This window comes from Segatella copri, from assembly GCF_002224675.1.
Lineage (GTDB): Bacteria > Bacteroidota > Bacteroidia > Bacteroidales > Bacteroidaceae > Prevotella > Prevotella copri_U.
The window spans coordinates 115,343-173,013 of record NZ_NMPZ01000005.1 but is presented as its reverse complement, the minus strand read 5'-3'; the positions used below and the strand labels follow the sequence as shown (position 1 = coordinate 173,013).

Sequence of the window (57,671 nt, the reverse complement as noted above, 5' to 3'; positions counted from 1 at the left end):
GCAGGAACCACGCCGCCCCAGTATTTCTTGGTGAGTTGGAGAGCACGGTTTACGAAGTTACCATAAACGGCAACCAACTCAGAGTTATTGCGCTCCTGGAAATCCTTCCAGGTAAAGTTGTTATCCTTGGTCTCTGGAGCGTTGGCTGTCAATACATAGCGCAAGACATCCTGCTTGCCAGGGAGATCTACGAGATACTCGTGCAACCATACTGCCCAGTTGCGAGAGGTAGAAATCTTATCATCCTCAAGATTCAGGAACTCATTGGCTGGTACGTTATCCGGCAGGATATAGTCGCCGTGAGCCTTCAGCATGGTAGGGAAGATGATGCAGTGGAACACGATGTTGTCCTTTCCGATGAAGTGAACGAGACGTGTCTCTGGATCCTGCCACCACTTCTGCCATGTACCCCATTTCTCTGGCTGTGCATCGCAAAGCTCCTTGGTATTGGAGATGTAGCCGATTGGAGCATCAAACCAGACATAGAGAACCTTGCCTTCTGCTCCCTCTACAGGAACAGGAATACCCCAATCCAGGTCGCGGGTCATCGCACGAGGCTGCAGATCCATATCCAACCAGCTCTTGCACTGTCCGTAAACATTGGAACGCCACTCCTTGTGACCTTCCAGGATCCACTGCTTCAACCAGTCCTGATACTTGCCCAGTGGGAGATACCAGTTCTTGGTAGGCTTCTTGACGAGGCCATGACCAGGGTTGTTCTTATTGGTAGGGTTGATCAACTCTTCTGGAGAGAGGGTCGCACCACACTTCTCACACTGGTCACCGTATGCACCTTCTGCACCGCAGCGAGGGCAGGTACCCACGATGTTACGGTCGGTAAGGAACTCGCCGGTAACCTCATCGCAGAACTGCTCTTCTACTTTCTCCTCCAAAACGCCCTTATCGTAAAGAGTACGGAAGAAATCAGAAGCAAACTTATTGTGAACCTTAGAAGTTGTGCGGCTATAGATATCAAAAGAGATACCGAAATCCTCGAAGCTCTTCTTGATGAGGTTGTGATAGCGATCCACTACTTCCTGTACGGTAATGCCTTCCTTCTTGGCACGGATGGTGACAGGTACACCATGCTCGTCGCTACCGCCGATGAAAACAACGTCTTGCTTTTTAAGGCGAAGATAGCGTACGTAGATATCGGCTGGCACATAAACACCTGCCAGGTGGCCGATATGCACACCACCGTTAGCGTAAGGCAATGCTGCCGTAACAGTGGTACGTTTGAAATTCTTTTGTTCCATATTAGCTAATATATTTTTGTTATTTGGGTGCAAAATTACAAAAAAATGTTGGAAATGCGGAATAATTAGGTGCCCTTTTTCTCCTTTATATATATAATAAGGTGTAATTTGATAGTTTTAGATAGGAGAATTCTAAAACTCAGATACTAAAAAAGGCTCTAGCTTTCCAGCCCGAGCCTTTTTTGTACTTGCCCTTCAGGTCTTTCTGATAAGGGTAGCACAATCATTGTCATTTACTATTGTATTGAGTATTGCTGTTTTAATAATCAATCTTCTTACTGTGCAATAAAAAATACCCCTTCTTTGGACGAATTTCTTATATGTTTTGGCTGATAATTGTCTTAGAAATGTCCTCTTTCTGCCCAATCTCCCCTATCTAGTGTCCGATATCCGATAGCTTCTGCCAGGTGTTGAGGTTCTATCTGCTGGCTTCCGGCAAGGTCGGCAATGGTACGGGCAACTTTTAAGATACGGTTGTAGGCACGTGCAGAAAGGGATAGTTTCTCCATTGCCATTCTGAGGAGGTTGATTCCTTCCTCTGTTGGTTCCGCAAATTGATGAATCATACGTTCCGTCATCTGGGCATTACAGTGTATTCCCTTGAAATCCTTGAATCTTTCTGCCTGAATCTCTCGGGCTCTGATTACTCTTTCCCTGATTCTGGCACTTGGTTCGCCTGGGGCTGCCTTGGAGATGTCCTTGAAAGGTACAGGACTGATTTCGCACTGGATATCGATGCGGTCGAGTAACGGACCGGAAATCTTGTTCATGTAGCGTTGTATCTGTCCCGGGGTACAGACACAATGATGCGTAGGGTCACCATAGTAGCCGCAAGGACATGGGTTCATGCTTGCTACAAACATGAACGAGCAAGGGTAATCAATGGCGTATTTGGCTCTGCTGATGTTGATGTGGCGGTCTTCCAGAGGTTGGCGCAGAACTTCCAGGGTGGTTTTGTTGAACTCTGGCAATTCGTCACAGAAGAGCACGCCATTATGGGCAAGAGATATTTCGCCGGGTTGTGGAGAGGTTCCTCCACCTACCAGTGCTACTTGCGAGATGGTATGGTGAGGCGCCCTGAAAGGGCGCTGGGCAATGAGGGATACGTTCTTGGCTAATTTGCCAGCTATAGAATGTATTTGGGTAGTTTCCAGACTTTCTGAGAGAGTAAGGGGTGGAAGAATGGAGGGGAGACGCTTTGCCATCATAGATTTTCCCGAGCCGGGAGGACCTACCATGATGAGATTGTGACCGCCGGCAGCGGCTACTTCCAAGGCACGCTTCACGTTTTCCTGGCCCTTTACATCTGCGTAATCGTAGTCGCAATGAACCTGGTTCTCGTAAAACTCCTTGCGAGTATCTACAATGGTTGGGGTGGGGGATGATTTGTCGCCAAGAAACTGGATAACATCAAAGAGGTTTTTCATTCCATAAACCTCCAGATTGTTCACAACGGCAGCTTCCCGGGCGTTTTGTTCTGGTACAATCAGACCTTTGTAGTGTTCAGACCTTGCCTTGATGGCGATAGGTAGAGCTCCCTTGATAGGTTGCAATGTGCCGTCAAGGCTCAATTCGCCCACCATCATATATTCTTTGAGATGATCTTCGGGGATGTTGCCATTGGCGCCTAAAATGCCGATGGCTAGAGGTAGGTCGAAACTGCTGCCCTCCTTGCGCAGGTTGGCGGGTGCCAGGTTAATGGTAATGTCGGCTATTGGAAATTTATAGCCGCTATACTGCATGGCTGCTGCGATACGGTTACGGCTTTCCCTGACCGCTTCGTCGCCTAAGCCCGTAAGGTGATACATTACGCCTGTGTTGAGGCTGACTTCTACAGTTACAGTCGTGACTTCCAGTCCGTTGACTGCTGCACAATAGGTTTTTACTAACATAAGCTCTTTTTTAGAAGGTTAGAGCTCGCGGTATTATTTCAGCAGTTGGTCTAGTTTGTTGTATAGATCTTGCTTGTTAAGGCCTCGGGCTGTTATTTTTCCATTTTGAAGTATGATGTTGTCGGGCATCGAAGTGAGTCCCAACTTCTTCAAAGTCTTGTCTTCCAGCATTTCACCATTGCATACTACAGCCCAGTTGATAGAGTCGCGCTTCATATTCTCCTGGCAGCTGCTCTTGCTTGCATCCAGGCAGAAGCCCATCAGCTTGAGTTTGCCTTGTGATGAGCGTTGGCGCTTCTTCAACTCTCTCTGTATGTCCTGACTGTCATAATTGAATGTAGCCCAGGTATAGATGACTGCAACAGGTGAACTGATCAGGTCTGTACTGGAGATGAGTTTTCCTTTGGTGTCGTATGAAGTGAAAGTTGGTAATTTGGCACCAACTTCTGCATCTTTCATGGCAGAAATCTGCTGCTTCAGTTTACCTACCTGAATATTCTTAGGCTGTTCTTTCTCCAGCAGAGTAAGGAGAGAGAGGGCTTTCTTGTAATCTGGTTGAGGTGTGGCAATGAAGTATTTCTTGATGAGAAAGAGGCTTACTACCGATTTTGCGTTGTCTTCGATGAAGAGTTCTGCCTGTTTCTTTTCCTGTGGAGGAGTATTGCCAAGAATTGATTTGCGGAATTTGGTCATCAGCTCATTGTTCTTGGTGCCCTTTACCTCCATTTCCTTCAAGTGGGAAGCATCGCCTTTCAGCTCCACAGATTCTCCTGATTCTGCGAAGATAGGTTGCTCAGAGAAATTTGGGAAAACGATCATCAGCGTACAATCGTCATGGCAGGGCATCTCGTATGTGAATCTACCGCCTACAACTTTGATGGTATCCACGCCTTCCATGCCGCCATCTGTGCTATAAACATAAAATTCACCTTGATTCATATTTAAAAATTTGCCCTCAAGTTTAAAGTGACCACTACTGACACCACATGATGTTAGTAAAATCGATGAAATAAGAAATATGATGTATGCAAATTTTTTCATAAGAAAAATTTTAAGGGAGGAGTGCCGCGAGCGGGACTCGAACCCGCACAGCCATTACTGGCCAAGGGATTTTAAGTCCCTCGTGTCTACCAATTCCACCATTGCGGCATGGTAAACGTTAGAGTTGGAGCGGAAAACGGGACTCGGACCCGCGACCCCAACCTTGGCAAGGTTGTGCTCTACCAACTGAGCTATTTCCGCGTTACTTAATTGCGAGTGCAAAGGTAATATAATTTCCCGGTTCCACCAAATGGATTTACAACTTTTAAGAAAAAACACGCCATTTTTCTTCAAAAACGTGCATTTTTTCTCGTAGAAACCTAATTTCCTACTGTCAGCACGCTGCCAATACCTGTGTAGGTTACCCGATATTGCATCAGCATCTTGTCTTCTTTTCCATGTCCACCGCTTGTGATGGTACCATTTTCAAGGCTATATACTCTTTTGCATTTGTTGCAGATCACCGATTGTCTGTTGCCTGTCCACTCCAGCGGATAGTTGGTACCGCCATATTGCAGGATGCAGTTCAGGCATTGTCTGTCCCATGCTACATAGCCATTGAAGTTGGATGTGCCGAGGATGAAACCATTCTTGGTGGCATCCTTCTGGTCGTTTCCTGCTCCTAGATAGCTATAGTTGGCATAGTTTTCTTTGGCTGTAGAGAGGACGATGGTTTCAGTATGGCTCTTGCCATCGTTGAGGGTGGAATAGATATTCCAGGCACCATTTACCTTTTTGGCACTAATCATGGTGTAGGTGCCGGCTCCTTGGAGAGCAGTCTCAATGCTGCTTCCTGGATGGTAGATGGTTCGGAAGATAAACTGGCATGGGTATCGGGTGCTGATGCTGTTGTCTGCATCGCAGGATGCCAGAAGCGAGGAGGAAAGAATGAGACAGATACACAAAAAGGTGAAGAGCACAGCTTTTGCTGCCATACTCTTCACCTTATTATATATATACACCTTATTATATATATGATTATATATAGATGTTTTTTTCTTCATTGAGTTCAAAAGATTCTAATGTATTAAGAGATTTCTTTGATTTCAAGATTCTCTTTGATTTCATGGGATATCCTTTATTTCAAGAGATTCTTTTCTGCATTCTCCATACGCTCGAAATGGAACTCAGAGAGAGTCTGTTCCATGAGTGCCTGGATCTTGTCGTTGCAGAGATTGCCGATGCTTCCCTCATGGGTATGATGGATATCCTTGTTAGGCTTGAATTCACCAGCTTCAATCTCCAGTCCCACAGTCTTGTAGGCATCACGGAATGGCATTCCGTTAGCGGCAAGCTGATTTACTTCCTCAACAGAGAACATCGGATCATAACGAGGATCATCGAGGATGTGCTCGTTAACCTCCATCTTGTTGATGATGTAGGCAGCCATCTGCAGACAGTCTTTCAACTCGTCGAAAGCTGGGAGGAATACTTCCTTGATAATCTGAAGATCACGGAAATAACCTACAGGCAGGTTGTTCATGATGAGCATAATCTGCTGTGGCAAGCTCTGGAGCTTGTTGCTCTTGGCACGAATCAGCTCGAATACGTCTGGGTTCTTCTTGTGAGGCATGATGCTTGAACCGGTGGTACACTCCTTAGGCAACTTCACGAAGCCGAAGTTCTGACAGTTGAACATGCAGGCATCGAAAGCCATCTTTGCCAGGGTTCCTGCCACGCTAGCTATGGCAAAAGCTACGTTGCGCTCCATCTTTCCTCTACCCATCTGGGCATAGACTACATTATAGTCCATGCTGTCGAAACCGAGCAGTTCGGTTGTCATGGTACGGTTCAGAGGGAAAGAGCTGCCGTAGCCTGCTGCGCTACCCAGAGGATTGCGGTTGGTCATACGGTAGGCTGCCTGAAGGAAGAGCATATCGTCAGCAAGTCCTTCTGCATAAGCGCCAAACCAGAGTCCGAAAGATGAAGGCATTGCCACCTGCAGGTGGGTGTAGCCAGGCATCAATACGTTCTTATATTGGTTGCTCTTCTGGATCAGCTCGTCGAAGAGAATCTTGACCGCATCAACAATCTCCTTCAACTCGTGACGGGTGAAGAGCTTGAGATCTACCAAAACCTGGTCATTGCGTGAGCGTCCTGAATGAATCTTTTTGCCCATATCGCCCAGTTTCTGGGTAAGCATCAGTTCTACTTGGGAATGAACATCCTCCACGCCGTCTTCGATGACAAACTCGCCTTTCTCGGCGATGGCGTAGATATTCTTCAATTCTGCGAGGAGCTGGGTAAGCTCATCCTTTTCCAAAAGTCCGATGCTTTCGAGCATGGTGATGTGTGCCATACTGCCAAGCACATCGTATTTGGCGAGATAGAGGTCGAGCTCACGGTCGCGACCTACGGTGAATCGTTCGATTTCCTTGTTTACTTCAAAGTTCTTTTCCCAAAGTTTATGTGCCATAATTTCTTTATTTTTAATCCTGGTAAGGAATCATCGCCAGTGCATCTGCAATCTTCTCGATGCCTTCCTGCAATGGCTTCTTCACCATACCCTTGATAAACATATTGAGCTCAGCCTTGATGGTGAGTTTCATCTTGCAAGAAAATTCTCCTGTAGGGAGCAGCTGAATCCAGAAATTGAATGGGATAGGGCTGTTCTCTGTTTCAAACTTGATGGTTTTTGGAAAATCTCTGTCGATGATGCGCATCTTGAGGTCGCCCACCATAGGAGCGTTGATAGTGATGCTGTCGCTGTCGAATCTCAGATCCTTGAGTTTCTCCATTTCCTTTCTCTTGTCCTCAGGAATCTGGTCTTTCACCTGCTCGAAGCGATCTTTGAGCACCTGCAGGTTGTTGAGGTCGCTCAAAGTATTAAAAACAGATTCCTGCTTGTGAGGAATCTGTTTGATATTACTTTCGAATGTACTTGTACTCATTATTGATGGGTAAAAAATTACTTCTTCCAGTTAGCTGGATCCTTGCGCCACTCGTGGAGCAACTCTACGTCTTCCTGCTTGATGTAACCAGTCTCGAGAGCCTCTTCTACCACGTGCTCGTAGTCTGTAAGAGTAACCAACTTCACGTTAGCATCAGCGAAAGCCTTCTCTGCTACTGGGAAACCGTAAGTGTAGCTAGCTACCATACCTACAATCTCGTTGCCGTTCTTGCGAAGAGCCTCTACAGCCTTGAGTGAGCTGCCGCCTGTAGAAATCAAATCCTCTACAACAACAACCTTAGCCTTAGGATCGAGCTCACCTTCGATGAGGTTCTGCATACCGTGATCCTTTGGTTTAGAACGAACGTAAACGAAAGGCAAGTTCAATTCGTCAGCCACCAATGCACCCTGTGCAATAGCGCCAGTAGCTACACCTGCAACAGCGTCAGCCTCTGGGAACTGCTCCAGGATGGCGTGTACGAGTTCGAGCTTCACATAGTTGCGGAGTTCTGGGAAAGAGAGGGTCTTGCGGTTGTCACAATAGAAAGGAGACTTCCAACCAGAAGCCCAAGTGAAAGGATCGTTAGGCTGCAATTTGATAGCCTTAACCTTCAATAACTTAGATGCGAATTCTTTCTTTAGCTTGTCCATAATTCTATAAGGATTAAATAATTATAATTTATATCTGCAAAGGTACGACAAAAAAATGATTAATCATCATAAATGGCTTATTAATTATAGATTTTTAATCGTGTGTCCATCCGATGGTGGTGATGCTGAATTTCATCTTGCCTGCCTTCTGCAGTTCTTCGCAGCAGGAGATGAGGGTGGCGCCTGTGGTGCAGACGTCATCTACGATAAGCAGATGCTTGCCGGCAAGATCGGTGATGGGATGTTTGCCGTCTTTGTCGTGATAGGTATCTGATAGCTGGAATACATGCTTTACGTTTTCCAGTCGCTGCCATCTGTCCTTATGGGTTTGACTTTCGGTGAAGGTTACTCGTCGGATGGCATCTGTGATAATGGGGAGATGGGTTCTTTCCTGTATTCCTCTGGCTATTTCCTCGCTCTGATTATAGCCGCGGGTCTTCCTTCTTGACTTCGTGATGGGGATAGGGATGATGGCATCTATATCCTTGAAGAAGTCTGATTCGATACCTTTGCTGGCGATGAGTCTGCCCAGATAGTTTCCGGTATCTGGACGATGATGGTATTTCAGTTTGTAGATGATGTAACTTGGATTGGAGTGGCTGTGATAATAGAAGAGGGCGGCGCATTTTTCGATAGGAATGCGCCCCCAGAACATCTTAGCCATATTGTTCTCATAGGGGGCTTCCCAGGTTGGGGTAATCGGGAGGTCCTGGAGACAGGTGGCGCATAGCATCTCCTCTGTGCCCAACAGTCGCTCATCGCAGATGGCACAGTAACGGGGAAAGAGAAAATCTATGATGTTTCCTAACAGGCTGAGCTTCATGTCGTTACTTTGAACTTTGAAATTTGAACATTGAACTTTATGATTAGCTTCTAATGTTTACTTTGAATTTAAACCTTTAGAAGTCGTCTTCGAAATCGATGTCTCCCAGATCTTCTTCTTTCATTTTGTCGATGCATTTGTGAATTACATCCATACTATAGCCTCTGCCGAGGGCGAAGCGGATGAGTTTCATCGAGCGTTCGTAGTCGTTTTTGGCTTTGATGTTTTTGTATTTGTTTTTTAGGAGAGGAAGGAGGGTTTCCAAATACATGTCGTCCTCGATTTCTTCGAAGATTGGGTCGGAGATTTCCTTCGGGATGTGCTTCATCCAGAGCGCCTGTTCCACTTTCCTGCGGCCCCATTTGTTGTATTTTATCTTGTCGTTGATAAAGAAGCGGGTGAATCGCTCGTCATCGATGAATTTCTTCTGGGTCAGGAATTCCATATTTCGGGCGATGGCATCCTCTGGGAGTTCCCACTTCTTCATCTTGTCGAGCATTTCCTGCGAGCAATGTTCGGCTTGTGTGCAGAGAGTGGTGAGCTTCAGGAGTGCCTGCTGCTCTGTCATCGGCTTCTTGGGGCGCTTGGAGTTGTTATAATATTCCATAATGCATTTATGTTTTATTGGGAGGATTACAAATCCTCCGGTTTTGATAGGTCGAACCTTTTTTTACTGCGGATTGCAAATCCGCAGGGACGCCTGGCGGTGGATTTTCTGGAATCACCAGGCGTTGTCTTCCGTTAGGCGTTGTCTTCCGTTAGGCGTTCCGCCGGATTTGCAATCCGGCGTCAAAAAATGTTCGACCCTATTATTTTGCGGATTTGCAATCCGCTTATCTAATAGACTATTTCATAGCTCGCATCATTCTCTTCTTTCCGAAAGCATCTTCTTTGGTTTCAATATTCTTGAAGCCAAATCCTTCGAGCATTTCTCTTGTCTCCTTTTCGTAAAGAGGGTTGATTTCGAAATAGAGCATGCCCCAGCTTCGCAATTCTGTTGAAGCGAACTCGGCGATAGCTCGATAGAACTTCAGTGGATCTTCATCGGGAACAAAGAGGGCGAGATCGGGCTCGTAATCAAGGACGTTTTTCTCCATATCTGCTTTCTCCTTTTCGCAGATATAAGGAGGATTGCTCACGATGATGTCTGCTTTAAAATGTTCTTCTCTGTTTGTTTTACACATTTCAAGCAAGTCAAAGATATCGACATTTTTGAAGATAGCTTTGGACGCTAACTGCTTGGCATTCTTTGTGGCAACATTGCAGGCAGAGTCGGAAATGTCTATTCCTAATACTTCTGAATCTGGAATGTCAAGGCTTATGGTAATGGCAATACAGCCAGAGCCGGTACAGAGATCCATGATTCTTGGTCGAGGAGAGGCTAGTTTAGTATGTCTAGCTTTTTTATAACAATGTACCATTTTGATGAGGAATCTCAAACGTGAATATTTGCGTTTGAACCATCCTTTTCCCTCAAACAAGTTTACGTCTTCAAGGGCAACGTCAGGGCTGATGTTAAATTCTTCTCTGATAATTGCCTCTTCTTTTTTCAAGTTCTCGTTCTGTGTTTCCGCAATCCATTGGCAAAGCTCGGCGGTCTCTGGTCTTGGGATGAGCACGCCCGGCTCTACATGGAAGGTTCTTCCTGCAAAGTCGGTCTGCCCCAGCACGTACTGCACTGGCTCGCCTTTTTGCAGTCTATAGACAATTTCTTCGAGTTTTTTGCCCTCGTCTGCGGATAATTCATTAACTTTGCCGCCGATAATGTCGGTCAGAGTCATTCCGTACTTCACATCAAGCACGGTGCGGACGATAGCCTGTGCTTCGCCAGCATCATAAAGTGGGGTGAGGGATTGCCAAAGTTGCTGATACGTTTTCATCTTGATATTGCTTGTTGCGATTTGATATTGCTTGTTGCAATTTGATTTGAGAGCAAAGGTACGACATTTTATCGAAAATGAGTAAGAAAAACGAAGAAAAATAGGATATGGAACAAAATAAAGTATCTTTTCAGAATCCGCTGACGGGCGAACCGCTTTGCCAGCAGGAGATAGATGAAATGTTCATGCGCCGCTGCCTGCAGTTGGCGAAGAACGGTAGGCAGAATGCGAAGCCTAATCCGATGGTGGGCGCCGTCATCGTGAGCGAAGAGGGCAGAATCATCGGAGAGGGCTATCATGTAAGATGTGGTGAGGGGCACGCTGAAGTCAATGCCTTTGCTTCTGTGAAGCCCGAAGATGAGCATCTGCTGAAGGAAGCCACCATCTACGTGAGTCTCGAACCCTGTTCTCATTATGGCAAGACGCCTCCTTGTGCCGACCTTATCGTAAGAAAAGGTGTAAGGAGATGTGTCTGTGGCTGCGTGGATCCTTTTGCCAAGGTTCAGGGGCGTGGAATCCAGAAGATTCGCGAGGCAGGAATCGAGGTAACAGTAGGCGTTCTGGAGTCGGAATGCCTCGAACTGAACAAGCGCTTCATCACCTTCAATACCCATCAGCGACCATACATCATCCTGAAATGGGCGCAGACTGCGAATGGTTTTCTGGATAATAATTATCAGGGAATGGCGATTTCGTCGCCTTTTACCAAGATGCTTTCGCATAAGCTTCGTGCCGAGAACGATGCCATCCTGGTGGGTAGAATCACCGATGAGCGTGACCATAGCCAGCTCAACGTAAGAGACTGGAGCGGCAAGGATCCGATGCGACTGGTCATCGACCGCCATCATCCTTGTTTCGAGGGTTTGGATTTCTCCAAGGGTAAGGAAGAGGTATTGAAGCAGATGATGCAGTACCTATATAATAATAAGGTGCAATCGCTGATAGTAGAAGGTGGTGCCATCACCCATCAGGCTTTCCTCGATGCCGGATTATGGGATGAAATCAGGGTAGAAACATCTTTATCCACATCTGTGGAAAACGTGGTAACTGCCGGAACAGCAGCACCAAAGCTTCCTCATAACATCCGGTTAATCAACCATGAGGTGTATGATAATAATATAATAAATAATTACGAACGAGTATGAGCAATAGATTTACATCGCGCCTGAGCGATAACGATGATTTCAAGCGAGACGAGTTGATTCGCAAGATAGAGCATTCTGTGGAGCACATGACGCTCGCTGAACTGGAAGCCCTGTCGTATGATATGTTTACCAAGGGTTACATCCAGGATTACTAAACATTCAAACATCATACAATATAAAAAAGGTGGGTGCTACAACAATTCGTGTAGCACCCACTTTTTTTATATCTTATTCTTTTTCCTTATTTCGCCATCGGAGTGAAGCGCAAGGTGAACTCATGAGCTCCTGTTGGAGTCATGTACTGTGGCAGACAAGAGTCACCACCACAGCTGCGGTTACCGATGCCACGCTGCCAGAAATCGAAGTGAGCGAAAATCTGGTTAGAGCGTACCAGGTCGTAAGGATGCTTGCCACCATAGAATACATCGTAGTTGAACTGGGCATCATCGAAGTGAGACAACGAGAAGGCTACCATGCCCTCGGTGGTAATCTGCAACTTCGTGCTGTTGTTGTCGAGTGTCAACTGGCGCAAGCCCTGGCGGTCGCCCATGGTCTGAGGAGCACTCTGCTCTTCGAACATGCCATCCACGGTGGTCTTGTACAAACCTAACAACGAACCTCTCTGGCGGTCGATGTAGTTGCTCCAAGGACCCTTGGCATAATACTCCACATTCTCGAAACCTGGAGCAAACTGCATGGCAATACCAATTTTTCGGGTTTCCTCAGAAGAATTGTTGGTAGTTACCTTCATATCCACGGTTCCGTTAGGATAGATGATGTAAGCAATCTGGTGAGTATCCTTACCGTTGGTAACGGCAGTTTCCACAACCACGTTCTTGCCCTGCTTCTTAGGAGCCTTCACCATCATTTTCTTGCCGGTGAGTGCACCCTCTTCCTTATTCTCGTTCTCGGCAACACCACCTGTAGCACCCAGGTTCACGTTGTCGTTGGCGATGCGGCGGAAACCGTTGAAGTCAGGACCAGCGTTAGGCTGAACGAGCTGAGTATTGCGATAAGTCCAGTTGGCGATGGTTCCATCCTCTGCGAATGTGATGCTGAAATCCTTGCCGGTGATGGTGTTATCCTTCACCTTCAGCTTGCCCTTCTCCTGGATAGCTGGCAACTTGCCATGGTCTTTCTGTACGAAGGTAGGGTCGGCTACAGATGTGCCTGCTACATTCTCTGCAGAAAGCTTGAACTGCTGCTGAGCCATCTCATAACCTTGCTTGCTCCAGGAAGTTGACTTCTTCAGAACGAGGCTGAAGGTGATGACATACTCTGCCTTATCATCTACAGCGGTGGTGTATGGGATGTTGATATCGCAGGTCTTGCCTGGCAATACAGATGGGATAGCCACCTGGTTTTTCTCTACAGAAACGCCATTGCGGAGCACCTCGTAGCTGAGATTATAGATATCAGCCAGGTTGGTGAATGCGCACTTGTTCTTCAAGGTGAGTACGCGGCTGTAGAAAGATTCGAAGTTCACGTCTCTATAAACATACTTCACCTCGGTGAGCTTAGCCGTCCACTCTCTGCCTGGAGTAATGATACCGTTGCTCATGAAGTCGCCCTGGAATCCTCTGTAACCGTTGTTCATCTTGGTATAGTCGTAACCGGATGTGTAGTAGTGGAGTCCGGTCTTAGGATCCTTCAGAGGAAGACCCTTGCGGATGCGGCGTGTATCGTAGATTCCCTGGTCAACCCAGTCCCAGATGCAGCCACCGATAATACCTGTACTTGCCTCGATGAGATCCCAGTATTCCTGCAGGTTACCTACAGCCTGACCCATTGCATGAGCATACTCACAGATGAAGTAAGGCTTGTTGTTGAGGCCATCCATCTGCTTCTTCACCACCTCGATTCTTGGATACATGTCTGAACCGAAGTCGGAGTACTTGGCACCGTGCTTGTAGCCCTCGTAGTGAACCCAAGCGTCGCGACCAGGCAAAAGCTCCTTCACCTTATCGTAGGTAGCCTGGAAGTTGTCGCCACCGCCCGACTCGTTACCGAGTGACCAGAATACCACGCTAGGATGGTTGCGGTCTCTCAATATCATACGTTCTGTGCGGTCAACGTAGGCTGCGCGCCATGTAGGGTTGTTTGAGAGAGATTGGTTGTTGTGGCACTCTACGTCAGCCTCATCCATACAGTATAATCCGTAGTAGTCGAACATCGCATACATCTTAGCCTGACGAGGATAGTGGCTGGTACGAACGGTGTTCACGTTAGCCTGCTTCATCAGGATTACGTCGCGAAGCATGGTTTCCACGTCGATGGCGTGACCATAGAGTGGGTGAATATCCTGGGTGTTAACACCCTTGAAGAATACTCGCTTGCCGTTTACATAAACCAGTTTATCCTTGATGGTCACCTCTCTGAAGCCGTATTTGGTAGAGAATACCATCTCTTCCTGGTCGCCAGTCTTCTGGCGAACGATAACGGTATAGAGATTAGGCTGCTCTGAGGTCCAAGCCTTCAGACCGGTGAGGTTGTCGATGCTAAGGCGACAGTTCTTCTGAGCATCCTTGGCAGTCATCGCTACCTGAGCAGACTGCTTGGCAACAGACTTGCCCTCTGGGTCGAGGAGTTCAATCTCCAGCGTCTTCTCAGATTTCTCCTTGGCTGCGTTATCGATGGTCAGGTCAACATTCAGGTTGCCTGATGTATAGTCGCTGTTTAGGGCAGATGTGATGTAATGGTCTGCCACGAAAGTCTTTGGAGTGGCTACGAGATAAACGTCGCGGTGAATACCACCGAGGTGCCACATATCCTGTCCCTCCAGGTAAGAACCGTCGCTCCAGCGGTAAACGCGGACTGATACGTTGTTGTCGCCCTTGCGGACGAGGTTGGTAACATCGAAGTCAGCATCGGTATTGGCACCCTGTGAATAGCCGGCATATTTTCCGTTTACCCAAACCACGATGGCGCTGCAGGCACCGTCGAAGTGCAGGAACACACGCTTGCCTGTTTCCCAACCCTCAGGCAGGTTGAAGTTACGGCGATAAGAACCTACCGGATTCTTGTCGAAATTATCCTTGAAGGCTGTGATGAACGGCGGTTTGTTCTCGAAAGGATAGCCCACATTATTATATACAGGCACATCGTATCCAGCCATCTCCCAGTTGAGAGGCACCTGGAGTTCTTTCCATGAAGAAACATCGGCGTTGTCTGCCCAGAAATCATCCTTCTCAGGCTTGCCCTGCTTCCAGTCGGCTGTGTAGTGGAATTTCCACTTTCCGTTGAGCAGGAGATAGTTGGCGTGCTTAGGAGTTAGCCATGGGAATTTGAAGTAATCGTCCTGCTGCATGGAAGCAGTAGAAGAATAAGGCACGAAAGTAGCATGGGCTTTTTCTTTGCGATCCGCAAACTTAGTCTCGTCTTCTACCCATTTGTCGGTAAATGGACAGACGTCAACTTTGGTCTCCACCACCTTCTTCACCTTTTTCTTGGTGTGTCTAGGTTGTGCAATAGCTGATGCGCTGAAGAGGAAGGTTAATGCAACCGCAGCTCCCCAAAATAAATGTTTTTGTTTCATTGTCTGGTTGAATTATTAATAATTACAAGTTAGCTAGTTATGAATCTGTTTAGATTTGGTGCAAATTTACGATTAATTCCTGAAACCTCCAAATAATTTTTGTATTTTCGTATCTTGGAGGATAAAATAAACCGACCTGTATGGTTGAAATTACCCAATACGCCCTGAAAGGGCAGAAGCTCCTAGCCCAGGGCATCGCCCTGGGTAATTATGAACGCAAACCCGTCGCCCTGTAAGGGCAAAAGCTTTCAAAGAACCATGCAGTAAACAAAGCTTTTGCCCTTACTGGGCGTCTTATTGATTGCTATTATACCCAGGGCGATGCCCTGGGCTAGGAGCTTTTGGGCTTTCAGCCCGTTTCAACCATACTGTTAGAAATAAACAGCCCCAGTCCTTTTGGGGGCTTCATTGATGACCGGTGCCTGCTTGCGCCTTGTAAGTATTATCGCTGTTGCTTGTAAGTACTGTCGCAGTTACATCGGTTTTACGTAAAAAGTCTTATCCTTTTCTTCCGAAATCGGCAGGAATCTCGCCCCATTTCTTCGTTTCCCATTTAAAGATAGGTACGGTGATGGGGTGGGTGCGGAGCCAGTTTTCGGCACGTGCGATGACCTGATAGAGCTGCTCGGTTTGAGGAGTGCGCTCCAGCTTGGTCTTGCATTGTTTCTTGTTTACCCAGAGCTGGGCATTTACGCTGTCGCTGTAGATTACCTTGTCGGTAATGCCTTTCTGGGCCATCAGAGCGAGGGCGTGGACGATGGCGAGGAACTCGCCGATATTGTTGGTGCCGTGGATAGGACCATAGTGGAAAACCTGTGCACCAGTCTGAAGGTCAATGCATTGATATTCCATCGGACCGGGATTTCCGGAGCAGGCTGCATCCACAGCCCAGGCGTTCGCCTTCACCTCATTGGGCAAAGGCAAGACTGTATCGTTTCTCCATGAAGGAGGATTTACTGGCATTTTACTCATTTGCGTTTCTTTTATTTATTTGATAGATGATTTGTGTTTTACTGAACCGCATACGAGAGTTCTGTATTGGTATTACTGACCTATATAAAAAAGAAATGAGCAAGCCCCAAAGTCTGGCTCTGGGGATGCTCATTATTTGTCAATAGTCAATATTCATTTTTTAAATTGTAGGTTAATTATATCTTGAGAAGTTTTTCAGGAGTGCTATACTCCTGATAACTTCTAATTACCTAAAATTTTACATTCTTTCTGGAACCTCGATGCCGAGCAGAGCCATACCATTCTTCAGAATCTTGGCAACATTGGCTGCGAGAACCAGGCGGGTAATCTTCTCTGCCTCGCTCTCAGCATTCAGGATGCTGTAGTCGTGATAGAACTGGTTGAACTCCTTGGTCAGCTCGTAGCAGTAGTTGGCAATGCCACCAGGGTTGTAGTTGTTGCCAGCATCGGCTACGGCAGCAGCGAAGTCGTTCATTTTCTGGATGAGGTCGATCTCCTTCTCGTTGATAGGAGCATCAGCGCCCAACTCTGCAGGAATTTCGATACCCTCGGCAGCAGCCTTACGCATGATGCTGCGGATACGAGCGTAGGTGTACTGGATGAAAGGACCTGTGTTACCGTTGAAGTCGATACTCTCCTCTGGGTTGAAGAGCATGTTCTTGCGGGCATCTACCTTGAGGATGAAGTACTTCAACGCTCCGAGACCCACGATGCGTGAAATCTCCTGGCGCTCTTCCTCGCTCATGTCCTTGAACTTGCCAAGCTCATCGCTTGTCTGTCGGGCATCCTTGATCATCTCTGCCATCAGGTCATCTGCATCTACTACGGTTCCCTCGCGGCTCTTCATCTTACCGTTAGGCAGCTCTACCATTCCGTAAGAGAAGTGAACCAAGTCCTTACCCCACTTGAAGCCGAGACGGTCGAGCAGGATAGAGAGCACCTGGAAGTGGTAGTTCTGCTCGTTACCTACTACGTAGATCATCTTGTCGATAGGGAAGTCCTTGAAGCGGAGGTCGGCAGTACCGATGTCCTGAGTCATATAAACAGAAGTTCCGTCAGAACGGAGCAGGAGCTTCTGGTCGAGACCCTCGTTGGTGAGGTCTGCCCATACAGAGTTATCGTCCTTGCGGAAGAAGAGACCCTTCTCCAATCCTTCCTCTACCTTCTTCTTACCCTCGAGGTAAGTATTTGACTCATAATATATCTTGTCGAAACCTACACCCATCATCTTGTAGGTCTCATCGAAGCCAGCGTAAACCCAGCTGTTCATCTTCTGCCAGAGAGCGCGAACTTCAGGGTCGTTGTTTTCCCACTTCACGAGCATTTCGTGAGCCTCCTTGATCAATGGAGCCTCTGCCTTTGCTTTCTCTGTGGCAGCTTCTTCTTCCATGCCCTCCTTCATGTACTGAGCCTTGAGCTCTGCGATTTCCTCACGATAGTGCTTGTCGAAGGCTACATAGTAGTCGCCGATGAGGTGGTCGCCCTTCTTGCCGGAAGTTTCAGGAGTTTCGCCATTGCCCCACTTGAGCCAGGCGAGCATAGATTTACAGATGTGGATACCACGGTCGTTAACGATGTTTGTCTTGATAACCTTGTTGCCGTTGGCCTCCATAATCTGAGCCAATGACCAGCCGAGCAGGTTGTTGCGCACGTGACCGAGGTGGAGAGGCTTGTTGGTGTTAGGAGAAGAGTACTCGATCATGACGAGCGGGCTATTCTCAGTAACAGGCTTCTCGCCGAACTTAGGGTCAGCGTTGATGGTGTTCAAGAGTCCTACCCAAGCGGCAGGAGCGATAGAAAGGTTGAGGAAACCCTTAACCACGTTGAAGTCTGCGATAACGTTAGCGCAGTTCTCCTTCAGGTAGTCACCAATCTCGAGTGCAGTTCTCTCAGGAGTCTTCTTCGACATTTTGAGGAATGGGAATACGACGAGGGTAAGGTTACCTTCGAAATTACTCTTGGTCTTCTGCAGGGCTACCATCTTTTCAGGTACGTCCTGACCATAAAGCTCCTTCACCGCCGCGATGACAGAGCTGATGATTTCGTTTTCTATCTTCATTATCTTTATATCTTTTTTTACCGGTAAAAAATCTATTTATTTATAGCTTGTCGATGAGGGGAAAATAGTTACCCTTATCGCTTAATCGGCTGCAAATTTACAAATAATAATTGGATTGTGCAAAGAAAACGACTTGTTTCTTTGCACAATACATAAAAATATCTCATCTGCGTAGGCTCTTGCTTGGTATCTCTTAACCTTCGAGGATGATGTCTGCCACGTCCTGAGGTGTATTCCAAAGGATACCATCTTGCAGCTCATCGTCGGTAAATCCATTGAGAGCCTCGGTAGCTTCCTTCTCGCTGAGCGCAGGAGTACCGTCTTCGTTCTTAGCATCGAGCAGTGCCTGTAAGATGGCAGCTCTGTATTCTTCTATTGTCATCATTCGTTTTGTTGTAAAGTTTAATGTGTTATTTTATATTTTCTGTTATAACTTACTTAATGATTTATCTAATAATGCTTTTGTCGTAATGACAATGCAAAAATAAACAATTATCCACAAATAGCCATAATTATTTTGCTAAAAAAATAAAAAGCCCTCAACATATAGTGGATTGTACTATATGTTAAGGACTTTTATGCTATTGCTAGTAAATGGATGTTTTACTTCAAAACTTTAGCCAAGAAATTGCTGGCGATATGAGCGGCTTGCTCTTCCTGACCGCCGAATCCGTGGTCGGCATCGGTCATCAAGTGCCATTCGCTCTTCTTGTTCAGATAGTGGAAACGCTGACCATAGGTGTAAGGCACTACTCGGTCGGCATCGCCATGCAGGATGCACTCGGCTCCGTGGTAGTTCTTGGCCGTCTCGTAGATAGGCAGAGTGGTGGCTGTGCGGATATAGTTGCCACCCAGGGCCTTGCCGTCCCACATCTCTATCTTGGCTGGAGGATTCTTGGGGTCGTACATCTTGCCGAATGTATTGCCACGCAGGGCATCGTCACGGAGTACGGCGGCAGGGGCAAGGAGCACCACGGCTTGTATCTTCTTGATATCCTTGTCAGCTTGTGCGGCTAGCTGTCCGCTGGTCATGGCTGTAACCACGCCACCTTGTGAGTGGCCGCCCATCGCAATCTTGCTCACCCAAGGCAGCGAGGAGGCATAGCGCAAGATGCATTTGGCATCTTCTATCTCATTCAGTACGGTCATATCCTCAAATTTTCCCTCGCTCTTGCCATGGCCATTGAAGTCGAATCTGATCACGGCAATGCCTTTCTTGTTGAGGCTGTCTACGAGGCAGTCGAAGAGTTTTCCCTCCTTATTGCCGCCAAATCCATGGCAGAGCACGAGGAGCGGAGTCTTCTTGCCTGCCTTCGCTTTGGCATTTGCTTGGCTTCCGTTGCCATTGGCTGCATCATTGTCTGGACGCTGGATGACTACATCGAGTTTGCCATGGTCGCCCTGCACGGTGGTATGCTCGGTTGAGGCTACTGCGCCGAGTGAGAACAGGGCGCAAGCGGTAAAGATAATTGTTTTTAGATTCTTCATATTGTATGTTATTATTTTATTTGTAAGTTTCGCTTGCAAAAGTACATAAAAGCCTTGAAACCACCAAAAGTTTTTGTTTCATCTTCTTTATTATATATTTCATTCCATCCGGAATGTTACATGATAGCCTGCCACATTGTGCTCGGCAAGGGAGAGATTGATGGATTGCATCATCAGCATCTGGCGGGAGATGGAGAGGCCGATGCCTGAACCTGATGGCTTGGTGGAGAAGAAGGGGATGAACATCTCCTTTGCCACATCGGCAGGGATGGGGTCGCCATTGTTGCTGAAATAGATGCCTGAGAATTGTGAACTCTCGATGTTCTCTGGATGTTTGTGGAAGCATCGAATGTCGATGGCTGAGGCGTGAGCCTCGATGGCATTCTTGGTCAGATTGATAAATACCTGGCGCAGCATGTTCTTGTCGGCAGACCAGGTGGCATCTTCGGGGATATGGATGTGCCATTCTATCTGAGGATAGAGCGGCTTGATGCCTTCCACGAAATCCTTGAGTGGAATGTTCTCGATGACAGGATTTTGTAGCTGGGTGAGCTTGCGGTAGCTGTCCACAAAACTGGTGAGCGATTTGCTGGTATCTCGAATGGCTCGGATGCCTTCCTCATAGGACGAACCTTGGATGTCGGGATTGCTAAGATAGGCTTGGCAGATGCTGGAGATGGGGGCGGTGGCATTCATAATCTCATGGGTGAGCACACGGGTTAGCCTTTGCCAAGATTCCACCTCGTGCTGCGCCACCAGTCTGCCGATGTCGTTCTCCATGTCGTTGAGGGCTTGCTGCAAGGCTCGTTCTCCAAAGAGTAATCCCTTGGTGGATAGGCGGAAGGAGTAATCGCCATTGCGAATAGTCTCTTGCATCAAGAAGGCACGGCTCTTCAGGTTGCGCTGGTGACGCAAGACGAGATAGATGATACCTCCTATGACGAGGAGTATGATACCTATTATATATATGTGGAAAATGGTGTTCATATCAGATGTTTATAATCATGAATGATTGTGATAAAGAATTATCGCTTGAGCTTGGCATAAAGCGTTTGGCGAGTGATGCCGAGCAGTTCGGCGGCACGAGAGATGTTGCCGTGGCATTGATCCACCACCTTGTGGATATGAGTGGTCTCGATGCTCTCCAGAGTCTCCACTTCCTGGCTTCGGTCGATGGCATCTTTTAGGGTTCTGATGAGTTCGTCATTATCCCAGGGTTTGGTGACGAAATCGGCGGCTCCGCTTTTCAATCCCTTGATGGCTAGCTGCACGTCGGCAAAGGCGGTGATGAGCACCACGGGGATGTGGGCATGGAGCCGGCGGAAGGTGCGGAGCCAGAGCAAGCCGTCCTGACCGCTGTTTACGCCAAGTGAGAAGTTCATGTCGAGCAGGATGAGATCTACCTGCTCCTGTTGCAGCAACATGGGGGCGGTATCGGGGCGGGGCAGGGTGAGAATCCGTTCGAACGTATTACCCAGACAGATCTTCAGCGCCGTGAGTATCGACGGATTATCGTCGATGACAAGAAGGGTTCCATATTTCATATCTTTATTTTTTTGTTTGCAAAAGTACGCTTTTTTCCCGAAACGACAAACAAAAACGGGGCTGTTGTGTGATAATCATACAATAGAGTGTATGAATTTCATACAATCCACCTTCCGGGCTGCCGGAAATCTTGGCAGAAAACGGGAGAAGCCGTAACTTTGCAGCAGCTAACGAAAACAGGGAACTGCTATTCTTCCTTTATCGTTTGATTTTAGTGAAACAAAAAAATAAATGAGTATATGATGAAAAGTTATGTGAAATTCTTATCACGCAACAAGCTTTATGCCACCATAGAGGCCTTGGGCCTCTCGGTGGCACTGGCTTTTGTGCTGATTCTCGTTTCCTACGCTACTGCAGAGTATCGTGTGGGAACGAATCTGAAACAGGCGAAGGAACTCTATGTAGCAGGTTCCGGCGATTATCTCGGAATGACCTGGGGCACAGCCAAGGAGTTCTTTCCTTCCATCCCGGAAATCAAGGGATGGACAAGATTTGGTGAATATTATGCTCCGCAGGGAGCCATGATAGATGGACAGTATTATGAGGCAAAATATCTGGCTATCGACCCGAACTTCTCCCAGTTTATGGGTTACAAATGCCGTGGTTGTGCGCCTGATCATCTCCTTTCGGATGCTCATCAGGCAATGGTTTCGGAATCTTTTGCCAAGAAAGCCTTCGGCAACGCCAATCCTATCGGCCGTACCATCCAATGCGGTAAGCTGCAACTCAAGGTGGTGGGAATCATGGAGGATTTCGACCGTGAGGACCTTCTTAACCCATACGATATTTTCGTGTCGATGAAACTGATAGAAGCTGAGGCTCAGCCGATGGATCAGTTTGGTTCCTGCACTACGGTGGCGCGACTGGCAAAGGATGCTGACCCGGAAAAAGTGAGACAGACCTTGCTCGGCAAATACATGAACTACTGGAAGGGATGGAAGAAGGATTCGGATGGAGTCAGCTTTATGTGGGGTTGCCAGTTTGTAAGATGGGACCAGATTCATTTTACGGCTGATAGTGTCGCTATTTTCAAGCATGGCAATCGTACTCTCGTGAATATCCTCCTGGTAGTGGCGCTGGTTCTGCTGCTTTCTGCCTTGTTCAACTACATCAATCTTACGGTGGCTCAGATTGGCAACCGTGCGAAGGAGATGGCTACTCGAAGACTGCTGGGTGAATCGGTAGGGGGCGTGATGCTGCGTTATCTCAAGGAGTCGGCGCTCTTCACGGCAGTCTGCTTCCTGCTGGGCTTGTTGATTTCCTGGGCATTCATTCCGTTGTTCAATTCTATGTTGGATACGAAAATCGACCTGTTCCATTCCTTCGACCTTCTGTGGTTCCTGCCGTTGGCTTACGTCATCATCTCCATCTTTGCGGGAATCCTTCCTGCCATCGTGGTTTCCCGTTTCAATCCGATAGATGTGGTGAAGGGAACCATCCGCATGCGCAGCAAGATGTGGTTCAGCAAGATATTTATCGTAGCCCAGAACGTCATCAGTATCACGCTGGTAGTCATGGCGATAACGATGATGCTCCAGATGAAGCATCTTGCCGATTTGCCGTTGGGTTATCAGACGAAGGATATTGTTTCCATCTTTTCTTCCTTGGATGGTTCGCCGGAGAAGATGTCTATTCTCAAAAACCGTCTGAAAGCGCTTCCAGAGGTGGAAGAGGCAACTTACGGCAACGCCAATCCTATCAGCAGCTGGAAAAATGGCGTGCAAGATGACAACGAAAAACTGATAGGAATGCTCCGTATGTTCTTGGCTGATTCCACGGCGATGAAGATGCTGGGAATCAGGGTGATTGAACAGTATTGCGAACCAGCCTATGGCAAGATTTGGGTAACGGAAGATGCGAAGCGTGCCTATGGCGTTTCTGCCCACAAGCCGTGGTTTGGAATGAGACTGGAAAACGGAAAACACGAATACGAGGTGTGCGGCGTGATTGCCGATTACCATAGTGGAGATGCGTTGAGCGAGAATGAGAAAACAGAGCATAATGCCATTGGAGTCATCACCCCGCAGCAGGGCGGATGGGCTGTTCTGGTGAAAACCCGTGGCGATCATGCCCAGGCGCTGCAGGCTATCCGGAGTACCTGCAAGCAGGTGGCTAAGGAACTGATGGGCGTTCCTGCGGAAATGGAGGCGGAGTATATGGATGATACTTTGAAGAATAATCTCAAGGACAAGCATAATATGATGGTGCTCATCATCACATTCATGAGCATTTCTATCCTGATTTCTGCCCTGGGTCTCTTCGGAATGTCGGTTTATTACGGCAACCAGCAGAAGCGCCAGATTGCCCTGCGCAAGGTGATGGGTGCTTCGATTGGGGATGCGGCTTGGCAACTGGCTAAGAGATTCCTCGTCAGTTCGCTGGTGGCTGTGGTCATCGCCATCCCTATCTGCGTGAAGCTGATGCAGACTTATCTTATGGATTTCGTCCATCGCATCTCCTTCCCTTGGTGGGTGTTGCTGGCTGGCGCCATCTTTACTTTATTGATAGCCTTTGTTTCGGTTATCGGCTGCACCCTGCGTACGGCGATGTCAAATCCGATAGACAGCATCAAGGCTGAATAATGAGTCATAAACTTTAAAAAAGATTTCTAACGATGATACGAACAGAGAATTTAACTAGAATATTCCGCACGGAAGAGGTGGAAACCATCGCCCTGAACGGCGTAAACATAGAGGTAGAAGATGGTGAGTTTATCGCCATCATGGGTCCTTCGGGATGCGGTAAGTCAACCTTGCTGAACATCCTGGGCTTGTTGGATAGTCCTACGGAAGGCAAGTATTGGTTGAATAACGAGGAAGTGGGCCATCTGAAGGAGCGTGAGCGTACCGCCTATCGCAAGGGTCGCATCGGCTTCGTGTTTCAGAACTTCAACCTCATCGATGAACTTACCGTTGAGGAAAATGTGGATTTGCAGCTGAAATACCTCGGAGTGGGGAAGGCGGAGCGCAAGGAGCGTGTGCTCGAAATTCTGAGAAAGGTGAAGCTGAGCCATCGTGCCAAGCATTATCCTCATCAGCTTTCGGGCGGTCAGCAGCAGAGGGTTGCCATCGCCCGTGCCGTGGTGGGCAAGCCTAGCATCATCCTTGCCGATGAGCCTACGGGTAACCTCGATTCCAAGAATGGTATGGAGGTGATGCAGTTGCTCAGCGAACTGAACGAAGAGGGAACCACCATCGTGATGGTGACGCACTCCAAGCACGATGCTACCTACGCCAGTCGCATCATCAATCTGTTTGATGGACAAGTGGTGGATGCGGTAAATGATCAGCTTTGATTTTTGGTTTCGAATGATTAGCTTTGATCTGCGGTTTCTGTCCAACAATTAGACGGTGGTGTCTAATTGTTGGACAGTTTGTTTAATGAGGGTTTTTATTTAATGGTTTGATTATCAGAAGAAATGCTGTTTTGGCACGGCTCTTGTCCTAATCATGCCAAAATGAAGAAGATTATGAAAAGAATAGGAATATTGATAGGATGGTTGGTCTGGGCGGCTGGTGCCTCGGCACAGAGCTGGAGCCTTGACGACTGTATGAAATACGCCGTGGAGCACGCCACGGAGGTGAAGCGGGAGGTGGTAAACGCCCGCCAACGCAAGCAGGATTACCAGCATGCTGTGGCAGGATTCCTGCCTACCGTTACGGGCGGCGTGCAGGGACAGTATGCCTGGGGACGAAACATCGACCCGGAAACCAATACTTATAATAATGTAACGACATTCAACAACTATTATCAGCTTTATGCCGAACTGAATGTCTTCGATGGTTTCGCTACCATCAACGCCTTGAAGCAGGCTAAGCTGAGCCGGGATTATTCAGCCACGGCGATGCAGAAAATTCAGAACGACCGTGCCATCGACGTGATGCAGAAATATGTGGATGCTGCCTATGCTGAGGCAAGCATTCGGATAGCAAGCGAGAAACTGAACGAAAGCAAGCGGATGCTGGCTAAGATGAAGCGCCTGTATGAACTGGGCGAAAAAGGGCGCCCGGATGTAGTGCAGATGGAATCGCAGGTGGCGGAAGATGAATACAATCTTACGCATCAGGAGAATGTGGCAAAACAGAGTCTGCTTGCCTTGAAATCGGCGATGAATTTTCCGGTGGATGAGGAACTGAAAATTCTGATTAAAGAGGAGCAGAATTTGAAGTTAACGTCTGATAATAAAGAGGTTTCTGAATCTGGAGTAAACTACGAAACCGTTTACCAGGGCTTCCAGCATATTTCTCCCGATTTGAAGTCGGCAGAATACGAAGTGGAGCGGGCGCGGTATGATTACAAGATAGCAAAAGGCAGATTGCTGCCATCACTCTCTCTCGGTGGTGGCATTTCGACCAACTATTATAAGAATCTCTCTCAGAAAGGGCAATACGATGGGTTTGCCTCGCAGTTTCGCAACAACCAGGGCGAATACCTCGCGTTGACCCTTTCCATACCTATTTATAATAGCGACCGCTGGCACAGCGTGAAGAAAGCACGCAACGACTGGCAACTGGCACAGGTGAACCTGGAGGAAACCAGGCGCAAGCTTCACGACCAGATAGCCCAGGCGGTAATGGATGCAGAGGGTTACGCCAAGGAGTTGCACCAGATGCAGAAGAAGGTGGCCTCCGATTCGCTCGCCTATCACATGTCGAGCCGGAAGTTTGAGGAAGGAATGCTTTCCACCTTCGATCTTCATACCGCAGCCCAAACGCTTCTGGAAAGCAGAATCAAGGAACTCCAGATGCAGATGCTGCTCATTATCAAACAGAGGCTGGTTGCTTATTATCAGGGAGAAAATTTAATTAAATAACAGAACTTTCGCAAGTGGTTCAGGTACGGGCTGAAGGCCCAAAAGCTCCTAGCCCAGGGTAACACCCTGGGTATAATAACAATCAGCAAGGCGCCCTGAAAGGGCAAAAGCTTTGTATATTGCCTGGAATTTTAAAGCTTTTGCCCTTACAGGGCGACAGGCTTGCGGCCATGATAACCCAGGGTATTACCCTGGGCTAGGAGCTTCTGCCCTTTCAGGGCGTGTGGAGTGCTCTTGCAAACTTGAATACATAAAATTATGGACATAAAAATAGAAAAGAAAAAATATCTCGTGCCTCGCAAGTATTGGGCATGGATTGGCGGAGGAGCGGTTTTGATCGCAGTCCTCATTTGGTTGGGATTGAGCAATTTCTCTTCCACCCTGAAGGTGGACAGGAAGGGATTGAGCATCGGAACCGTGGAGAAGGCGCAGTTCAACGATTATGTTTCGGTGGATGGACAGGTGGTTCCTATCTCCGTGGTACAGATCAGTTCCGAGGAAGGCGGTATCGTTCTGGAGAAAGTGGTGGATGAAGGTGCCCACGTAAACAAGGGCGATGTGATCGTGAAACTGAGCAATTCAAATCTCGACCTGGAGATTCTGAATGCCGAAAGCGAACTTGCCGAAAAGCAGGACATGCTTCGCAATACCCAGATTTCGATGGAACAGGACCGTCTGAACAATAGCAACGAGGAACTGTCGCTTTCGCAGGATGTCATTACCAAGCGCCGTTCCTATCAGCATCAGGAGGCGTTGCACAAGGAAGAACTCAATTCGCGCGAGGAGTATCTCAAGGCAAAGGAAGATTACGACCTTGCCGTCAAGAAGCATGCGCTCATCAGCAAGCGATTGAAGAAGGATGCCCAGCTCCGCCGTTCGCAGATGGATCAGATGGGCGATAATCTGGAAGCCATGCAGAAGAATGTGCAGCTGGTTCGCCAGCGCAAGGAGAAGCTGAACATCCGTAGTACCATTTCGGGCGAAATCGGTTTGCTCGATGTGGAGCTGGGGCAGAGCATACAGGCAGGACAGAAGATTGGAGTCATCAACGACCTCAGCGATTTCAAGGTGCAGGCGCAGGTGGATGAGCATTACATCGACCGGGTAAAACCGGGACTTACTGCTACCTTCGACCAGAACGGCAAGCATTATCTCCTGCAGGTTCGCAAGGTTTATCCCGAGGTAAGAGATGGTAGGTTCCGTATCGACTTCATCTTCAAAGGTGTTCGCCCAGGCAACATCCGAACCGGTCAGACTTATTATGTAGATTTGCAGCTCGGTCAGTCGAAGCAGGCAATAATTATCCCTAAAGGCACGTTTTATAGTGTAACGGGCGGTCAATGGATCTTTGTATTAGACAAGAGTGGCAAGAAGGCTTATCGCCGCAAGATAACCATCGGTCGCCAGAATCCTCAGTATTATGAGGTGATAGAGGGCTTGGAGCCAGGCGAGCAAGTCATCGTTAGCGGCTACGAAGCCTATAAGGATAATGATGTATTAGTGATTAATTAGTAGTGATTAGTGATTAGTGATAAATAGGGCTAACGCCCTTGAAACAGGATATTTGATATGAATCATATTATTAACGCATTCAAGAATCTGCCTCGAAGGGGCCAGCACAATTTCGTGAAGATCTTGTGTCTGGCGCTCGGATTGGCAATCAGTTCGGTAATTATTGCCGAGATTTATTTCGAGCAGACTTACGATACGTATTTCCCAGGATGGGAGAGGACGTATCAGATTTCAGAAGTGGGAACGATGCCGGGAGACGATGGCAATAAGTCTTTCAATTTCGCCCAAACCTCAGGAGCTACAGCTCCGGGCATCAAACAGTATGCTCCATTTGTGGAGGCTGCTACACGACTTGTTTTTATTGGAGATTTCCAATGTAATATGGAAGACCAAAATGCAATCTCTTGTAAAATAGCATTGGCGGATAGCTGTTTTTTTGATGTCTTTCCCCAAAAGGTAACGATTGGCAAGGCAAAAGAAGTCCTTTCTCGTCCATTCTATTGCATGATAGACTCAGAGACAGCGGCGAAGATGGGCGGCAATGTCGTGGGTAAGCATTTCACGATGGCAAGTTATCCTGGACATACCTTTACTATCGGAGGTGTATTTGAGAGTTTCCCATGGGGATCCTCTTGGCATTCTCTTCAAGTGTTGGTGTCATTGGGTAGTATCGGGGATATGTTTGGTTATGATGGAAGGCAGCAATGGACTGGAAATGATTGTTATCAGTCTTTTATCCGATTGTCAAAAGGGCATAAGCCAAGTGAACTTCATCCATATATCAACAAGATGAAGCAAGACCACTTCCCGTTGAAAGAATGGAAGAAAGCGGGTATTTCATTAGATTACGACTTTACCGTTCTCAGCGAAATGTACACGCAAAGCCCTTACATCAAGAAGATGGGATGGATCATGGGTATCATCGCTTTTGTATTGCTTTTCACTTCCGTGATGAATTACCTGCTCATCATCGTGGGTAATCTCGTAACGCGTTCTCGTGAGATGGCTGTGCGTAAATGTTATGGAGCGGAACCCAAGAACATCCATGCCATTGTCTTCTCCGAGGCGTTGGTACATGTTGGCTTGTCGATTGTTCTTGCAGCTATTTTAGTATTTCTCAGCAAGGGAACGGTAGAGAATTTCCTTTCAGCCCCAGTTAGTGTCTTGGTGCTCAATCGAGGTTGCTGGATATTGGTAGCAATTTGTCTCTTAGTGCTTTTAGTGGGTGGGTGGATGCCTGGTTGGCTTTACTGCAAGATACCTGTAGCGATTGCTTTCAGGGGGTATAGTGAGAACCGTAAGAAATGGAAGCTCATCTTGCTGGGTGTTCAGTTTATCATTTCGGGGCTATTGTTCAGCTTGCTCTTTGTGGTCAATAATCAATATAATATGATGGTAAACTTGAATCCTGGTTACAAGTATGATAAGGTGGCATTCGTTTTTGTAGAAGGACTAGAGAAAGACCAACGAGCGCAATGTCTATCGGAAATTAAGCGAATGCCTGATGTCAATATGGTGGCATCTTGCTATAGTGTTCCTTTGCAAAGTTATAGCTTTAATGGTAATAATCTTTCTTTGCCTGGCGACAAGCGTACTATCCAAATCATTCATGATGCAGGTGGAGTGGATGACAATTACTTCAAGATGATGGACGTTGAGTTTGTAGAAGGATCTTTCTTCACAGAGCGTAATGATAGTTCTCGACAAATTATCATTGACGAGAACTTGGCTAACAAGCTCGTAAAACTTGGACATTGGAAAGATGGAGCCGTAGGTAAGAGGGTTTGGGTATCTTCTCATTGTGATGAGGATGAAACGATGACGATTTGTGGCGTGGTCAAGAATGTGAGGTATGGAACGATTAGCACGTCGAATGCTGATACGAACGCTACTCCTTTTGTCTATTTCTATGGTCGGGCTAATCGGTGTATGCTCGTCAAGTTTAATGACTTGACGGAAAAGAGTCTCTCTGACTTAAAGAACGAGGTGCAGTCGCTGTATCCGAATAATGAAGTGACCGTTTATGATTATGAATCCGAGTTCAAGGCACAGTATGCTTCCCAGCTTAATTTCCGCAACGGAATCTTGGTTGCCGGCATCGTAACGATGATTATCGCCCTCTTCGGATTGGTGGGCTATACGAGTGATGAGGTAAACCGCCGCCGTAAGGAGATAGCGATAAGGAAGGTGAACGGGGCGAAGGTGAAGGATATTCTTCGCATCTTCCTGAAGGACATCATGAAGATTGCCTTGCCTTGCATCATCGTGGGCGACTTGGGGGCTTGGCTGATAGCCAGACAATGGCTCATGTCGTTTAGCGAGAAGATTACGATGACGCCTTTGCTGTTTATCGGCGTTACCATCATCTTGCTCGTCATCATCGGGCTTTCCGTCGTCATCAACTGCTACAAGGTGGCGAATAGTAATCCTGTGAAATATCTCAAGGATGAATAAGTCTCCCACAGATTTCACAGATGACACAGATTTAAGGGCGTATGCCCAAATTAAACATTAAACATTAGAAGAAATGATAAAAGTAGAGAATCTTTGCAAGTCATTCCGCACAGAAGATGTGGAGACGATTGCTTTAAATAATGTATCTTTCACAGTAGAAGACGGCGAGTTTGTTGCCATTATGGGACCATCCGGTTGTGGTAAATCCACCTTGCTCAACATCCTCGGTTTGCTCGACAATCCTACATCGGGAAAATATTTCCTGGGTAATCACGAGGTGGCAAACTTGAAGGAAAAGGAGCGCACGGATGTGAGAAAGGGAGAAATCGGTTTTGTGTTCCAGAGCTTCAATCTGATAGATGAATTGAACGTAGAGGAGAACATCGAGCTTCCTCTTACCTACCTCAATATTCCGAAGGCGGAGCGCAAGGCAAAGGTGCAGGCGATTATGAAGCGAATGGCCATCAGCCATCGTGCCAAGCACTTCCCTCATCAGCTTTCTGGTGGTCAGCAGCAGCGAGTAGCTATCGCCCGTGCTGTGGTCTTCGGTCCCAAGCTCATCCTTGCCGATGAGCCTACGGGTAACCTCGATTCCAAGAATGGAGCCGAGGTAATGCATCTGCTTACCGAGCTGAACCACGAGGGCACCACCATCGTCATGGTAACGCATAATGAGCATGATGCCAAGATAGCCCATCGCACCATCCGCCTGTTTGATGGACAGATTGTAGAGGCGGAGGGCAATCAGTAATTATTTGACTAAGTTTAATATGGCTTTTATAAAATCGTGTGATAAGCCAATAATTTCCAGGATGTCATTTTCGGAAATTTCGTAGGCGCAGTTGTAATCGGCTTTTTGCCTTAATTGGAACATACGGGCGAGGAAACTGCCATAAGAGATATCTACGATACCAGTCTTTACGAAGTGTAAACTGAATTGGGTGTTAATGCCGGCATGAGTGTGGGCATTAACACCTTTTGCTATGAATAGAGCTTGTACGGCATGGAAGCAGGCATAATAATAGCGATTGGCTGCTAAATCCCAATGCTTTAGTTCAACCATTTCATCTGCTTGAGTTAAAAAGCGCTTGGCTTTTTCTACTTGCAGACTGATTAATGTGTCTTTGTTTACTTGATCCATAACTTTTATATTAAACTAATGCCGTCTCGATTTACATTCTCGTAAAAAGGGGTGAAGCTATACGATTCCCATTCTTTCTTTGTGTAAAGAATGGGATTGATTTCTGTTCCGAGGTCGCAACCTAACAAGACAAACGGGTAACTTACTTTGTCATAGTCTGTTTGTTCCAGTTTGTCTTTGTCTAAAAGGATAAGAATGTCCCAGTCTGAATCGTTACGAGCATCACCTCTCGCTCTTGATCCATACAATATAGCCTTGCTTCCTGAAGGAATAGCAGATTTAGCTATATCTTTTATCTTTAATATGGTCTTATCATCTGTTGACATAAGCTTAATCTTTTATAATGGCAAAGATATGGTAAAAAAGCGAAAGTGCCAAACTTTCCTCCCCAAAATTATACTTTTTTATGGGATGATGATGCGGAAGGTGGTGATTCCCTGTGCCTTGTCCTGATGGAGCGAGAGGCTGCCGCCGCTTACTCGCATGATTTGGCGGGAGAGGGAGAGACCGATTCCGCTTCCTTCCGGCTTCGTGGTGAAGAACGGGATGAAAATGTGGGAGGCTACATCTTCGGGGATGAGACCGGCGTTGTTGCTCACGTCGATGATGATGGATTCCTGGGCATTGGCGTAGGCTTGGAGATGGATAAATGCCTTCTTGCTTGCCGCGGATTGCAAATCCGCGGAGCGACATTCCTGCTTGTTCCTACCCTGCTCATTTCCATCTTGCTTGTTTCTTTCTGCAGATAACTTTTCCTGCCCGTTGAAAGCTTCTACGGCATTCTTCAGAAGATTCGTTACCACGTGAGAGAGGAGGCTCTCATCGGCGTAGGTCAGCAAATCCTTGGGAGAAACTTCTATCTCTACTTCGTGGTTGCAGAGCAGCGCCATTCTTTCCAGGAATGGTTCCACATAGAAGAGAGTAGGCTGAGGCTGGGGAACATGGGTGAAGCGGCGATAGTTGTTGACGAAAGCCAACAGCTCGGTTCCTGTTTTGTGGATGGTTTCCAAGCCTTGCTTCAAGTCTTTATCCTCTGTAACTCGGGTAAGTAGAGTTTCGCTCAACGAAGTAACCGGCGTGATGGTATTCATGATTTCATGGGTCAGCACACGAATCAGTTTGATCCAAGAATCTACCTCCTGATTGCTCAGCTCGTGGCTCACGTCGCTCAGGGCGATGATGCGCACGTGCTTGTCTTTCAGCATGGCTTGCGTCTCATGTTTTGCCAAGTGTTCATCCTTTAGTTTCCCTTTTACCTGGTTCATGTGGGTAAGCACATCCGTATCGAGCAACCGGAGGGCAGCCTGATTATGTTGCAGGATGTTGTCGTGACTATCCACCACCAGGATGCCCGTATCCACCGCATTCAGAATCTGCTCGTAATATTTCTCCCGATCCATCTGCTCCTCTCTCGTATGTTGCAGGAAGAGCTTGATTCGGTTGAGGGATTGATGCAGAATCTTATCCTCCTTAAACCTCTTCTCCGTAGGAAAACTGAAGGAGAAATCCCCATTATCTATCGCATCAAAAAGGAAGGTTACCTTCTTGATGTTCCGGCGATAGTGGCGGTAGAGGCGAATGTAACCCACTACAGCCACGAGCAAAAGCACGATAATTATAATTAGTTTATAATCCATATCGCTTAATCTTATTATAAAGCGTTTGGCGGGAAATACCTAACCTTGCAGCTACCACCGACAGGTTTCCCTCACATTCCCTGATGGTTTTCTCTATCATTCGGCTCTCCATCTCGTCGAGTGTCTGAACCTCTTCCAGGGGTTTCTCTCTTCTCTGCTGGTTTCCATCGTCAATATCTTCGGCAGAAATCATTCCGCCATCAGATAGAATCACGGCTTTCTCGATGGCGTGCTGAAGTTCACGGATGTTGCCGTACCAAGGCAAACTGGTAAGTTTTTTCTCAGCTTCTTCCGAAAGACGGAGATTCACCTTATTATATAAATCGCCATATTGACGGAGGAATCTTTCTGCCAATGGAACGATATCTGATTTTCTCTGTCTCAGGGCTGGCAATTCCAGATGGATGGTGTTGATGCGATAGAGCAGATCCTCTCTGAATTCGCCATCGTTTACCATCTGCTGCAGGTTGCGGTTGGTGGCGCAAACCAGTCGTACGTTGATGGGAATCTGCGTGCTTCCGCCCACTCTTACGATGCTTCTGCGTTGCAGGGCGGTAAGGAGTTTTGCCTGAAGACTGTAGGATAAGTTTCCTATCTCATCCAGGAAGATGGTACTGCCGTCGGCAAGCTCAAACTTGCCCGGTTTATCCACCTTGGCATCGGTAAAGGCACCCTTTACATGACCGAAGAGTTCGCTCTCGAAAAGGGTTTCCGTAATGGCTCCCATATCCACAGGCAGCATTTTCTTTCCACATCTTGTGGATAAACGATGTATCTCGTTGGCTAACACCTCTTTACCCGTTCCGTTTTCGCCCGTAATGAGGATGTTTGCATCGGTTGCGGCAACTTTTTCCACAATGCTTCTCAAATTGTTCATAACATCGCTATTTCCCCAATACATAGCACTTTGTGCATCTTTTCCACAAAGTTTTCCACCTTTTTTGCCAATAGCGTTATCCACAGCTTTGTTCTTATCCCTAGCCTCTACCAGCGTACGGATCATCTTCTCGTTTTCAAAAGGCTTCACGATGAAGTCGGCGGCACCTTCCTTGATGCCTGTTACGGCAAGTTGGATGTCGGCATAGGCGGTAAAGAGCACCACCTCGGTTTTCGGGCTGAGGCTCTTGATTTCCCTGAGCCAGTACAGTCCCTCGTTTCCCGAATTGATTCCGCTGGAGAAGTTCATGTCGAGCAGCACTACGTCGGGATGCTCCTCTCTCAGCTTGGCTGGGATGGAGTTAGGGTTGGCGATGGTGATGATGCCATCGAATATGGGTTCCAGTAGCATCCTCACCGTAGTAAGAATGTTGCGGTTGTCATCAACAATCAATATCGTTCCTTGTTTCTTTATCATGGTGCAAAGTTACGAAATATCATCGAAAAGCGGTCATTATTGTCTAATTATTAGACGAAAAAATGCCGATAATGGCGCCAAAAGTTGCTTTTCCGGCAGCTTTTGGCATCCTTATCGGCACTTGTTTATTCAAAATTCTGATTCCTGATGAGGAATTGCTTATCCTAAAAGGGGATTTACTTATTCCAAAAGGGGAGTTACAACTCTATCGGAACCACTATCTTTATACTGAAGTTGCGGCCCATATTGTAAACGCCTCTTCTGCCTGTAACCTGGTTTACGTCAAGATACTTCAGACGGCTCAGGTGGTTCTGGTAAGCACGGTTGGTAAGGTTCTCGCCCGAAAGATAGAGCGAGAAAAGGCGCTTGCCATGGAGCTTCACGTCGGTACCGGCATACATATTTAATAAGGTGTACGATGGCGTAGCGGTCTCCGTATCGTTGACTGCGAAATAATGGTTCTGGCGGAGATTGCAATCCATCTGTAGCTTTACGAAGAGATGGTCGAAAGTCTTGCCGTCGCAGACAAACTCATACCTTACATCCGAAACCCAGCGAGGGGCTGGGGTGAATGGCAGATACTTTGATTCGGATGGCTGATGCAACTGAACCGAATTGACGTAGGAGAAGGTGTTGCCGATATGCAGATGCTCCACAGGATGAATGTCGATGCTTGCCTCACCACCCAGAATGCGGGCGTCGCCCGAAGTAAACTGATAGGCTGGCGTGTCGTTGATGAGGACAGGCTGATTGTTCTCATCTGCCAACTTCTCGCTGTAGATGTAATGGTTGATGCGATTGGCAAACAGCGAGAGCTCTGCCGAAATGATAGGCGAAGAATAATCCAGACCAAGGTCGAATTGCCAGCTGTTTTCCGGCTTCAAACCGGTATTTCCCAATTCGAATCGTTGGGTTCCCTCGTGCACACCATTCGATGATAATTCGCTGATGTTTGGAGCACGGAATCCTCTTGCCAGGTTCAGCTTCAGATTGAAATCGGGCAGGATTTCATAAGCCAATCCGATGCTTCCGGTTACTCCCTCAAAGCTTCGCTTAAAGGCCTGGAAGCGGAAAGAATCATTCGATTCAGCATCATCCTCTTCTCTCAAAGCCTCGCTGTGCAGATGGCGATGATCGTATCTGATGCCGCCGCTCAGGTTCAGTTTGCCTATCTCCTTGCTCACCGTGGCAAATACACCATAATCGAAGAGATGATAGGCTGGAATCAGAAATTCAGAACCTTTATTAATCGACTGCTGCCACATGCCGTTGATGCCCGTAGAGAACTTCCATCCATTCATTTCCGGCGAGAGATAATGCAGGTCGTAATTCATGGTATGGAGCATGAAATCGAGTCCGCATTCCTTTGGATTCTCTTCCTCCTCAAACTCCTGACGGCGGTTCTGCTGATAACCCAGGAGAAACTTCAGATTGCCGTCGCCCAGGAACCAGGAATTATCAAGTACAGCCTTGTAATGATGAATCTGCTGATAAGGCATCGGCTTGCCGTAACTCTTGGCATCGTAGCCTTCCGGAATTTCCAGTTCGCCCGTTTTCTCATCTCTTTCTCCCTCTACGATGCCCGGAGTGAGATGATAATAATCGAGTGTGAGATGCGAATGCCCCTGGCGGTAGTTCCAGCCTAGAAGCTGCGAGAATGCCTGCTCTCTGAGTGATGAACCGAATACATAACCATCGTATTTATTCTTGTAGGCATGCGCCATCTTTCCGCTGTAGCGGGTGTTCCATACAAATCCGCCCTGGTTGCCGGCAAAGTTGAGTGAATAATCAAAAAGGCCGTTGTTGGTTTGATAACCCGTTGAGAAATTTGCTCTCATGTCGCCCTTGGCAAGGGTAGGAGTGGAGTGGAAGATGAGGACGCCTGCCATCGCATCCGATCCATACATGAGACTTGCCGGACCTTTCAGAATCTCTACGGAATGAACCGAAGCGGGGTCGATTTCTATTCCGTGTTCATCGCCCCATTGCTGTCCTTCCTGTCTGATTCCATCGTTTACCACTACCACGCGGTTATAGCCCAGGCCACGGATCACGGGCTTTGAAATTCCGCTTCCCGTGGTAATCTGCGAAACGCCTGGCTGGTGGGCGATGGCGTCGATGATGTTGGTAGAAGGTTGCATTTCGAGCTGGCGGGCAGAAACGAAGGAGATGGGTGCGGGCGATTGCTTCAGTTTCTGGCTACCCGTCAAGCCTGTTACCACCACTTCGTTCAGTTTCACGCTCGATTCCGTCAGCGGCTGGTGTCTGGTAGAATCATTTGTCTCTTCTTCATGAATGTTTGCGTCCTTCTTATCATGATTTGCTCTGTTTATAGCCATAGCAGGGGCTGTTGCCGATGAGCACAGACTCATCAGCAATATTGATTTCAATATTGTTCTCATTATGTTATTTGTTACCTTATTCTGTTAATATTCAATTATTTATAAAAATAGAGAATAAGGTGGAGCACGGGTAGATTTTACCCCCTTCGCCCTGCACAAGCAAGGAGAGCAGAAGGCACGGCGAGGGGAGAGATGGAGCACGGCGATGGCAACCCAAACCACGAGGGATGGAGCCAGATAAGGAGTGCTTTGCAATTGGCAAAGCACACAGTCGTGCATGGTATTCTGCAGGGCTGTCAGATGGCCGTCGTGATGAACATGATGGGCACAATCGGCACAATAGAAATCAGCATGAGTTCCCTGCGCTTCACCATGATGGTGAAACGTAACGGCCAGCAGCATCGGCAGGTAAACCAATAGCAGCAGCCAGGAAATTCTGATTCTCTTATGCGTTATCCGCTGCATTTAACAATATTTATTTTCTGCAATTATCTACAGTCTTCTGATTTTTCCGTTTGCAAAGTTAATCATTTCTTCCTAAAATGCTGCAATTCCCAATTATTTTTGTATTTTTGCAACAAAATTTTTAAAATAGGCGTACCCGATTCCAGGGGGATGTTGTATTATGAACAAAGTAGAATCATAAAAACAAGAAAAATGATGAAAAGAACGACTTCCCTTTTACTGTGTCTTGTCTTGAGCATTTCCCTATTTGCTCAAAGCAGAGGTATGACCTTTCAGGTGCATAACGAAACGCTTACTTCCGTGTTGAAGAAGATTGAAAAGGCGGGCGAGAAGAATATCCTCTTTGCCTATCAGGCTACCGACCAATATCACGTAACCGCCAATATCCAGGCTAAGCGACAGAAGGAAGCCCTGGAGATGGTGCTGCAGGGAAAACCTTTCTCCTTCGTAGAGCACAACACCTATTTTGCCGTTCAATACACGGGCAAGACAACCCGGGTGGAACAGATCAAGGGCAGGGTGGTGGATGAGCACCAGAAGCCTCTGCCTTTCGCCAACGTGGTGTTGATTTCCTCCGTCAGCAAGGCTTATGTGGCCGGTTGCGTAACGGCAGAGGATGGAAGCTTCGTGCTTCCTTATGCCGATAAGGATGTGATGCTGAAGGTTTCTTTTGTGGGCTATAAGTCGCAGACCCTGGCCTGCAAGCCTACCATGCACATCGGTCTGCATCCCGACACACAGCAGTTGAAGGCGGTAACCATCAAGAGTACCCGCCCCAATGTGGTGTATAAGGACGGTGCCTTCACCACCCTGGTATCAGGTACCATCCTGGGCGAACTGGGTTCTGCAGAAGATATGATCAGCCAGTTGCCCTTCGTTTCGGGAGAAGCAGGCAGTTGGGAAATCATCGGTCGTGGAGCGCCCGAGATTTATCTCAACGGCAGGAAACTGGAGAATCTGAACGAACTCAAGCGATTGAGCGCCAAGGATATTCTGAAGGCAGAAATCGTTACCGTTCCCGGAGCGCAGTATAGTTCCAAGACCAATGCCGTAATCCGTCTGCGTGCCGTTCGCAAGCGCGGACAGGGCTTGAGCGGAAGCCTTTATTCTGAATATATACAGGGTCGTTATTCGCCTCATGGCTATGAGGATGTGCAGTTGAACTACCGCACGGGCGGACTCGATATCTTCGGCGAAGTGGGAGCGGGATTGGAACGCTCGCACACCACCGCCCATTCAGAAACCCAGCTCCATACTACCAGCGACTGGGAATTCAACAGCCGTAGAACCACGAAAACCCTTGGTGGAGAGATTCTTATGAACGCAGGTTTCAACTATGAGATTTCCGAGCAGCAATCGCTGGGTATGCGCTATGAGACAATCAACATGATAGGCAACAACTACACCCACAGCTGGGGAGCAACCGATGTGTGGGAGGATGGTAAACTGACGGAAAGCATGGGCGTAGATCTGTTTTCGAAAAGCAAGCCCCATTGGTCGCATAGCGTGAATGCCTATTATAATGGCGATTTCGGCAAATGGAACATCAATTTCAATGGCGACTTCTATAATAAGGTGAGCCAGAGCACCCAGACGGCGATAAACGACGGACAGCTGGATGCGGAATCAGAGAGCAAGGTGAAGAGTAATCTCTATGCTGCCAAGCTGGTGGTGTCGGGACCTTTGTGGAAGGGTAGGCTTTCCTTCGGAACGGAAGAGATGTTTACTAACCGCCACAACGACTTCACCCAGAGCGGCTTTTCTGCCGATGCCTTCAACCACATCCGCCAGTCTATCTATGCCGGATTCCTGGAGTATTATCTGAACATCGGACACATGAACTATGGAGCCGGTTTGCGATACGAATACCAGAAAACCGATTATTACGAGAAGGATGTGCTGCAGGCGGAACAGAGTCCCAGCTACAGGGATTGGATTCCATTTGCATCCATCGGCTACAGCAAGGATAATCTGAATCTTGCCTTCTCCTATCGTCTGAACAAGTACAGTCCTATCTACGTCATGCTTCAGAGCAGCATCGACTACGACAGCAAGTACGAGTACAAGTCCGGTGACCCTCATCTCAAGCCTCAGAAGCAGCACAGTTTCAACCTGTCGGGCAATTACAAGTGGTTGTCGTTTATGGCTTACTACAACTATGTACTTGATATGTACATGACCTGGTACAAGCCTTACGATGAGGTGAATCATCCGAGTGTGCTTTTGCAGACGATGGCTTCAGTGCCTCATTCCTACTATTGTGGAGCCAATATCCGTGTGGCGCCTTCGTTTGGAATCTGGTATCCTAACCTCACGGCGAGTGTCTTCTACGGTCATGATAATGTAGATCATCTCAATATCCCCGAGTTTGGCAAAAACCAGCCTCAGTTTACATTCAGTATGAACAATAATCTGAGGCTTCCCCACCGGTGGTTCATGAATCTTTCGGGCAATGTCAGCACGAGGGCGGAGATGGGAATCGGAAGAAGGAAATGTACGGGCAACATGCAGTTCCGGGTTTCCAAGAACTTCCTGAAGAATGATGCCCTCAAGGTGATGTTTGTAGTGCAAGACCTCTTGCATACAGGATATTATTATTTCGAGGCAAACGGCACGCAGTCGCATCGCACGTTAACCCGATATGCAGATAATCAGAAAATTCTTATGAATGTGAGATATACATTCAATGCAACAAGAAATAAATATAAAGGTAGTGGCGCAGGACAGAGCGAAAGACAACGACTTTAAGCAGCTATTCCTGGAAATGTATCCTCGATTGGTGCGTTATGCCGTGTCCCTTTTGGGAGACGGCAACGAGGCCCGTGACATTGTGGGAGATGTTTTCGAGAAGGCGTGGAACCAATTCTCCTCCTTGCAGATGGAAACAAGGAGGAGCTGGCTCTATGCATCGGTGAGAAATGCCTGTCTCAACTGGCTCAAGCACCAGCAGGTGGAGCAGACCAACGTAGAGGCGCTGATAGAGGCCACCCGATACGATATGAGTACCCAGTATGAGGAACACGAGCGCCTGCTGCAACAGGCGGAGCAGATAGCGAGAGAGCTGAAGGAACCCACCTGCACGATTCTCCGCCTCTGCTATTTCGAGCATCTCACCTATCAGCAGGCAGCCGACAGGCTGGGCATCAGTCCCAACACCGTGAAGAAGCATATTTCCAAGGCACTCGCCATCTTGCGCGAGCGAATGAAGCATACAAACATAGAGAATTAGGAGGAAAAATCATGAATAAGAATCAAGATCAAGAACTGGATTATAGAATGGATTCTGTATCAGAAAATGTTTCTGAGAATGCTTCTGAGAAAGTTTCTGAGAAGATTTCTGAGAAAACTTCAGAAAATGTTTCTGATGCCCGGCTTTCCCAGATATTCGGGGAAGCCTTGGGCGATGAGCCTTCGAAGGAAGAAACGCTGGCAGCTTGGGAAGCCTTCGAGAAGAAGCATATTTCTTCTGAGGAGGAACATCTACAGAAGGCAGAAGATGAATTGTCTGAGAAAAAGATAGAGGATGAAATCGGAGGAGAATCTTCATCCAGAAAGATTTCCAAAGCCCGAATCCGGGCTTGGATTACTGCCTCAGTTGCAGTAGCGGCAAGCCTCTTCCTTTTTATTTTCCGTTCATCCCAGGAGATTTCTCAGCCTACGGAGTTCTCCATGGAACTTTTCTCGGAGGTCACTTCTCCCAAGCAGGTGGAGCAGACCCTGAGCAATGGCTATTGCGTGGTTTCTACCCCGGCAGCAACCACCACATTGGTAACGCTGAGCGATGGCACCAAGGTGATGCTCAACGCCAATTCTACGCTCGAATATCCTGCATCTTTCGATGATGCAGAAGTCCGGGAAGTCCGTCTGAAGGGCGAGGCTCATTTCGAGGTAACCAAGAATCCTCATCGTCCTTTTGTGGTAAAGGCGGGCGAGATGCAGACGCAGGTATTAGGTACTATATTCGATGTGAAAGCCTATCGCAAGGATGCCCCAAAGGTAACCCTGATGCAGGGCAAGGTGAAGGTGAGCAATGCCGATACGGAGGTAGAGATGCGCCCGGGGCAGACTGCTACGCTCCAGGCGGATAAGATAGTAGTGTCTAAGGCTTCCCCTTCAGCCTCCGACTGGCTGGAAGGCGATTTCGATATGGATCAGGTTACGCTGGCAGAGGCGATGAGCGACATCGGAGCCTGGTACAACAAGACCGTAGTCTTCCAATCCCAGGCGAATATGGGTAAGCTCATCCACTTCCGCTTCTCCCGCAGGGCAAGCTTGCAGGAAATCATCACGGCGCTGAACGAGATGGGTGTGGCAAAAGTCAGAATAGAAAAGGGCAAGATCATGGTGCTTTGAGCCATGGTCTTGCCTATTCCTATTCCTATTCCTGTTCCTATTCCTATTCCATCAAAATCGATTCCTACAATCGGCTGCAAATGTAGAAAGTTTCCTTCTAAAAAGGAAAGAAATCGGCAATTATTTCCTTTTAAAAAGGAAAGTTTCTGTTTTTATCTAAAATCTCTTTTCTACTTTAAAACATTGTACTACCTTCCTGAAGATTGGGATTTGAGTGAGATTCTATTTTTCATACATTCTCATTGCGTCTCGATGCAAGTCGTGTATCTGTTCAGCCAACCATTCTGGTGAGAGAATTATCAATAGGCTTCCCCGGCTCATTAAATATCCAAAGAAATCTACGGTAGGGCGCATGGTGATTTCGAAGTCCATATAGTTGTCGCCTTTTGCGATAGCTTTTTGAGTAGCATGGAGAGGTAAGTCTTTTACTCGATACTGTTCGTAATCGTAAGCTCTAAATCTAATTCGTTCAACAGAAGTACCGTCGCCAATCAGCACTCCGTAATATTCCTTGAAGTAATCTTGAGCGTTGAAGTCTTGAGTTATCTCAAATTTGGTATCTGTGAATTCTATGCTTTTGATTCTATCAAGTGAGAATAGGGCATAGTAATCCTTTACTTCTTGGGTTTCTGCTTCTGTATAATGGAAGTGTCCCAATACATACCAACGTTGCTTATGCAATTTTATGCAATATGGCTCGATAGTATAGCTTTTGGCATTTGTATTGCCATACCTCTTGTAAAGAATGGTTATCTTGATGTTTCGTTTCATGGCATCAAGGATTAGTTTGAGGCTTTCGCCTTCATAGGGTACAGTTTCAAGCACAATCCTATCTTGAAGCGATACACATTCGCTAATAATATTGTTGGATGCAAGTGTGGCTAACATCCAGTTTTGTATGGAGTCGGACTCTAATGCTTCAGGATTTCCAATAGAATATTTATATCCGTTTTTCCTGTTGCACTCGATGTATATGCCAAAAATGTCTTCTATGGCATCTTTGTGTCGATTGAAGGTTGAACGAGCCAATTCTATTCCTTCGCTCATGTCTGTTTCAAGCCATTTCTTTTGAATATCTGTAAAAGAAATAGCTCGGGCTTTGTTGATGGTGTTTACCAACCAAATGTATTCTTTGAATTTCGCTTGAGTTCTCATGTTATATACGATTTTATCTACATTAAATAACGAGATTTTTGTGATTTTATTGATTTGTGATACTTTTTTTCTTAAAAAAAAGAACTTGTCCTATGATTTGATACAGGTTTTTCTTATCTTTGTGCCGACATAACAAATAATTTCATAAAATATGAACTATGATGAAGTAAAATTACGCCGTTTGATAGGTAAATGTCAATGGACTTTTGCCAAGACAATGCCTACGTGTCCTCATGAGTACATTGTGAGGAATAAATGTGCCTTGTCTGATGAGGAATTCGTCTTTTTTGTCCAGTCACAAAGAGAATTTGGTGTTCCACAACAATGGTGGAAATATAATTTCCCTTATCTTCATATTGATGGGTATAAGTATTGGACGATGGGAGATACCATAGAGAATACTATCATTATCAATAGGGCGAAAGACGATAATTCGCAAATACATATAGTTGAACAACAATCAGTTGAACAACAATCCCAAAAGGATAAACTTACGTTGTCTATAACTACTGTTGGTGATTTGCTTCTTCGTCAAACGATTTCGAATGGCGGGGAACCCATTAATGGTGTGAATCTGTCGATTCCGATCTATCAGCGTCCATATAAGTGGACTGCTCGTAATGCAATACAGTTGCTTGATGATATTATCGAAGCGATGAATGAAAATAAAGAAAGTTACAGGGTAGGTACTCTGATTCTTCATCGAGCATCAAGCCAAGGCTCGTATGATATAGTTGATGGCTTGCAGAGAATCATTACGTTCTCTTTGTTGTTAAAGGCTTTGGGGAAGAACGATATAGCCTTTCTCCAGCAAGAATTATATGATAATGAGTATAATGCCCGTAATATATCCAATAATTATCGAGCATTGGAACGACGCGTCAGCAAACCTGATTTGGAAGCAAGCCAACAACAGAAAGAAGACTTTTATGTAAAGGAACGGGAGTGTAGAAGACTGGAAGAATTTGTAGAGAACAGATGTGAACTTATTGTTGTTGTCACATCTGACGTTTCTGAAGCCTTTCAGTTCTTTGATTCTCAGAATGCTCGTGGCAAAGCTCTATATCCACATGATTTGCTGAAAGCTTATCATTTACGTGAAATGATTGGTATAGAGGAGAATGAGGTTGAAAGAATCGTCAAGGGATGGGAACAAATATCTCAAAGTGGTTTGGCAGATTTTTTCGGAAACTATCTGTATCGTATCAAAGAATGGGTAAATGGCAATAGGGCAGAAGTGTTGGATGAACGTAATATCCACATGTTCAAGGGGATTACTCGTTCTGCACGAACTCCTTATGCTCAATTCTATAAGAGTGCTTATTGTTATGCAGATATGGTAAATTCTTCTGCTATGCCATTCGTTTCTGGAACTCGCAATATCAATGCATTTCAATTGGACGCTCCAATTATAGCAGGCAAACCTTTCTTTGAATATACGAAGCATTATTATGCCATACTAAAGGACATTCAAGATAATAGCAAGTACGAGGGGTTCTATATCAACGACAATATTATAGTGAAGACATTGGATCGCTATTTCAAGAAGGGAGTAGGCAATGGTATTGCTCGATTGCTGTTTGATACTTCGGTACTCCTGTATGTAGATAGGTTCTGTCCGGAGTCATATCCAACCAAAGAAGATATGGAGCTATTTGAGCAATTTGTCGTTTATGCCTTTGTTTGGGCTTATTCGCTTAGAGCGCAATATACAAATCTGGGATGGCTTTCTGCTCAGAATTTCATTATGGGGGCTAATGAGAATTTGAAAAATTCATTTAATATGTACAAGTTGATAGCCAGGCAGGATACTCCCACTACATTACTCAGCGTGTTGGCAGACAAGCTAATTCCTTTGTCTAATAGCGACTTAAAGGATGGGAAAAAGAATGGCAGAACAAATGCCGAGAATTTGGATGGGCGTGATGGTGATGGAGTCTATCTGAATTATCTCTATTTCTTTAAAGTAAATCGTTTTTATAAATAGTAGAAGACAATGAAAGATTTGAAAAGTATTTTGAAAGAGTGTTCTATCAAGGAAATCTATTGTGATAATCACGGAGCACCTATTACATACGTAATTCCTATCTACCAACGTAACTATGCGTGGGAACGAGATGAAATTTGTGCTTTGATAAAAGATGTCCATGATTCTATGGATATGGGCAAAACGGTTTATTACATAGGTACTCTTGTCACTTATAAGCGTGATGAGAACAAATATGAGGTGATAGATGGTCAACAGCGTTTGACTACGATTTACATCATACTTAGAGCTTTGGGAGTGCATGACATTTATAATCGCTTGACTTATTCGGCACGAAAAGCTTCAGCTTCGACGATAGAGGCATTATCAGGGCGTGGAGAGAAAGAGGACCTTGGCGAGATGCCTGACCTTGGTATCAAGAATGGCTTCGATTCCGCAAAAGCAGGATTGAATGAGATTGTTGGTTTGGCTCAAACTGATGTGGATAAATTCAAAGAGTATTTCTTGAATCATGTCCATATCATACATTATCGAGTGCCGAAGGATGTGGATTTGAACCATTATTTTGAGGTGATGAACTCTCGTGGCGAACAGCTGGAGAAGCATGAGATTGTTAAGGCAAAATTGAGTGAACAATTTATCGGGGATAATACCTCAATGGAGAAGTTCAGCCGTATCTGGGAAGCATGTAGTGATATGTGCTTCTACGTTCAGCAAAAAATGTCTGATATGAAAACTGTTTTTGGTGAGAACATGGATAGTTTCGTCTTAGAGTCGTTTGATGCATTTGCCGACATGCCAGCTAATGCTGGTAATTCTTTGGGTAGAAAAACGATTGCAGAGTTGTTGAATACTCCTGTTAGGCCTGTGCCCCAGAGTACGACGTTAGATGAAAATGATAGATTTCAACCAATCATAGACTTTCCTAATTTCCTCTTGATTGTGTTGAAGATTACGAGGATGAAGGAACAAGGATTTGATCCTTTGAAATTATCTCTTGATGACAAGGAACTGCTTCATGAGTTTGAGAAGATTAACATCACGGCCGATTTCGTAAAGCGGTTTGCTTATAATCTGTTGAAGGCTAAGTATTTCTTGGATAATTATGTGGTTCATCATACGCTCGGTGAGGACCGTATTTCTGAAAACCCGTGGAAGTTGCAGCGTTACTATAAAAATGGAAATGCTGTCTATCTGAAGGATTTGTCGGAAGACAAACCTGTGCAGGCAGAGCTGGTACAGTTGCTATCTATGTTCGAGGTAACTTTTACGGCGAAGCAACGCAAGAACTACCTGTTCTATTGTCTGTACCATTTGTTTGAGAACGATAATATTAGTGATTATCTCGTCTTTATGAGAGATTTGGCTGATAAGTACTTCTTTGATGTGTATCTGAATGCGGAAAAACTCAATGAAAGAAACCAGCCAAAGCCTAATAGCTTTGATGACACGATGATACGAAATGGACATCTGAATGTAGAACAGGAAAATGTAGAATGCGACTTTAATCGCATCTATCCTAAGGGAGCGCCCAATATACCTCTCTATGTGTTTGATTATACAGACTATAAAATATGGAGAAAGTATGCGGAGGAGCTACGTGGAGGAAAAGCTAAGAAAGGAGATGCAAAACGTATCGGATTCTTCCAAGATTTGGGATGTAGTGATTTTGAATTAGAGGTATTTAATAACTTCTATTTCTCTCGAACTCGTAAGAGCCTTGAACATTATTATCCTCAGGCTAAGGCTGGTAGCGATAAACCTATCAGCTCAGAAGACATTAATTGTTTTGGAAACTTTGCCATGATTGGTTCCGATGCTAATAGCTCCGGTTCTGACTGGAATCCAATTGATAAGAAAAACCGTTATTTGGATTCAAAGTCAAATCAAGTAAGTACAGCATCTCTAAAGTTCAGAATCATGTTGCAAATATGTCAAGACAATTATGATGATGGGATTAAGAATGAGACGGCTAAACGTCCTTTTGGATTGGAATGGAATGTGGATGATATGAATGAGCATCAAGAAAGAATGCTTAAAATCGTCATGAAAAGATAATACTATAAGATGCTGATTATTTTGTAAATAAGAATAAGGGACAGGAAATCCTCCCGAAGTCTGCATCCGAAGACCGACGTGTGAGAGGCGTATCCTGTCCCTTTGTAGGAAAGCACAGAAAGGTCAAGGCCACGCCGCACCATACAGGTCCCTACGACCTGACCCGATATTAGGGTTAGCTTTCGACACAATTCTGTGCTTGTTGGTTTTGCTTGATGCGAATGGTCAAGCGAATTTGGTTCTCGTAATGGGCATCTTCGTTGATTTTGCTGATGCGGCATTCAAAGATAGATGCCCACCCCATTTCCAATAATTGGGCAATCTCAGTATTGGAAGTGCGAGGAAGATAGCCCAGCAGATATTCCTCTTTCTCGTTGTTATCTGCCACCTTTGAGTAAACCACAGCGACTGCATTCTTGTCGTATGGGTTCTCTTGGTCTCTTTGTAATTCAAGCAGAGTGCCGACCTTCAACTCTTCCCAAACTTCATTGGCGTCATGATATTGGCGGCCTGCGAGATGACATTCCTTGAAAAATAACTTTTTTTCTTCATAACTTTGCTATTTTGATTTCTGTGTGCAAAGTTAGCTTGCACTTGTGCCAATTCGTGGGACAGCAAGTCTTTTTTTATGTGTTTAGAGGAAATATTTTAAAGTATACTTTGCAAAAATACGAAAATATTTCTAACTATACTTCGAAAAAATTCTAAAAGTTGCTTTATTTAAGTAATTTTTATGCTTTCCTTTGGGAATATGGATAAGCGCATCCACTTCCGCTTCTCCCGCAGGGCAAACTTGCAGGAAATCATCACGGCGCAGAACGAGATGCCTATTCCATCAAAGTCGATTCCTACAATCGGCTGCAAATGTAGAAAGTTTCCTTCTAAAAAGGAAAGAAATCGGTAATTATTTCCTTTTCAAAAGGAAAGCTTATTTTTTTCTTTATCCCAATCTTGTATTTTTAACTCCGATTTGCTTGTTGTTCTCAGAAATTTTGCTTAACTTTGTGCCAAAATCAAAACGGTGCAGATTATGGCAGCAAAATTCTATCCAGTAGGCATTCAGACATTCTCGGAGATTATCACCAAGAATTATCTCTATGTTGATAAGACCGGTTACATCCATCAGATGACCCATTCCGGCAAGAAATATCTTTTTCTGAGTCGCCCTCGTCGATTCGGAAAGTCGCTTCTTGTCTCTACCTTGCAAAGCTACTTCGAAGGAAAGAAGGAACTTTTCAAGGGATTGGAGATGGAAAGGCTGGAACAGGATTGGGTGGAATACCCTGTCTTGCATTTTGATCTGTCGGGTGGCAAGCACATGCAGGAGGATGCGCTGGTACGCTATCTTCTCTTTATTCTGAAACAGCATGAAGAGAAATGGGGAATCATGACGGATGCGCCCGACCCAAATGTAAGATTGCTCAATCTCATCAGCCAAGTTTATAGGCAAACCGGCAAGCAGGTGGTCATTCTCATCGACGAATACGATGCGCCCCTCCTGGATGTGGTGCACGAGGAAAACCAGCTGGTGGCTCTCCGTCAGATTCTTCGCAATTTTTTCAGTCCCTTGAAGGATTCTGACTCCATGCTTCATTTTGTATTCCTCACGGGCATTACCAAGTTTTCTCAGCTCAGCATCTTCAGTGAGTTGAACAACATCACCAATATCAGCATGCTCCCCGAGTATGCGGGCATTTGTGGTATTACCAAGGAGGAGATGCTTACCCGGTTAAAAGAGGGGATACAGGAATTGGCCGAGGCAAAGAACTGGACGATGGATGAGACGCTGAGCCGACTCAAGGATTATTATGACGGCTATCATTTTGCATCAGAATCGCCTGATATCTTCAATCCGTTCAGTTTGCTCAGCAGTCTTTCGCTAAAGCGGGTAGAGCCATTCTGGTTTTCTACGGGAACTCCTACCTATCTCATCAATATGATGAAGAAGTTTGGTGTCAACTTCAGCGATTTCGCCGAATCCATGGAAGCGGGCGTTTCAGACTTTGATGCGCCTACAGAAACGATGACAACTCTTACGCCTCTGCTCTATCAGAGTGGCTATATTACAATCAAGGATTATGAAGAGGCTTACGATTCCTATACTTTGGGTATTCCGAACAGAGAAGTGCGGCTGGGGTTGACCAAGGCGCTGATTCCTTACTATGTAACGCCTAACACGCAGAATGCCAATAATACGACCCGCAATATGGCTCGTGCCTTCGATAAGGAAGACCTGGGACTGGTCCTGCAGTATTTGCAGACTTTCCTGGGCACGGTTCCATATTGTGCCAATACGGACTATGAGGGGCATTATCAGCAGATGTTCTATGTCATCTTCTCGCTTCTTACGGCTTGGATGGTAGATGTAGAAGTACATACTCCGAATGGCAGGGTTGATATCGTGGTTATGACGAAATCTCGTCTTTACTTGATAGAGTTGAAACTTAACCAGAATGCCCAGGTGGCGATGCAGCAGATCAATCTCAAGAACTATCGCCAGCGTTTTGCCTTGTCGGGTCTTCCTATAACCAAGGTCGGGGTTAATTTTGATAGTGCTACGCATAACATCACGGATTGGGTCGTGGAGTGAGAAATGCCTTCTAGAGAAGAGGGGATTTCCCTGGGGCTGCGTTCCAGTTACCCTGCTAAATCTTCCAGATTCCAGTTCTTCCAATTAATTTTAAGAGGGTATGCATCTTTCGCTTGTCCGTCTGCTTTACTTTTTTATATTGTGTAACATGTTGATTATTAATTAATTGTATATATAATATATATATAAATATATATAAAAATGAGGGTAGGAGGGATATGCTGAAAAATTAATTGGAAGATTTGGAATCTGGAAGATTTTCTAATTTGCTTTCTTCTAAAAGACTAATAGTCAGATAGTTAATGCAAAAAATAGCGTTCCAATTGATTTGAAAAATCTCAGTCTCAGTCTCTCAGTTAAAAAATAAGGGGGTATCATTCCCCCCTTTTTTCTATTCCTCTTCTTTCTTCTGTTTTGTAACTTACTGATTATTAATTAATTATATATAAATATATAATATATATATAAGAATAAAAGAAAAAGAGGGGGTACTTGAAAAATAACTGAGACAACTGAGACTGAGATTTTTGATGCCTTTAACTGAAATCAAAAACAATCCTAACTCCCTATCAAGCAGATGTTTATGTGGATGGTATTCGTGCGTCTAAGTTTGTCACCATCTTCTCGTAATCAGAAAAATGAAAATATTTCTTCCAAAAAGCAGGCGTTTTTGGGCTTTTATTTGTATCTTTGCCCTGTCGTTTGATACGATTTCAACAACAAACAATTCAAAACCTAAAAAAATAGTTGGATTATGAACATATTTAAAAAGCTATTTGGTGGCCAAAAGACTACTGAGGAAGTGAAACAGGAGAAGGAAAAAGACTTCGACATGGTGAAATATGATGGTGTTCGTGCTCTCCGCATGCATCAATTTGACCTTGCAGCCAAGTCTTTGGAACACGCTCTGCAGCTGAATGCAGATGATTTGGAATGCCGCGACTATCTCTCGCAGGCTTACATCTCTATGGGTGATCTGCAGAAAGCCTATGAGCAGTTGCAGATTCTCTCGGAAGCCCAGACCGACAACGTGGCGGTGTTGCTGCGTATGGCGGATGTGGCGTATATGATGGAGAACTATACTGCCATGTCGGAGGTATGCGATAAGGCTCTTCACCTGGACACATCGAATCTGCAGACCTATCTCTATTCTGCCAAGGCTTGCCGGGGATTGGGCGAACCCATCCGTGCTGTGTCGATGCTGACAGAGGCGATAGGCAAGCGTGAGGATTTCTATGCCGCCCGATTGCTTCGTGGCAGCATCCTGTTGGATCAGGCTCATCTTTCCGAGGCAGAACTCGATGCAACTTTCCTCTATGAGCATATTCCGGGCAACGAGGATGTGCTGTTACTGAAGGCTCGTGTAGAGAAGGCGCAGGGAAAGATGGAGGAGGCTGAACAGACCTACGGTAAGGTGATGGAGGTAAATCCTTTCTCTATTGATGCGTATCGCGAGCGCAGCGAGGTTCGCAGAAGTCTGGGTGATAGTGCCGGTGCTGCCGAGGATGAGGCTGCAGCCAAGGAAATGGGTGCCGAAATTCCGGAACCATCAGAGGGAATAGAGCAGAAAATCAAGGAAAAAATGCAGCAGATGGACCCCTATAAGGTTTTCCATAACGAATACTGAATAATAGAATTTCATCTTTCTAACTGGAAAAAATATTTTCCCAGTTAGAAAGATTATTTTTTATAACTACAAGTCGTCATTCTATCTGATACCATTATCTCTATCGCTATTGTTCAGCTTACGGCTGCCTGTATGGTATCTGCGGCCATGGCTGAAGTTGAAGCTGGCAGCAAAGACAAGCATGTTGCCCTGGTCAGCAAGGCGTACCTTGTTCTTCTGCTGCACATACTTGTTGAAAAGTTCATCCTTATACACGCAGCCATGAGGATAGAATACGAATAATCCGAGAACGCCAAACTGCCAGTTCTTATAACTGTAGGTTACGGCAAGATTGGAGGTTGGCTCTCCGCCGTTTGTCTTTTCTCCCCAAAAACTCTTTTCCACCTTATAGGCACCATAGCCAATGTTCCAATTGCCCGTCATGTACCGAATTTCTGCTCCATAACTGAAGTAATTGAACTCGTGGGAATAATCCAAACCCTTTGTCTTGACATTCTGATACTCGCACATAAGGTTCAAATCCAGATGATCCTTGATGAGGTGAACTTCAGGAGTCAACAGCAGGTGCTTGTAATCATGACTCTTCTGATTCTCCGGTTTGCTCACAAAGAGATAAGAGCCATCCTCCCGCTTTTCGGGCAAGATAGAAGTAGCTATAGGCTTGTCGTAATACGTCCAGTTTCCCTCCAGGTACACAGACATCAGCGGAATGTTCCAGGAAGCCGACAAGGTATTGTTGTAGCCGGTAAATGGCTTCAGACCGCTATTGCCGTCACGCGCCTCAAAGCTGTTGGAATATTGGCGCAACTCGCTCAAGTCGGAAAGGCTTGGGATGTCTGACGTGATTTTGCTGCTCCATTTAAAACTCAGATGGTCGCTAGCCTTTGCCTGTAAAGTTACCTGTGGTCGAAACAGCCATTTGCTGTATCCGTTCTCCCCCTGATGGATGGAAGACCTGGTTGCACCAACTCCCACCTGATAACTGAACCACTTCTGCTGTCCCTGTAGCTGGGTGAAAAGATAGAGATTGCTGTACTTCAATTCCGTATCAGCATTACTGCTTCCCACATAGATGTTATCTGTGTGGCTGATATTATATTGTCCACCTACCGATAAAGCCATCTGTTTCCAGTTCTTGCTGTATGTTCCTTCACCAATAAGAGAGCGCTTTCTACCAGTTGCATCATAACTGTAATCGGTCAGCGGAGCGTTCTTTACAGATTCCTCCGGCGATTTGTTGAACGTATATTCCCTCATACGATATTGGTAATCTGTGCCGATGTAAGTACCCACCAGGTTCAGAGCCAGGTTCTGGTCATGGGGCATGTTGAGCGAATAATAAATGTCCAGAGATGGAATCTGCTCCAGCATTTTTCTGTTGTTTTGCAGATATTGATTTGCCTTGCCGCTTTCCTGATAAAGCTGGTTCATGCCTCTCACAGGACTGTTGTGATTGTAGAAATTCAACCGTACATTCAATGTATATTTGTCTGGTTCACTAAGATTATAACCAAACTGTACATTATTGGTGGTGTATAGGAACGGAGAATCATAACCTAAATAATTGCGATGTAGAGTTTCTCCTGTGGGCAGATGATAAGTACCGAGACTCTCATAGCTTCGTTCCTCTACCGAGCGATAGGAGAAACTGTAGTTGATACTGAATTCCGATTTCTTCACATTGTATTTGAAATAACCGTCGCTATTATTGAAACCTGCCTTGGTGCCTTGCATCGTAGAAACTCCACCCACATAACCGGCATAACGTCGGCGGACCTGGTAGTTGATGACTGCATCCAGATTGCTGTCTCCATATTTGAGTCCTGGAACATTGATGAATTCCACCTTTGTAACTTCATCCGGCTGCAAAGCCAATACATCTTGCATGCTAGCCTTGACATCGTTGATGCGTATTTGCACATCTCCGCCCTTTAATGACTGAACTTTGCGTTCTGCTCGATTTACGATAATGGTAGGCAAAGACAAGTTGTCCAACAGATCATAACCATTGGAAGCCGTTTTCACCTGCTCTTTTGTAGGGAAGATGATTTGTCTATCTACTTTTTCTACAACCCTTGCGGCTTCAACGGTCACACCTTTCAACAAGTATGAATTCGCCTGCATCCTCACATTTCCGATACGGGCAATAGGTACCAGCTTGCAAATCGTCTTGTAGCCTACGAACGAAACCTTCATGAGGGCCTGTTTCTGCTGGCAGGGAATGACGAAATCGCCATTGGCGTTGCTCACGCCTCCACAGAGAAAGGAGGAATCCTTCGGGTTGAGCAGCTGGATATTGGCGAATTCTACAGGAAGATTGTGATTGTCTATCAGTCTGCCTATCAGCTTGCGCTCGCTCTTGCGCATGCACTCCACGGTGATGAGGCTGTCGCCCACGGTCATCTGCATCGGATAGAAACCGATTACCTTACGGATGGCATCGGGAATATTGGTAGTCTTCACGTTCTGGGTAACTGTGAAATCCTCCAGTTCGTTGTAGATGAAACTGATTTTGTAACGCTTGGAAGCCTTGTCGAGGTCGATGAGGACGTCCGACATGCTGCGGTCGTGATAGTTGCGCTGGATGTGCTGTGCGCTCATCGCCAGGGCGAACGTGCACAGCAGGAATATGATGGCTGAAAATCTTCTCATAATGATGTTGCTTTTTATTTGTTATTTTACAATCAGCTCGTTTTGTTGCAATTCGATGTTTACATTCTCGAATTGGTTCAGTTCTTTTACGATGTTCTCGATGCTCGAATGACTGTTCCATTCGTAATAGAGGCGGAGGGTCTTGTCCTCGTTATTCTCAAACTTTACTTGTAAATCATAATAAGAAGCAATTTCAGAAAGCATCTGCTCGAAAGCCACATTCTCGAAAGTCTTGTGAATGGCTGGCTTTTCTGGTTTCGGATGAGTCAGGGAATCCTTTGCTGCTACCTGCTTTGCGGAATCTGATTTTATGACTTCCGGATGAGTGTCTGCGGTTACCTGGGTTGGTTCCTGGCTGCGCTTGATGTAAGTATGGATTGCGGCAAAGGCAATACCCGAAATCAAGACAAAGCCGGCGATGGATGCTGCCAGTTTACGCCAGGAAGTTATAGGATGAGTTGCTTTTTCCTGAAGTTGATGCTCCTGGCTGAATTTCTCCCATTCCTCATCTGCATTAATAATAGGAGAGGGGCTTTCAAGTGCAGAATCCACTTCCATCATCGTCTGATAGAGTTTTCGGCATTCCTCATCCTGCAATATTTCACGAATCTCCTCATCAGAATACTTCTCCTGATGGTCGATGATATCCAGTATTTTTTCAAACTTGTCCATAATAAATCTGCTAAGGGTTAAACTTTTGCTTTAATTTTCTGATGCCTTGCGCCAGATGCTTATAAACTGCCACTTCGCTGATGCCCAATTCCGTAGCAATCTCCCGATATTTCAGTTTCTGCCGAAAGCGGAGATCGAGTACCTTGCGGGTTTGTGGCGTGAGTTCAGCATCCATATAAGTCTGAATTGCCTCGTACTTTTCTGTCTCCCTGTCTATTTCGGCAATCGTCGCTTCCAGGGGAGCTATCGAAGGCGAAGTATCGGCTTTCAGGAGATGATGAACCCGGTCTTTCATCTTCTGTCGGCTCAACAGGTTGAGGCATTTATGGCGCACACACACCAGAAGATAGCTCCCGGCGTTGGTGGAAGGCAGGGGCGAATCGCTGGTTATAGTCTCGTTATCAAGACCCCGTTGAGTCTTTCCGTTGAGCACATCGGCAAAGACTTCGCCCACCACATCCTTGCTGGCTGCATCATCCTTCAGAAGTACCCTGGCCAATTGGTACATCCTCAGATAATGCTGCCGGAAGAGCAGTTCTATCGTTTCTTTGTTTATTTGCATTACTTTATTTCTTTTCTTTTGCCTATATTACAATCGAATTTTCATTTTCCTAACCCTTAGCAGAATATTTTTTAATGCAAATTTTTAAAACGTCAAAATTACTCTAGCGGACTTGCTCCTTCTTCAGATGCTTGTTGTACTTCCCTGAAAAAGGTTGTCACTTAGGAACAAACAGAAGTGACAATGAAACGTAAGACAAGAATTGAACGTGTGTATAATGAGGATACTGGTTGGTTTGAGACCCGTGAGGTAGAGTTGAATAGCTACTCTTTTACAGATGATGATCGTATCATGATAGTTCGAGAGTATATGGAGAGTGGGCTCCCAGCAGAAGAAATCATCAAGAAATACTATATAAGCAGTCGTACTGTGCTATTTTCTTGGATGGATAAGTTCTTAAATGAAAAAGATTTGTTATCTTTGCCGCCAGAAGACCAAAACCGTGACGATATGGCAAAGACAACAAATGAGCAGTTGAAAGAGAAAGATGCAGAGATTAAGCGTCTCCGCAAGGCTTTGGAGTTAGAGAAGCTTCGCTCTAAGGCATTCTCCACCATGATTGATCTCGCAGAAGAAACCTTCAATATTCCTGTGAGAAAAAAATCTGGTACCAAACAGTAAGCTTGCTCCGCACAGAGTGCCAGAGCCAAGGTTTAGGCACTCTATGCGGGCTGTTTGGTTTCACCCGGCAAGCATATAATAAGCGCAATGTCTCTGACGGCTTTGCTGAAGAGGCCATTGAGTCTATCATCATTGAAAAGGCACGTGAGTATCGTAAGTCGAATCCTGGCTTAGGAGCTGCAAAGTTGCATGTCATATTGAAACAGATGTTTGAGGATACAGGCTGCTTCCCTGGTCGTGACGCATTTATTGAGATGCTGCGTAAGCATGACCTCATGGTACGTATAAAGCGCCGTAGGCGCTATAAGACAACAGATTCCGACCATAATTATCGCAAATACCCAAACCTGATTAAGGGAGTCGTTCCTACCCATCCGAACCAGATTTGGGCAAGTGACATCACCTATGTTGAAACCAATGAAGGTGTGTGCTATCTCTCGCTTATAACAGACCTGTATTCCCATAAAATTGTTGGATGGGCTGTTGGTCCAACATTAGAAACAGTATATCCATTAGAAGCGCTTAAAATGGCATATAAAAGCATTGATGAAGAAACTGCAAAAGGACTCATTCATCACTCAGACAGAGGAAGCCAGTATTGCAGTCAGAATTATGTATCTATCCTAAAAAGTCATGGCTCACAAATAAGTATGACTCAAACAGGAGATCCTTTGGAGAATGCCATAGCAGAACGTGCAAACGGCATTTTAAAAACGGAATGGCTTTATAGGATGACAATTCCTACTCGTAAAGTATGTAAGAAGGAACTGACCAGGATTATTGCGTTTTATAACGACGAAAGACCGCATATGAGTATCGGTAATCAAACACCATCTGTTGTACATACTCAAGCGGGGCCACAGCAGAAAATGTAGAAAAATCTTTGGGAAAATTCTTCTAATTAGTTGAAAATGTGTATCTTTGCATTTGAAAGAATATCATCACCGTAACCTTTCTAGGGATAGCTCCTTAAAAAGAGTAACCTAGTTAGGTATAATGGGGATTCGCTGACAACCCATATAGTGATAAAAATAAAAATGCGTAACTCATTTAGTGATAAGAAAAATAGATAGTAACATATTTAGTTTAACCATCCTAAAGGTGACAACTTTTTCACGTATAAGACATGTAGATTGCGTTGAAAAATGATGCTTGTCGTCTATAAACGATAAAATCTATGCATTTTTATCGTCTATAAACGATAAAAAGTTATTGTTTTTGTCGTCTATAAACGATAAAATGTGTATCTTTGCACCGGATTCAGTAAAAAGAAAGGGAATTATGACGAAGGATTTGATTAAATTACTGATAATTGAGTATCAGGCTTATGTTACTCAAGTAGAACTGGTTCATCGTGACGTAGAGCTCATGGATGGACAGAATTACGTGTTTGTAGGATTGAGACACGCAGGAAAATCGTATCTGATGTATCAGCGCATAGCACAGCTGCTGGAACAGGGGCATAAGCGGGAGGAAATCCTGTACTTCAACTTCGAGGATGACCGTATTGACTCCTTGGATGTGACCGACCTTGACCTGATAAAAACCTGTTATGAAGAAATGTATGACAGTCGTCCTATCTTCTTCCTCGACGAGGTTCAGCTGGTAGATAGATGGGAAAAGTTTGCCCGCAGGTTAGCAGATCAGAAATATCAGGTTTACATCACGGGTAGTAATGCCAAGATGTTGAGCAGCGAGATAGCGACAACACTCGGTGGCAGGTACATGATATATGAGGTGTATCCCTATTCCTTTGCCGAATATCTGAAGGCGAGCGGTATTGATGTAAAGGCAAAGAATGCCCTCTATGCTTACGCTAAGGATATTGTAAGACTCTCTAATATCTATTTCCAGCATGGAGGTTTGCCAGAGACTGTGGGGATGAAGGAGCCAAGGTCGTGGATGAGCAATCTCTTCAGTAAAATCTTCTTCGGTGATTTGGTGGCTCGATATAAGATTCGTAACGACTATGCCCTGCGAGTAATGATTCGCAAGATGGCAGAAAGCGTGAAGCAGCCATTATCTTACAGCAGAATAGCCAGTATCGTGAGTAGTACCGGAAAAAAACTCAGTACGGATGCCACGATAGATTATGTCGGCTACATGGCTGACACCTGGCTCATTTTGCCGTATGAGAATTTGTTCGGAAAGTTGCAGGACAAGGAATCCAACCGCAAGTATTATTTTACTGACAATGGTTTGCTTCATCTTTTTCTTGTAGATGCAGACACTTCGTTGCTGGAAAACATAGTTGCCGTCACGCTCAGGCGGAAATATGGTGACGGCAGCTATTTCTGGAACAGCAGGAATGCCGAGGTAGATTTTGTGATTCCGGAAGAAGAATTGGCCATACAGGTTTCCTACTCTATGGCAGATTCCGATACTTTCCGGCGGGAGACAGATGGGCTGATCAAGCTTTCTTCTGTCCAGAATGTCAAGCGGATGATTGTTGTGACAAAGGACGAGGAGGATATTGTAGAGAAGGATGGTTGCCGCATA

46 protein-coding genes, 2 tRNA genes and 1 pseudogene (2 of these 49 running past the window's edge) are annotated in these 57,671 nt (G+C 45.9%); 19 read left to right on the top strand and 30 right to left on the bottom strand.

Annotation, left to right across the window (positions count from 1 at the left end; all coding sequences use genetic code 11):
* The 12 genes from metG to CFT61_RS17195 form a co-directional block, all read right to left on the bottom strand.
* Positions 1 to 1,256 carry the 5' portion of a methionine--tRNA ligase gene (metG, locus tag CFT61_RS04810; protein WP_089543326.1) on the bottom strand. The gene continues 811 nt to the left of window position 1, outside the view, so only the first 1,256 of its 2,067 coding nucleotides appear in the window; it begins with the start codon at positions 1,254 to 1,256; its stop codon lies beyond the left edge, outside the window.
* Positions 1,257 to 1,597: 341 nt separating this feature from the next.
* The gene (locus tag CFT61_RS04805) at positions 1,598 to 3,148 is read right to left on the bottom strand and encodes a YifB family Mg chelatase-like AAA ATPase (RefSeq protein ID WP_089543325.1); all 1,551 of its coding nucleotides are present in this window, start codon (positions 3,146 to 3,148) and stop codon (positions 1,598 to 1,600) included.
* Between the two features lie 33 nt (positions 3,149 to 3,181).
* The gene (locus CFT61_RS04800; protein WP_089543324.1) at positions 3,182 to 4,189 is read right to left on the bottom strand and encodes a DUF4369 domain-containing protein; all 1,008 of its coding nucleotides are present in this window, start codon (positions 4,187 to 4,189) and stop codon (positions 3,182 to 3,184) included.
* A 22-nt stretch (positions 4,190 to 4,211) separates the two neighbouring features.
* A tRNA-Leu gene (locus CFT61_RS04795) sits at positions 4,212 to 4,297 on the bottom strand.
* 17 nt (positions 4,298 to 4,314) lie between these two features.
* Positions 4,315 to 4,390, bottom strand: a tRNA-Gly gene (locus CFT61_RS04790).
* Between the two features lie 119 nt (positions 4,391 to 4,509).
* Positions 4,510 to 5,193, bottom strand: a complete 684-nt coding sequence (locus CFT61_RS04785; RefSeq protein WP_089543323.1) for a hypothetical protein — start codon at positions 5,191 to 5,193, stop codon at positions 4,510 to 4,512.
* Between the two features lie 74 nt (positions 5,194 to 5,267).
* A complete protein-coding gene (gene argH, locus CFT61_RS04780) occupies positions 5,268 to 6,605 on the bottom strand; it encodes an argininosuccinate lyase (RefSeq protein WP_089543322.1) in 1,338 nt (445 codons plus the stop codon).
* A gap of 13 nt (positions 6,606 to 6,618) precedes the next feature.
* Positions 6,619 to 7,080 (bottom strand): polyketide cyclase, encoded by a 462-nt coding sequence (locus tag CFT61_RS04775; RefSeq protein WP_089543321.1) that lies wholly within the window; start codon positions 7,078 to 7,080, stop codon positions 6,619 to 6,621.
* A 17-nt stretch (positions 7,081 to 7,097) separates the two neighbouring features.
* Positions 7,098 to 7,730, bottom strand: a complete 633-nt coding sequence (gene pyrE, locus CFT61_RS04770) for an orotate phosphoribosyltransferase (RefSeq protein WP_089543320.1) — start codon at positions 7,728 to 7,730, stop codon at positions 7,098 to 7,100.
* A gap of 94 nt (positions 7,731 to 7,824) precedes the next feature.
* The gene (locus CFT61_RS04765; RefSeq protein WP_089543319.1) at positions 7,825 to 8,553 is read right to left on the bottom strand and encodes a ComF family protein; all 729 of its coding nucleotides are present in this window, start codon (positions 8,551 to 8,553) and stop codon (positions 7,825 to 7,827) included.
* Between the two features lie 76 nt (positions 8,554 to 8,629).
* Positions 8,630 to 9,160, bottom strand: a complete 531-nt coding sequence (locus CFT61_RS04760) for a regulatory protein RecX (RefSeq protein WP_089543318.1) — start codon at positions 9,158 to 9,160, stop codon at positions 8,630 to 8,632.
* A gap of 238 nt (positions 9,161 to 9,398) precedes the next feature.
* On the bottom strand, positions 9,399 to 10,433 hold the full coding sequence (locus CFT61_RS17195) for a N5-glutamine methyltransferase family protein (protein ID WP_254918855.1): 1,035 nt from the start codon (positions 10,431 to 10,433) through the stop codon (positions 9,399 to 9,401).
* A gap of 107 nt (positions 10,434 to 10,540) precedes the next feature.
* Between CFT61_RS17195 and ribD the strand changes: the two genes are divergently transcribed.
* Positions 10,541 to 11,578, top strand: coding sequence for a bifunctional diaminohydroxyphosphoribosylaminopyrimidine deaminase/5-amino-6-(5-phosphoribosylamino)uracil reductase RibD (gene ribD / locus CFT61_RS04750; protein WP_089543317.1), 1,038 nt, complete (start codon positions 10,541 to 10,543; stop codon positions 11,576 to 11,578).
* Positions 11,575 to 11,733: a hypothetical protein gene (locus CFT61_RS16860; RefSeq protein WP_176425501.1), complete on the top strand. Its 159-nt coding sequence runs from the start codon at positions 11,575 to 11,577 to the stop codon at positions 11,731 to 11,733. Before ribD ends, CFT61_RS16860 begins: the two co-directional genes overlap by 4 nt.
* A gap of 86 nt (positions 11,734 to 11,819) precedes the next feature.
* Here CFT61_RS16860 and CFT61_RS04745 read toward each other — a convergent pair whose 3' ends face one another.
* The 7 genes from CFT61_RS04745 to CFT61_RS04715 all read right to left on the bottom strand — a co-directional run bounded on the left by CFT61_RS04745 (position 11,820) and on the right by CFT61_RS04715 (position 21,176).
* Positions 11,820 to 15,113: a glycoside hydrolase family 2 TIM barrel-domain containing protein gene (locus CFT61_RS04745; protein ID WP_089543316.1), complete on the bottom strand. Its 3,294-nt coding sequence runs from the start codon at positions 15,111 to 15,113 to the stop codon at positions 11,820 to 11,822.
* A gap of 498 nt (positions 15,114 to 15,611) precedes the next feature.
* Positions 15,612 to 16,085, bottom strand: coding sequence for an RNase H family protein (locus CFT61_RS04740; protein WP_089543315.1), 474 nt, complete (start codon positions 16,083 to 16,085; stop codon positions 15,612 to 15,614).
* A 238-nt stretch (positions 16,086 to 16,323) separates the two neighbouring features.
* On the bottom strand, positions 16,324 to 18,144 hold the full coding sequence (gene argS, locus CFT61_RS04735) for an arginine--tRNA ligase (protein ID WP_089543314.1): 1,821 nt from the start codon (positions 18,142 to 18,144) through the stop codon (positions 16,324 to 16,326).
* Between the two features lie 193 nt (positions 18,145 to 18,337).
* Entirely contained in the window at positions 18,338 to 18,529 is a 192-nt protein-coding gene (locus tag CFT61_RS04730; protein WP_349226182.1) for a hypothetical protein, read from the bottom strand.
* Positions 18,530 to 18,747: 218 nt separating this feature from the next.
* A complete protein-coding gene (locus CFT61_RS04725) occupies positions 18,748 to 19,632 on the bottom strand; it encodes an alpha/beta hydrolase family protein (protein WP_089543313.1) in 885 nt (294 codons plus the stop codon).
* A 99-nt stretch (positions 19,633 to 19,731) separates the two neighbouring features.
* On the bottom strand, positions 19,732 to 20,619 hold the full coding sequence (locus tag CFT61_RS04720; protein ID WP_089543312.1) for a sensor histidine kinase: 888 nt from the start codon (positions 20,617 to 20,619) through the stop codon (positions 19,732 to 19,734).
* A gap of 38 nt (positions 20,620 to 20,657) precedes the next feature.
* Positions 20,658 to 21,176 (bottom strand): response regulator, encoded by a 519-nt coding sequence (locus CFT61_RS04715; RefSeq protein WP_089543311.1) that lies wholly within the window; start codon positions 21,174 to 21,176, stop codon positions 20,658 to 20,660.
* Between the two features lie 240 nt (positions 21,177 to 21,416).
* Between CFT61_RS04715 and CFT61_RS04710 the strand changes: the two genes are divergently transcribed.
* The 6 genes from CFT61_RS04710 (at position 21,417) to CFT61_RS04685 (ending at position 30,707) form a co-directional block, all read left to right on the top strand.
* Positions 21,417 to 23,759 (top strand): ABC transporter permease, encoded by a 2,343-nt coding sequence (locus CFT61_RS04710; protein ID WP_089543310.1) that lies wholly within the window; start codon positions 21,417 to 21,419, stop codon positions 23,757 to 23,759.
* 32 nt (positions 23,760 to 23,791) lie between these two features.
* Positions 23,792 to 24,472: an ABC transporter ATP-binding protein gene (locus CFT61_RS04705; RefSeq protein ID WP_089543309.1), complete on the top strand. Its 681-nt coding sequence runs from the start codon at positions 23,792 to 23,794 to the stop codon at positions 24,470 to 24,472.
* Between the two features lie 174 nt (positions 24,473 to 24,646).
* Positions 24,647 to 25,990 carry a TolC family protein gene (locus tag CFT61_RS04700; protein ID WP_089543337.1) on the top strand — a complete coding sequence of 448 codons (1,344 nt, stop codon included), beginning with the start codon at positions 24,647 to 24,649 and terminating at the stop codon, positions 25,988 to 25,990.
* A 258-nt stretch (positions 25,991 to 26,248) separates the two neighbouring features.
* Positions 26,249 to 27,502: an efflux RND transporter periplasmic adaptor subunit gene (locus CFT61_RS04695; protein WP_089543308.1), complete on the top strand. Its 1,254-nt coding sequence runs from the start codon at positions 26,249 to 26,251 to the stop codon at positions 27,500 to 27,502.
* A gap of 57 nt (positions 27,503 to 27,559) precedes the next feature.
* Entirely contained in the window at positions 27,560 to 29,956 is a 2,397-nt protein-coding gene (locus CFT61_RS04690; protein WP_089543307.1) for an FtsX-like permease family protein, read from the top strand.
* Between the two features lie 73 nt (positions 29,957 to 30,029).
* The gene (locus CFT61_RS04685; protein WP_022121551.1) at positions 30,030 to 30,707 is read left to right on the top strand and encodes an ABC transporter ATP-binding protein; all 678 of its coding nucleotides are present in this window, start codon (positions 30,030 to 30,032) and stop codon (positions 30,705 to 30,707) included.
* On the opposite strand, the gene CFT61_RS04680 is transcribed toward CFT61_RS04685, so the two are convergent.
* The 6 genes from CFT61_RS04680 to CFT61_RS16510 form a co-directional block, all read right to left on the bottom strand.
* Positions 30,708 to 31,097: a HEPN domain-containing protein gene (locus CFT61_RS04680; RefSeq protein ID WP_089543306.1), complete on the bottom strand. Its 390-nt coding sequence runs from the start codon at positions 31,095 to 31,097 to the stop codon at positions 30,708 to 30,710. It lies immediately after the preceding gene.
* A 5-nt stretch (positions 31,098 to 31,102) separates the two neighbouring features.
* Positions 31,103 to 31,423 (bottom strand): nucleotidyltransferase domain-containing protein, encoded by a 321-nt coding sequence (locus tag CFT61_RS04675; RefSeq protein WP_089543305.1) that lies wholly within the window; start codon positions 31,421 to 31,423, stop codon positions 31,103 to 31,105.
* A 78-nt stretch (positions 31,424 to 31,501) separates the two neighbouring features.
* Complete coding sequence (locus CFT61_RS04670; protein WP_089543304.1) at positions 31,502 to 32,734, bottom strand: sensor histidine kinase; 1,233 nt, start codon at positions 32,732 to 32,734, stop codon at positions 31,502 to 31,504.
* Positions 32,724 to 34,088: a sigma-54-dependent transcriptional regulator gene (locus tag CFT61_RS04665; protein WP_089543303.1), complete on the bottom strand. Its 1,365-nt coding sequence runs from the start codon at positions 34,086 to 34,088 to the stop codon at positions 32,724 to 32,726. The genes CFT61_RS04670 and CFT61_RS04665 overlap by 11 nt, the downstream gene beginning before the upstream one ends.
* Positions 34,089 to 34,285: 197 nt before the next feature.
* On the bottom strand, positions 34,286 to 36,490 hold the full coding sequence (locus CFT61_RS04660) for a TonB-dependent receptor (protein ID WP_089543302.1): 2,205 nt from the start codon (positions 36,488 to 36,490) through the stop codon (positions 34,286 to 34,288).
* Between the two features lie 39 nt (positions 36,491 to 36,529).
* Positions 36,530 to 36,895 (bottom strand): hypothetical protein, encoded by a 366-nt coding sequence (locus CFT61_RS16510; protein ID WP_142990565.1) that lies wholly within the window; start codon positions 36,893 to 36,895, stop codon positions 36,530 to 36,532.
* A gap of 264 nt (positions 36,896 to 37,159) precedes the next feature.
* On the opposite strand from CFT61_RS16510, the gene CFT61_RS04650 reads away from it, so the two are divergent.
* From CFT61_RS04650 to CFT61_RS04640, 3 genes are read left to right on the top strand one after another with little or no spacing between them, the layout of a single operon-like run.
* On the top strand, positions 37,160 to 39,643 hold the full coding sequence (locus CFT61_RS04650; protein ID WP_176425499.1) for an outer membrane beta-barrel family protein: 2,484 nt from the start codon (positions 37,160 to 37,162) through the stop codon (positions 39,641 to 39,643).
* 16 nt (positions 39,644 to 39,659) lie between these two features.
* Positions 39,660 to 40,124, top strand: coding sequence for a sigma-70 family RNA polymerase sigma factor (locus CFT61_RS04645; RefSeq protein WP_437176819.1), 465 nt, complete (start codon positions 39,660 to 39,662; stop codon positions 40,122 to 40,124).
* Between the two features lie 11 nt (positions 40,125 to 40,135).
* A complete protein-coding gene (locus CFT61_RS04640) occupies positions 40,136 to 41,248 on the top strand; it encodes a FecR family protein (protein WP_089543298.1) in 1,113 nt (370 codons plus the stop codon).
* 222 nt (positions 41,249 to 41,470) lie between these two features.
* On the opposite strand, the gene CFT61_RS04635 is transcribed toward CFT61_RS04640, so the two are convergent.
* A complete protein-coding gene (locus tag CFT61_RS04635; RefSeq protein WP_089543297.1) occupies positions 41,471 to 42,403 on the bottom strand; it encodes a helix-turn-helix transcriptional regulator in 933 nt (310 codons plus the stop codon).
* 151 nt (positions 42,404 to 42,554) lie between these two features.
* Here CFT61_RS04635 and CFT61_RS04630 point away from each other — a divergent pair, with 151 nt between their 5' ends.
* Together CFT61_RS04630 and CFT61_RS04625 are read left to right on the top strand one after the other, a co-directional pair.
* Positions 42,555 to 44,390: a DUF262 domain-containing protein gene (locus CFT61_RS04630; RefSeq protein ID WP_228115584.1), complete on the top strand. Its 1,836-nt coding sequence runs from the start codon at positions 42,555 to 42,557 to the stop codon at positions 44,388 to 44,390.
* Positions 44,391 to 44,399: 9 nt separating this feature from the next.
* Positions 44,400 to 46,448 (top strand): DUF262 domain-containing protein, encoded by a 2,049-nt coding sequence (locus tag CFT61_RS04625; RefSeq protein WP_089543296.1) that lies wholly within the window; start codon positions 44,400 to 44,402, stop codon positions 46,446 to 46,448.
* A 175-nt stretch (positions 46,449 to 46,623) separates the two neighbouring features.
* On the opposite strand, the pseudogene CFT61_RS04620 reads toward CFT61_RS04625, so the two are convergent.
* Positions 46,624 to 46,962: pseudogene (locus tag CFT61_RS04620) on the bottom strand (HIRAN domain-containing protein); the annotation flags it as partial.
* A 237-nt stretch (positions 46,963 to 47,199) separates the two neighbouring features.
* Between CFT61_RS04620 and CFT61_RS16855 the strand changes: the two are divergent.
* The 3 genes from CFT61_RS16855 (at position 47,200) to CFT61_RS04610 (ending at position 50,665) form a co-directional block, all read left to right on the top strand.
* Positions 47,200 to 47,352 carry a hypothetical protein gene (locus CFT61_RS16855; protein ID WP_153097669.1) on the top strand — a complete coding sequence of 51 codons (153 nt, stop codon included), beginning with the start codon at positions 47,200 to 47,202 and terminating at the stop codon, positions 47,350 to 47,352.
* A gap of 126 nt (positions 47,353 to 47,478) precedes the next feature.
* Positions 47,479 to 49,038, top strand: a complete 1,560-nt coding sequence (locus CFT61_RS04615) for an ATP-binding protein (RefSeq protein ID WP_089543294.1) — start codon at positions 47,479 to 47,481, stop codon at positions 49,036 to 49,038.
* A 754-nt stretch (positions 49,039 to 49,792) separates the two neighbouring features.
* Entirely contained in the window at positions 49,793 to 50,665 is an 873-nt protein-coding gene (locus CFT61_RS04610) for a tetratricopeptide repeat protein (protein WP_142990564.1), read from the top strand.
* An 81-nt stretch (positions 50,666 to 50,746) separates the two neighbouring features.
* Here the strand turns inward: CFT61_RS04610 and CFT61_RS04605 are convergent, their stop codons facing one another.
* Genes CFT61_RS04605 through CFT61_RS04595 form a run of 3 tightly spaced genes read right to left on the bottom strand, consistent with a single transcriptional unit; the run spans position 50,747 to position 54,551 of the window.
* Entirely contained in the window at positions 50,747 to 53,317 is a 2,571-nt protein-coding gene (locus CFT61_RS04605; RefSeq protein WP_142990563.1) for a TonB-dependent receptor, read from the bottom strand.
* Between the two features lie 21 nt (positions 53,318 to 53,338).
* Complete coding sequence (locus tag CFT61_RS04600) at positions 53,339 to 53,989, bottom strand: DUF4974 domain-containing protein (RefSeq protein ID WP_089543292.1); 651 nt, start codon at positions 53,987 to 53,989, stop codon at positions 53,339 to 53,341.
* Between the two features lie 10 nt (positions 53,990 to 53,999).
* The gene (locus CFT61_RS04595; RefSeq protein WP_089543291.1) at positions 54,000 to 54,551 is read right to left on the bottom strand and encodes a sigma-70 family RNA polymerase sigma factor; all 552 of its coding nucleotides are present in this window, start codon (positions 54,549 to 54,551) and stop codon (positions 54,000 to 54,002) included.
* 183 nt (positions 54,552 to 54,734) lie between these two features.
* Between CFT61_RS04595 and CFT61_RS04590 the strand changes: the two genes are divergently transcribed.
* The 3 genes from CFT61_RS04590 to CFT61_RS04580 form a co-directional block, all read left to right on the top strand.
* On the top strand, positions 54,735 to 55,172 hold the full coding sequence (locus CFT61_RS04590) for a transposase (protein WP_089543290.1): 438 nt from the start codon (positions 54,735 to 54,737) through the stop codon (positions 55,170 to 55,172).
* A 2-nt stretch (positions 55,173 to 55,174) separates the two neighbouring features.
* The gene (locus CFT61_RS04585; protein WP_089543289.1) at positions 55,175 to 56,047 is read left to right on the top strand and encodes an IS3 family transposase; all 873 of its coding nucleotides are present in this window, start codon (positions 55,175 to 55,177) and stop codon (positions 56,045 to 56,047) included.
* A 406-nt stretch (positions 56,048 to 56,453) separates the two neighbouring features.
* Positions 56,454 to 57,671: the 5' portion of an ATP-binding protein gene (locus CFT61_RS04580; RefSeq protein WP_089543288.1), read on the top strand. 39 nt of this gene lie beyond the right edge of the window; the window shows 1,218 of its 1,257 coding nt (coding positions 1–1,218); its start codon is at positions 56,454 to 56,456; its stop codon lies off the right edge, out of view.

What these genes read in the sequence shown, in the direction of transcription:
- CFT61_RS04685 (WP_022121551.1), top strand. Translation starts at nt 30,030, where the DNA reads ATGATAAAAGTAGAGAATCTTTGCAAGTCATTCCGCACAGAAGATGTG.
- CFT61_RS04615 (WP_089543294.1), top strand. Translation starts at nt 47,479, where the DNA reads ATGGCAGCAAAATTCTATCCAGTAGGCATTCAGACATTCTCGGAGATT.
- CFT61_RS04610 (WP_142990564.1), top strand. Translation starts at nt 49,793, where the DNA reads ATGAACATATTTAAAAAGCTATTTGGTGGCCAAAAGACTACTGAGGAA.
- CFT61_RS04710 (WP_089543310.1), top strand. Translation starts at nt 21,417, where the DNA reads ATGATGAAAAGTTATGTGAAATTCTTATCACGCAACAAGCTTTATGCC.
- CFT61_RS04705 (WP_089543309.1), top strand. Translation starts at nt 23,792, where the DNA reads ATGATACGAACAGAGAATTTAACTAGAATATTCCGCACGGAAGAGGTG.
- CFT61_RS04680 (WP_089543306.1), bottom strand. Translation starts at nt 31,097, where the DNA reads ATGGATCAAGTAAACAAAGACACATTAATCAGTCTGCAAGTAGAAAAA.
- pyrE (WP_089543320.1), bottom strand. Translation starts at nt 7,730, where the DNA reads ATGGACAAGCTAAAGAAAGAATTCGCATCTAAGTTATTGAAGGTTAAG.
- CFT61_RS04625 (WP_089543296.1), top strand. Translation starts at nt 44,400, where the DNA reads ATGAAAGATTTGAAAAGTATTTTGAAAGAGTGTTCTATCAAGGAAATC.
- CFT61_RS04805 (WP_089543325.1), bottom strand. Translation starts at nt 3,148, where the DNA reads ATGTTAGTAAAAACCTATTGTGCAGCAGTCAACGGACTGGAAGTCACG.
- CFT61_RS04640 (WP_089543298.1), top strand. Translation starts at nt 40,136, where the DNA reads ATGAATAAGAATCAAGATCAAGAACTGGATTATAGAATGGATTCTGTA.
- CFT61_RS16855 (WP_153097669.1), top strand. Translation starts at nt 47,200, where the DNA reads ATGGATAAGCGCATCCACTTCCGCTTCTCCCGCAGGGCAAACTTGCAG.
- CFT61_RS04650 (WP_176425499.1), top strand. Translation starts at nt 37,160, where the DNA reads ATGACCTTTCAGGTGCATAACGAAACGCTTACTTCCGTGTTGAAGAAG.
- CFT61_RS04745 (WP_089543316.1), bottom strand. Translation starts at nt 15,113, where the DNA reads ATGAAACAAAAACATTTATTTTGGGGAGCTGCGGTTGCATTAACCTTC.
- CFT61_RS04740 (WP_089543315.1), bottom strand. Translation starts at nt 16,085, where the DNA reads ATGAGTAAAATGCCAGTAAATCCTCCTTCATGGAGAAACGATACAGTC.
- CFT61_RS04785 (WP_089543323.1), bottom strand. Translation starts at nt 5,193, where the DNA reads ATGAAGAAAAAAACATCTATATATAATCATATATATAATAAGGTGTAT.
- CFT61_RS04660 (WP_089543302.1), bottom strand. Translation starts at nt 36,490, where the DNA reads ATGAGAACAATATTGAAATCAATATTGCTGATGAGTCTGTGCTCATCG.
- CFT61_RS04695 (WP_089543308.1), top strand. Translation starts at nt 26,249, where the DNA reads ATGGACATAAAAATAGAAAAGAAAAAATATCTCGTGCCTCGCAAGTAT.
- argH (WP_089543322.1), bottom strand. Translation starts at nt 6,605, where the DNA reads ATGGCACATAAACTTTGGGAAAAGAACTTTGAAGTAAACAAGGAAATC.
- CFT61_RS04670 (WP_089543304.1), bottom strand. Translation starts at nt 32,734, where the DNA reads ATGGATTATAAACTAATTATAATTATCGTGCTTTTGCTCGTGGCTGTA.
- CFT61_RS04720 (WP_089543312.1), bottom strand. Translation starts at nt 20,619, where the DNA reads ATGAACACCATTTTCCACATATATATAATAGGTATCATACTCCTCGTC.
- CFT61_RS17195 (WP_254918855.1), bottom strand. Translation starts at nt 10,433, where the DNA reads ATGAAAACGTATCAGCAACTTTGGCAATCCCTCACCCCACTTTATGAT.
- CFT61_RS04760 (WP_089543318.1), bottom strand. Translation starts at nt 9,160, where the DNA reads ATGGAATATTATAACAACTCCAAGCGCCCCAAGAAGCCGATGACAGAG.
- CFT61_RS04590 (WP_089543290.1), top strand. Translation starts at nt 54,735, where the DNA reads ATGAAACGTAAGACAAGAATTGAACGTGTGTATAATGAGGATACTGGT.
- CFT61_RS04730 (WP_349226182.1), bottom strand. Translation starts at nt 18,529, where the DNA reads ATGATGACAATAGAAGAATACAGAGCTGCCATCTTACAGGCACTGCTC.
- CFT61_RS04715 (WP_089543311.1), bottom strand. Translation starts at nt 21,176, where the DNA reads ATGAAATATGGAACCCTTCTTGTCATCGACGATAATCCGTCGATACTC.
- CFT61_RS16510 (WP_142990565.1), bottom strand. Translation starts at nt 36,895, where the DNA reads ATGCAGCGGATAACGCATAAGAGAATCAGAATTTCCTGGCTGCTGCTA.
- CFT61_RS04800 (WP_089543324.1), bottom strand. Translation starts at nt 4,189, where the DNA reads ATGAAAAAATTTGCATACATCATATTTCTTATTTCATCGATTTTACTA.
- CFT61_RS04675 (WP_089543305.1), bottom strand. Translation starts at nt 31,423, where the DNA reads ATGTCAACAGATGATAAGACCATATTAAAGATAAAAGATATAGCTAAA.
- CFT61_RS04630 (WP_228115584.1), top strand. Translation starts at nt 42,555, where the DNA reads ATGAACTATGATGAAGTAAAATTACGCCGTTTGATAGGTAAATGTCAA.
- argS (WP_089543314.1), bottom strand. Translation starts at nt 18,144, where the DNA reads ATGAAGATAGAAAACGAAATCATCAGCTCTGTCATCGCGGCGGTGAAG.
- CFT61_RS04665 (WP_089543303.1), bottom strand. Translation starts at nt 34,088, where the DNA reads ATGATAAAGAAACAAGGAACGATATTGATTGTTGATGACAACCGCAAC.
- CFT61_RS04635 (WP_089543297.1), bottom strand. Translation starts at nt 42,403, where the DNA reads ATGAGAACTCAAGCGAAATTCAAAGAATACATTTGGTTGGTAAACACC.
- CFT61_RS04765 (WP_089543319.1), bottom strand. Translation starts at nt 8,553, where the DNA reads ATGAAGCTCAGCCTGTTAGGAAACATCATAGATTTTCTCTTTCCCCGT.
- CFT61_RS04600 (WP_089543292.1), bottom strand. Translation starts at nt 53,989, where the DNA reads ATGGACAAGTTTGAAAAAATACTGGATATCATCGACCATCAGGAGAAG.
- ribD (WP_089543317.1), top strand. Translation starts at nt 10,541, where the DNA reads ATGGAACAAAATAAAGTATCTTTTCAGAATCCGCTGACGGGCGAACCG.
- CFT61_RS04775 (WP_089543321.1), bottom strand. Translation starts at nt 7,080, where the DNA reads ATGAGTACAAGTACATTCGAAAGTAATATCAAACAGATTCCTCACAAG.
- CFT61_RS04690 (WP_089543307.1), top strand. Translation starts at nt 27,560, where the DNA reads ATGAATCATATTATTAACGCATTCAAGAATCTGCCTCGAAGGGGCCAG.
- CFT61_RS04700 (WP_089543337.1), top strand. Translation starts at nt 24,647, where the DNA reads ATGAAAAGAATAGGAATATTGATAGGATGGTTGGTCTGGGCGGCTGGT.
- CFT61_RS04725 (WP_089543313.1), bottom strand. Translation starts at nt 19,632, where the DNA reads ATGAAGAATCTAAAAACAATTATCTTTACCGCTTGCGCCCTGTTCTCA.
- CFT61_RS16860 (WP_176425501.1), top strand. Translation starts at nt 11,575, where the DNA reads ATGAGCAATAGATTTACATCGCGCCTGAGCGATAACGATGATTTCAAG.
- CFT61_RS04595 (WP_089543291.1), bottom strand. Translation starts at nt 54,551, where the DNA reads ATGCAAATAAACAAAGAAACGATAGAACTGCTCTTCCGGCAGCATTAT.
- CFT61_RS04645 (WP_437176819.1), top strand. Translation starts at nt 39,660, where the DNA reads ATGTATCCTCGATTGGTGCGTTATGCCGTGTCCCTTTTGGGAGACGGC.
- CFT61_RS04605 (WP_142990563.1), bottom strand. Translation starts at nt 53,317, where the DNA reads ATGAGAAGATTTTCAGCCATCATATTCCTGCTGTGCACGTTCGCCCTG.